The following is a 54,144-nucleotide window of genomic DNA, read 5'->3' on the forward strand; positions in this document are numbered from 1 at the left end:
ACCGAGGACCCCGCCAACCGCCGCCGCATCCTCGTCTCCCTCACGGAGAAGCACCGCCCCGCCCTCGAAACCTTCGTCGCCCGCCGCGGCGAACCCCTGCTGCGCGCCCTGGACGCCCTCACCCCGGCCGAACGCGCGGGGTTCGTGGCGGGGCTGACGGAATGGGTACGGGAGGTGCAGGGGTAGGGCCTGCGGCTCTTTTCGGGCCGGAGGGGAGCGTCTTGAACCCGAAAACCGCGCACCCCGCCGACAGGACGCTGTCGGCGGGGTGCGCGGTTTTCAGGTGCTACGAGGAGGCGGCGCCGTTCACGCGCCGACCGGGTCGAGTGCCCGCCGGGCCGCCGTCCGCTGGCGGACGTAGCCGGTGGCGGCGAGGGCGAGGGCCAGGCCTCCGGTGGAGCAGAACTGGAGGCGGGTGTCGGACTCGACGGCCATGAGGACGAGGACTCCGGTGACTCCGGCCAGGGCCACCCAGGTCAGGTAGGGGAAGCCCCACATGCGGACGACCAGTTGGCCGGGCGTCTCGCGCTCCAGGCGGCGGCGCAGCAGGAGTTGGGAGGCGGCGGTGAAGCCCCAGACCACGAGGACGACGCCGCCGACCATGTTGAGCAGCCAGGCGAAGACGGTGGTGGGCCACCAGTAGGAGAGCAGCACGGCGACGAAGCCGAAGGCGCAGGAGGCCAGGACGGCGCGGCGCGGGACCTGGCCGGAGACCTTGCCGAGGGCCTTGGGGCCCTGGCCGCGGGAGACCAGCGAGTGGGCCATGCGCGAGGAGCCGTAGATGTTGGCGTTCATCGCGGAGAGCAGGGCGATCAGGACGACGACGTTCATGATCTGGCCGCCGCCGGGGACGCCCAGCCGGTCCAGGACGGCCGCGTACGGGCCGCTCTCGGTGACGGACTTGTCGTTCCACGGGACCAGGGTGACGATGACCAGCATCGAGCCGACGTAGACGATGCCGATCCGCCACATCGTCGTCTTCACGGCCTTGGCGACCCCGCGGGCCGGGTCCTGGGACTCCGCGGCGGCGATGGTCACGGTCTCCAGACCGCCGTAGGCGGCGACGGACGCCAGCAGGCCGGTCAGCAGACCGGGCACGCCGGTGGGCAGGAAGCCGCCGTCGCCCAGGAGGTGCTGTGTGCCGGGCGCGTCGTTGCCGGGCAGCACGCCGAAGACGGCCAGCGCGCCCAGGACGAGGAAGAGGGCGATGGCGCCGATCTTCAGCGCGGCGAACCAGAACTCGAACTCGCCGAAGTTCGACACGGCGGCCAGGTTGGCGACGCAGAACAGGGTCATGAAGACCAGGACCCACAGCCAGGACGGGGTGCCGGGCAGCCAGCCCTGCACGATGTGGGCCGCGCCGATCGCCTCGATGGCCACGCCCACGACCAGGAGGGTCCAGAACATCCAGCCCGCGGTGAACCCGGCCCACGGGCCGATCGCGCGGTCGGCGTGCACGGAGAAGGAGCCGGAGGCCGGGTTGGCGGCGGACATCTCGCCGAGCATCCGCATCACGGCCATCACGAGCAGGCCGGACACGGCGTACGCGAGCACGATCGACGGACCGGCCGCCGCGATGCCCGCGCCGGAACCGACGAAGAGGCCCGCGCCGATGACGCCCCCGAGGGCGATCATCGAGAGGTGGCGCTGCTTGAGCCCGTTCGACAGCGGGGCATCCGGCCGCGGCGGGCCCGTGGTCGCCGGGGGAGGGGACGGGAGTGTCCGGCTCATGGTCGTACCTGTCCATCATCCGAGATTGTTGAACCATGAGTATGGGCAGGCACCGGATGCCACGAGGCGCCCGTCCGTTATCCGGACAATCCCTTCACGCAGTGTGACCGTCAGGAAGCAGGGCCCGGCACCGGGCGGCCGCCGACATGCGCCCCGGAAGGGCCCGTGTCACGCTGATCCGGGCGGCAGCGCCCCCGACACCGTCTGCACCTCTTCCACCACGCCGAGGAGTGGGACCGGCATGGCCGACAGGAAACGCGACCCCTTCGGGGAAGACCGGCACTATCTGGACGACATGACCGAGGAGACGCTCGGCGCCAAGGAGCAGGAGCGCCAGCGCCGCCAGCACGAGGAGCAGGAACAGCGCGGCCGCGGGACGGGCGACGACGCCCGCACCGTCAACGACGAGTACGACGACTTCCAGTGACCGCCGGGGCGCGGCCGCGCCTCCCGGGGCGCCTCCCCGCCGTCAGCGACGGGCATCCGAGCGTGAGCGCTCCAGCGTGAACGTGTCGACCGGCGTCAGATCGCCGTGCGGCCCGTCGAAGGTGTAGTACGTGACCCGGATGCGGGTCCGGCCGCCCGCGCGGTCGCCGGGGTCGACGTCGAAGGCGGCGAACCCGTGGGTGTTCTCGCGGTCCTGGACGGCGGCCCAGGGCGCGTCCTCGGGCACCCACACCGGCTCCTTGCGGCCGGCAGGGGTCGACTTGTCGCCCAGGCCGACCAGGACGCGCGCGTGCGGGGTGTCGAAGAGGTCGTCCTGGGTAGGGGCAACACTCAGACACCTAGGATAGTCACAGGTCAGAGGCACAGAAGCCCCACCCGGCGAACCAGGTGGGCCTCAGCCCGGCGGCCCATCAGATAGACCTTGGTGTGTGTGCGCTGGACCTCATGCAGCAGTTCGAACCCCTGCGTCTGGTTGTAGGCCACCAGTCCGGGGAAGTTGCAGCCACGGCGTACCCACGCCTTCCCTTCCTGCGCGGCCCGGCCCACGGCCCACAGGCCCATGACGGTTCCGGGCTTCTTCTCCCGGCGCGCCGGGTCGGTGACGGACGTGTACAGGTAGTGCGCCGGCTCGTTCAGTTCGTCTTCCGTCCAGCCCCATGGCGGCGTCGTCTCCTGCACGGTGGTGTAGCCGATGATCTTTCCGCTGTCCTGGTCGGCGAGGACCCACACGTCCCCGTCGGGGTTCTCCGCCTGCCGTGCGAGTTCGGCGGCGTTCTCCCTCCAGCTCGGGAGCCCCCGGTCTTCCAGCCATGTGGAGCGGGCGAGGATCATGGTTTCGACGGCGGGGATGTCGTCGGCCGTGGCCGGGCGCATTGCGAACACGGGTGTCTCCTGATGATCGGTTACGGCTACGCCACGGGGACGCCTCGGTGATCAGCCCATGCCTGAGCCGCTTCCGCCATGGCCCTGAGCCACGCCTGATCAGGACGTCGATCGGCGATAGCACGAAGCATCCGCAAGTAGGCCCCGGCGAACACATCGATCGCTTTGGAGTCCGAGTCCGCCCAGGCGGTACAGCGGGCCGCCCACCCTTCTGCGGATTCGGGGCTGTGGCCGGCGGAGATCAGCTGCACGACGAAACAGGCCGGGTCGATGAAGGCGGGCCCGCACGTGGGCCATGCCCAGTCGATGATCCACGAGCCCGCATGCCCTACCGTCAGGTTGTCCGGGTTGATGTCGGTGTGCAGCAGGGCGTCACCACGGAGGAACGCCAACTCCTCTTGGCTGCCCACGTAGGCGTCCCACCGGTCTTCCGTCCAGTCCCGTGCGACGTCGGGCAGTTCCAGAGCCGCTGCCCGGTTGAGGAGATCCACGGCGAGGGGGAGATCCGGCGAGTCGGGCTCGAAGTCAAGGCCGCGCTCTTCGATGACTTCGAACCCGAGGATGATCCACCCGGCGTCGTCCCCGTCAACGCTCCACAGCAGGGCAGGAGACAGCGGCGTCACGTAGGGATTGATCTCCCGTTCCCGGATGATCGAGTCCCGCCGTCCCCCCGGCTCGTTGAACATAGCCTTGACGAAGAACTGTCCCTTCTCACTGTTGATGACCGCAGCGAAGTCCGAGCTGTATCCATGGTCCGGGATCTCCACCGTGGAGACTTCCCCGGTGTGCGGGTAGACCAGTGCTCGGAAGTGGGCGTCAGGCAGATCAGCCACGCCGGTTCCCCTCAGTTACGTCAGTTCTTCGGTCGGCACGTACTGGGCGGCGTACCCGGATAGCACGCCGCGTTCGGCTCACACCTCGGGTCGCACGGGTTCTTCGGGACGCAGTCGGGACCACACGGTTTGTTCTGGCCGCCGCCCTTGTCCTTGTCTTTGTCCTTCCCCCACCCCCAGACCTCTCGGAAGGAGTCAACGGCCTCGGACAGCGCGGGGCCGCTCAGGATAGAGGTCAGCGAGTCCTCGCGGACGTTGCCGACACCCTTCCAGGTGGAGAAGACGCACGGGGAGACCGTGCCGGTCGGGTCGATCGAGGCCCTGCCGTCACCACACCCGCCACACAGGTTGGACGCGTCCGGTGTCTGGCCGTAGGAGGCCCGTCCGAACTGTCGGACGTGGTCGGTTCCGGTCTGGGTGACGCCGATCAACTCCAAGTCGGCTTTCGCCGCCTCGATGATCTGCTCGTTGTCTCCAACGATTCCGACGCGGATCGGGATACCACGTTCGATCGCCTTGACGATGTTGGAGCGGGTCCGGGCGTGACTCGGACGACGGGTGATCTTGTTGTGCTCCGCGGCCTTGTCCGAGTAGTACGACGTAGCGAGGGACATTCCCTCGCGCTGGAGCAGCGTCCACCACGCGTCGGACAGGTGAACCAAGTTGCTGTAGACCTCTACCCTGATGCCGAGCACCAGCGCGCGGTCCGCGATCTCGATCGCGTGGGGGTACATGGTCGGCTCTCCGCCGATGAAGGTGACGTTCTCGACGCCCACCTTGGCCGCCTGGTCCAAAACCCTGAACCAGTCATCGCGGGTCATCGCGCCGTGGCCGCCGTCAGGACCCGACGAGTTGTAGCACTGCACACATTCGAGCTGGCACTTCCGCGTGAAGTCCAACCACAGGTAAGTGGTGGTCAGCTCGGCGGGTAATGCTGTCGTCATGCTCGTGACCTTTCACTCGGTGAAGTGGATCAGGTGCACTTGCTGACCCGCCCGGCCATCGACTGCCACGAGGACGACCGGGCGGGAGTTCGTGGATCTGCAGACCCCCCGAAGCAGCGAGGGCAATCACCCCGCCGCAGATCAGAGCAACACCCATCACGAAGGTGATCCAGGCGACCGGCCCGAACGTGCGCTTCGCGTGTACCGCCGGTCCCAGCCGGCGAACCTTCCCGCAGTCGAGACAGCGCACGTACCCGTGGCCGACCTCTCGCGTCTCGTGCTGGCACGCTTTCTTCGCTGCCGTGATCATCAGGTCTGCGTGTCCTGCGACCGGCGTGCCGACTCGGCATAGATCAGCGCGTTCGCGATCTTCTTGGCCGTGGGCAACGGGACACTCCCCAGGAAGACGGACGGCTCGCCACTGAGCGAGGCACGCCCCATCAGCTGAGGCCAGGAGTCCTTGTCACCCACCGTGATGCCCATCATTTTGAGCACCTGCCCGAGCATGAAGGCGACGTCATCGGCCTTCTTCTTGCCTTCCATGAAGACGTCGGCTTGTTGTGCGGCTGCTTCGGTGTCCGTGGTCATGCGGAGACGGTAGGGACGCTGGTGTGTTGAACGCCAAAAAGTTGCGACGAGTTGCAGATCTCACCCAAGGGCCTGGATCGCATCGGCGATCAGTGCACGGGCCTGGGCACCGTAGACGGCTCGTTTTTGCAGCTCGACGAAGGTCTTGAGGTAGTCGCGAACCTCACCCGGGGCGGTCACGGTGATGTCGGCCGTCAGCAGCTCGACACCTACCTGTTCGTCGTCGTAGATGCTGAACGTCTCCACGCCCCAGATGGGCCGCCGGCCTTTGAAGGGGATGATCCCAAGGCTGACGGAGGGGAGGGACATCACCGACAGGAGATGCCCGAGCTGTCCGGCCATCGTCACCTCGTCGCCCATCTGATGGTGAAGGACGGTTTGATCGAGGAGCATCACGAACCGGTGATCGCCTTCGCGGAGTACGTGTGCACGTGCGAGGCGGGCTGCTACCGCCTCCGGGATGTCGTCTGAGAGGTCGCGCAGCCAGGCAACCGACTCAAGGACGGCTGCCACGTATCCCTCGGTCTGAAGGAGGCCGGGAACGATGCCTGAGCTGTAAACCCGATGGAGTCTGGTGCGTTCGTAGAGTGGAACACGGCCCTCTTGAATGTGCCGCAACGTCTGCTGCTTGTGGACACGCCGCCATTGGACATACATGGACTCAACGGCACGGTTAGCGGCGATGATGTCAGCGGCCTGATCATCGACACCGCAGGCGGTACACCATGCTCGGATGTCGGCATCAGAGGGTGTTGTCTTGGCGTTCTCGATACGGCTGGATTTGGCTTTGTGCCAGCCGCACTGGACAGCCAAATCACCCCCGGTGAGTCCTGCGTCCCGCCTGATCTCCTTGAGACGATCCGCCAAGGCTTCGCGTGCTGCCTGAGCACTGGACGAAGGGGTGGTAGGCATGATCTGACTGTCCGGTTGAGCGTGCTAGACCTTGTATTCCTCGTGCGGAGTTCCGCGCTCCCACACCACTTCGAAGGCGTTGGCGCACAGCTTGATGACGGCCGGGTCCTCCGAGAACTCGAAGTCCGTCACGTCACCGTCACCGTTGACGTGGTGGAACCTCACCAAGTGGTTATCGAAGAGCCAGAAGTCGTTTCCGGGCAGTGCGATGTCCGACGCCTGTCGGCGCGGCAGCCACCTGACCTGCTCACTCGCAGCAACGTTGGTGAAGGTATCCGAGTGTTCGAACTTGATGTACTCGGATACCGTCTCGGAGACGATCCGGGCCCGTCGCATCACGACTCCGCGCGCTACTGCCTGAGAGACGACGTCGAGCCATGGGCGCCACCACGACTCGCGGTCGTCGGGGTTGAGACGGTGGCCGGCCTTCCAGGCCACGAATTCGGACTTCTCGTCGTCCACGGCATAGGAGTCACGCAGTTCCAGGTGCACCGCAGACCGCTTGGCGGAGTTCAGCAGTTCCTCAAAGCTTGCGAGCTGCTGCTTGCTCTGCGACATCACACGCCTTCCTGATGATGTCGATCATCCGGTACGGCATCCGGATGACCGCTTCGCTGTCGGGGTTGGGACTGTTCTTCCTGCACTCAGCTTGCGTCGCTTCGTCGGCAAGCCAACCCTGGAAGAGGATGTCCGGCTCGGGTTTCATCTCGACGTCCACCCATGCCACCCGGGCAGTTGCTGTCCTTCGTCTCCGGGTCGATCCCGATGAACAGTAGTGCCATAACTGCCTCCTGTGTCGAGCCCGTTGCGATCAGTTGCAGACGATCGTCCTGGCGCCCCGGGCGCGTCAAGGGGGCGTGCAACGAGGTCAACACGCCCTTGCCAAACTCCCGCGTGGGGGCTATTACGCCGTGCCCGATGAGTCGTCCCGCTGGGGTCCGTGCTTGACGAGGTGGATGATCCTCGGTGCGGAGCGTAGGCCCGACACAAGCCGGGTAGCCCTGGGAACGTCACCTCCGACCGTCACTTCTGGGAGCTGCCATGGCCACGGGAACAGTGAAGCGGTTCGACACTGACAAGGGCTACGGGTTCATCAAATATGACGAAGATGACCGGGAGATCTTCGTGCACCACAGCGACATCGACATTGCGGACTGCCGGAGCCTAGAAGGAGGCCAGTTTGTGGAGTTCGCCGTCACGGAGAACGAACAGGGCGTTAAAGCGGAGAACGTCCGCATCCCCTCTTGAGACAACGCCCAACGGTCGCCGGACCCGTCGGACAAGCCCCAGTGGGCCGTCCTGTGCATGACAGTCGCGCCAAACGCAAGAGACCCCCACCCAGTTGGGTGGGGGTCTCGCTGTGAGGTCAGTCGGCTTGAAGCTGCTCGATCAGGTCGCGTTCCTCGGTGGCCCATCCCTCACCCTTGAGGCGCGAAAAGGATGCCGGATTCACTCAACTCGTCGCCATATCAGGCGAGTTGACATCGCTCGATGGCGTCGCGCGGGCGTTGGCGGGCCGTGAACTCCTCGTGTCATGATCACGTCGCTCGACCGGCGGGATGCCGTTCGGGCCCATGTGCAGACGAACTTTCCGGAATCGAGGATTTCCATGCTGAAGAAGCGTGCGGGCCGTACCCTTCTGGCGGCCGTGGCCGCCCCGGTGCTCGTGGTGGCGTTCTCCGCCTCGGCGCACGCCGACGGCAAGGTCACCTGGCGGAACGCCAAGACCCAGGGCTGCCTGAGGACGTACACCCCGCACCAGAACCTCCACACGGTCGACACCTCCGCCGGTGCCGCCCTGCACTGCTGGAGCGACGGTTCCCAGAACACCGACTGGTACGACTCGCAGAGCAACCTGGAGAACCCGGACGGCGCCTGGACCGAGAAGGAGGGCGGCAACGACGAATGCCTGACCGCCTACTGGGGACACCAGGTCTACATCGAGCCCTGCGCGAGCCCCGCGAACTACTACGAGCAGTGGTACGAGAAGTGGACCGGCGACGGCTTCAACCTGGTCAACCGTGAGACCAAGGAGTGCCTCGACAGCAACGACCAGGGCGCCACCTACACCGGCCCCTGCAACGGGGGCCGCTACCAGCTCTGGAAGTGACGCGACAGGGCGCCCGCCCAACCGGACTGTCCGGCAAGCCCCTTGCCCGGCGCCGGACCGCGCTGCTATTCCGGAACCTCGCCTGAACGGCGGCGCGCGGTACGGACCGACCCGGGAAGGGCGCATGGAGATCATCGATGATTTCGGACTGCCGGTCGCACTCATCACGCCGGACGAACTGACCGCCGAACCCTGGAAAGGGACGGAGGAGACGGTGGCCGTCGTGCGGATGACGGACCCGCCGGAGGAACTGCGCCCGGAGCTGACCCGGCGGGGCTTCGTCTGCAAGCCGTCGACGCTCACCTGGCTGGCGCGGCTCGGAGCGCACGAGGAGGAATTCCTCCGGACACTCCCGCACAAGAGCCGGCAGTACGTCCGCCGTGCGCGGCGGCACATCGACGCGCACGGACTGTGCGAGGTCGTCGAGGACCGGGTGTCGGCGGCGAGCGCCGACGCGTTCCTGACGCTGTACGAGGAGCAGGTGGCGCGCATGCGCTACGGATTCGCCTTCGCGCGACGCCACCGCGAGGCCATCCTCCACGGGCCCGAGAAGTACTTCGGCGTCTTCCTCTTCGACGACGACGCACTGGTCGGCGGCTGCATCGCACTGGAATCCCCGGACGAACGGGCCATCCGCATACGGTTCTCTGCCGTCACGGACCGGGAACGCGCGACCGGCGTGCCGCGCGCGCTCTACTGCACGGCCATGCGGACGGCCCGCGACAAAGGCCACGAGTGGGCGACGCTCGGCGACGACCCCAACCTCTACGGCCACATCGCCCAGCCCGGACTGTTCACCTTCAAGGCCCGGATGGGCTTCCAGGCCGTGCCCTCGCAGGACTTCGCGGACCCGCACGGCTGCGACGAGGCCGACCTCGTCCTCTCGCTCGACCGGCTGTCCGACCCGTCCCTCATGCTGGAGTACAGTGGCGGCGCGCACGGCGCCGCGGGGCACGCGCTGCGGTCCCGCCTCGTCAGCGGCACGGCGGTCGACGTCCGGCAGTACACCGCAGCCTTCCTCACGGGGGCGGCGGTCAGCGCGCCGGGACACCCCGCCTGACGCACACTCAGCTCTCCACCGCGTCGGCCGCGCACACACAGTCCGGAAGGACACCGATCCCCTGGGCGCGCCGACGCGCCTCCGCGTCGAGGTGGAAGTCGGGCCGGGGCCGCGCCTCGTCGTACGTGTGGTGGAACACCGGCGTCAGCGCCCCCGACATGGGCGGCACGATCCACGACCAGTCGGCGGGACAGAACCGCCCGGCGGCCTCCTCGCGGGCCACGTGCTTGAGGAAACGCCCGGACTCGGTGTGGTGGTCCGTGATGGACACCCCGGCACGGTCGAAGGAGTCGAGCACCGCGCGGTTCACCTCGACCAGCGCGCGGTCCCGCCAGAGCGTACGGTCGCTGGAGGTGTCCAGACCGAGGCGGCGGCCCACCTCCGGCAGCACGTCGTAGCGGTCGGTGTCGCACAGGTCGCGGACGCCGATCTCCGTCCCCATGTACCAGCCGTTGAAGGGCGCGGCCGAGTAGGAGAGCCCGCCGACGCGCAGCCGCATGTGGGAGATGGCGGGAACCGCGTACCAGCGCAGGCCCAGTTCGCCGAACCAGTCCAGTTCGGGATGGCCGAGGGGCACCTCCAGGACGTCGTCGGGGTCGAGTTCGAAGAGCCGCATCCCCTCGTCCCGGGACTGCACAATCAGCGGGAGCACGTCGAACCGGCCGCCCCGCCCGCGCCAGCCCATCCGCATCGCCAGCCAGGTGATGCCCAGGCTGCGGGGATCCCCCGTACACCCCTTGCCGACCGACGGATACCCGGCGTAGCGGATGAGCTGCTCGTTCCAGATGAGCGTGCGCGCGCCCCGGGCGTCGTCCTGGCCGAAAACGGTGATCACCGGACGGATCTGCCCACCGTGCGTGGCCGCCCGTAAGTGCTCCACGCACTCCGCCGCCACCTCTTCCGGACCGGTGACCTCCCGCCGGTCGCGCACCACCAGACTTCTCCAGTAGAGCCGCCCTATGCACCGCGCCGAATTGCGCCAGGCGACCCTCGCCCCGAAGGCGAGCTCCTCCGGCGTGTGCACATAGCTGCCGGTGCGGGCTATCTCCTGCCGCACCGCCGAGAGCCGCGCGCACAGGGAATCCGTCCGCCCCGTCTCCCGGTGGAACTGCCGGACGAAATGCTCGGCTTCCTGCAGATCGGCCACCGGCCGTCCGGTCCCCTGGCCGACAGTCATCGCTCCCCCTACCAGCACGGTCCTGGAGTTGCCCGGTCGCACGCACTCACATTCTAGGGGCGCGGACCGGACGGCGGCCGGGCCTCGCCGCACCGGCAACATCATGTCCGATTGTCGCCAGAAAACCGTGCGGCAGAAGGGCAAGAATGGCCACGTGCTCGACTTCGACTCCTGCTACCGGGCCATGGCGAGCCGCGACACACGGTTCGACGGGGCGTTCGTCGTCGCGGTCACCTCCACCGGCGTCTACTGCCGCCCGGTGTGCGGCGCGCGCACCCCGAAACCGGCGAACTGCCGCTTCTTCCGCGTCCCGGCGGCGGCCGAAGCGGCCGGGTTCCGGGCCTGCCGCCGGTGCCGCCCCGAGACGGCACCCACCTCCCCCGAATGGAACGTACGCGGGGACCTCGTCGCCCGCGCCCTGAGACTGATCGCCGGCGGCGCCGTCGACGAGGTCGGCGTCGCCGGAATCGCCGCCCGACTCGCCGTCAGCGAACGCCACCTGCACCGGCAACTGGTCGCCGAGGTCGGAGTCGGACCGCTGGCCCTGGCACTGAACCGGCGCGCCCAAGTGGCCCGCATGCTCATCGAATCCAGCGCCCTGCCACTGGCCGACGTGGCGTTCGCCGCCGGGTACTCCAGCATCCGGCAGTTCAACGGCGCGATCCTCGCCGCGTTCGGCCGCGCGCCCAGAGAACTGCGCCGCGCCCGCACCGCCCACGACACCGGGAACTCCGGACCGCTCCTGCTCCACCTGCGGTTCCGGCCACCCCTGGACAGCGGCGCCCTCCTGGACCGGCTGCGCGCCGGAGCCGTCCCCGGAGTGGAGCGCGTCGACGGCAACCGCTACCACCGGACGCTCCGCCTGCCGAGAGGCTCCGGCTTCGCCGAGCTCGACCTCACACCCGGGGGAAGCGGCAACACACAGCAACAGGTGCCCCTGCGGCTCACCTTGGAGGACCTGCGCGACGTCACCGCCGCCGTACGGCGCTGCCGGAACCTGTGCGACCTGGACGCCGACCCCGCCGCCGTCACCGAAGTCCTGGGCACGAGCCCCGCGCTCCGGCCCCTGACGCGGGCACGGCCCGGACTGCGCGTACCGGGCTGCGCCGACGGCTTCGAACTGGCGGTGCGCACCCTCCTCGAACAGCACCACCCGCCCGCGCGGGCCGTACGGCTCTGCGCACGGCTGACGGCCGGGTGGGGCGACCGGGCCGTCGTACCGGAAGGCGAACCCGACCTCCTGTTCCCCTCCGCCCAGGCCCTCGCGGACGCGGATCCGGAGGCCCTCGCGCTCGGGGCCGGGCCGGGCGCCGCGGTACGGGACCTGGCCCGCGCGGTGGCCGACGGCACCCTGAGCCTGGAGCAGGACGCCGACCGGGAGGACACGGTCGCCGCCCTCCGCGCACTGCCCGGCCTCAAGCCCTGGACCGTCGGGCGCATCGCCGCACACGCCCTGCGCGACCCGGACGTGTTCTCCCCGGACGACCCCCGGCTCCGGCGGGCCGCCCGTGAACTGGGACTGCCCACGGACCGGCGCGCCCTGGCCCGTCAGGCCCACGCGTGGCGGCCCTGGCGCTCCTACGCGGCGACCCACCTGCTGACCGCGCTGCCCTGAACCACATCACCGACACCCTTCTTGTCTCTCCCTCGTGAAAGGCGCGACCCATGGAAGCCGCAACGGTGCCGACCCCGCTCGGTCCCCTCAGCCTGCTGACCGTGCGGGAGGGCATCGTCGCCAGCGGCCTGACGGCCCGTCCGGCGGCCCTCCTCGCGGAACTGCCCGAGCCCTGGCGGACCGAGCCCCTGAAGATCCTGGACACCGCGCCCGAGCCGTACGCCTCCGCCCTCCACGCCTACTTCGACGGCCGGTTGGACGCCATCGACGTGCTGCCCGTCGTCCAGACCGGCAGCGCGTTCCGGCTGGCCGCCTGGCGGGAGATGCGCCGCGTCCCGCCCGGCACGACGGTCAGCTACCAGGAGCTCGCGGCCGCCGCGGGCAAGCCGGGCGCCGCGCGGGCGGCGGGCGCGTCCTGCGCGTACAACCTCGTCCCCCTGGTGGTGCCCTGCCACCGCGTCCGCCGCTCGGACGGCAGCCTGGGCGGCTACTACTACGGCCTGCACATCAAACGCTGGCTCCTCGCGCACGAACGCGGCGAGCGGGGCCTGCTGCCGCCCGCCGCACCCCTGGACCCCACCGGGAGCGGCCGATGAGCGCGGCGGCGGCCTACACACGGGTCCTGAAGTCCGGCGGCTTCGGGCGGCTGTGGCTCGGGGCGTCGGTCTCGCTGCTCGGCGACGGCATGACGATCCTCGCCCTGTCCTGGCTGGTGGTCGGCCGGCAGGGCGCGGGCGGACTGGGCTTGCTCGGCTTCTGCCTCACCGCGCCCGTCGTCGTCGGCGGACTGCTCGTCGGCCCGCTCCTCGACCGGTGGGACAAGCGCGTCGTGATGATCACGGACAGCCTGCTGCGCGCCGCGTGCGTGGCCTCGGTCCCGGTCACGGCCGCGACCGGCGGCGTGCCCGCGTGGCTGCCGTTCGCCGTCGCGGCGGTCTACGGCCTGCTGAAGATGGTGCCGATGGCCGGATTCCCGGCGATGATCCCCGAACTGGTCGACGAGCCGGACCTCGACACCGCCAACGCCCTGGAATCCCTCAGCTTCAGCGTCTCCTCGGTGCTGGGGCCGGCCATGGCGGGAGTCCTGGTCGGTGTGATCGGCGCACCCCACGTGCTGATCATCGACGCCGCCAGCTTCCTCGTCTTCGCCGCGCTCACCGCGACCGTCCGCCGCCCGGCACCGTCGCCGCGCGTACGGCGGCCCGACGCGCCCGGCGCCGTGGCACCGACCGGCACCCCGTCGATGAGGACGGTCCTGCGCGACCGCGTCATCGTGGTCACCACCGTCGCCTTCATGCTCTTCAACATCGCCGACGGCATGCTGCTGCTCGTGGTCGGACCCTGGCTCGCCAAGAACGAACTGCCCGGCGGCGCCTCCGCGCTGGGCGGACTCGTCGCCGCCCTGGCCGCGGGCGAATGCCTCGGCGCGGTGCTCGCCGGGACCCGGGACGGCGGCGGAGCCGTGGGGCCCCTGCTGCGACGGATCGGCCTGCTCCAGACCGGCGCGGCCCTCGGCTTCCTCGCCGTCCTCGGCGAGCCGCGGCCTGTCGTGGTGGGCGCCGGGTTCTTCGCCGTCGGACTGCTCAGCGCCCCGATGACCGTATGGGCGCAGTCCCTGCGCATGCGGCGCATCCCGCCCGAACTGTACGGGCGGTCCTTCGCCTGGCTGCGCACGCTGATGCAGGGCACCGCGCCGGTCGGCTCGGTGGTCGCGGCCCTGTTCCTCGGCCACGGCGGCATGGTCCCGGCCGCCCTCACCATGACCCTGGTGGCGGGCGTCCCCGGCCTCTGGCTGCTGCTCTCCCCGGACCGCACCGCACCCGAGCCGGAACCGCTGCCGGCCGAACGCGCCGAGGTGCCGTAGCGCCCCGCGCCTACACTTGATCAAATGGTCAACGACACAACGCAGGAACGCCCCGTCGTGGTCGGCCACGACCCCGCCTGGCGGGCGCGGGGCATCGGTCTCGCGGACGAGCTGCGCGCCGCGCTCGGGCCGTCGGCCTCGCGCGTCGAGCACATCGGCAGCACGGCGATCCCCGGCATGGCGGCCAAACCGGTCTTCGACCTGCAGATCGGCGTCAAGGATCTGGAGGAGGCCGAGCGGGACTTCGAACGGCCCCTGGCCGACCTCGGATTCCGGCGTTCCCCCTATCGGTACGATCACGTGCCCGCCGGGCGCGACGACGACCCCGGCCGCTGGGCGAAGCGGCTGTGGACGCGCCGCGGGCACGCGGGCCCGGACGTCAACCTGCACGTCCGCCTCCTGGGGTCCCCCAACGAGCGTCTCGCCCTGCTGTTCCGCGACTGGTTCCGGGCCCACCCCGAGGCGGTCCCCGCCTACGCGCACTTCAAGACCGTCCTCGCGCACGCGGTGCCCGACGTCGGCACGTACGCCGACGTCAAGGACCCCGTCGTCGACCTCGTCGTCGAGGTCGCCGAGTCCTGGGCCGCGGACAGCGGATGGACCGGACGGCTATAGCGCGGGCAGCCGGTCGCCCGGCCCGGGGGACCGGCGCTCCTCCAGCCAGTGGAGGTAGATCCGCAGATCCGTCGCCAGCCCGCCGCCGAGGTACGACTCGAAGTCGCGGACGGCGGCCGCCACGCCCTGGCCCGCCGCCGCATCGCTGTCGTCCCACTCGCTCCTCCGGTCCGACAGGTAGCGCAGGACACGGCCGCGGTCGCGCCACCACTCCCGGACCGCCTGCGGGGTCCACCGCGCGTCGCCGTCACAGCCGTACCCGAGGAACGGGTCCTGGCCGGCCGCTTCGGCCAGCAGGGCGGTTTCGGCGGGCGTCCGCGGCTGACGGTAGACGTACTCGGTGGAGTGCTCGCCCCCGTAGAGGACGTGGCGGGGTGCCGAGAGCCGGCCCGTCCAGCAGTTGTCGGTCGCGCCACCGTAGAAGGGTCCCGGGACGTTGAGCCACAGCCGGTCCTCCCAGCGGCCCTGGAAGGAATCACGGTCGTCGCCCAGGACGGTCGGCGGGTCGAAGTAGAGCGTCACCCGCCGAGCCTGGATCATCCGTTCCGGCCGGGCCCGGACGGCCCCGGCCCTGGTGCGGGGTCCGCGAGCGAGGTTTCAACAGGCGTTGAAATAAAGGGTGTTGGGGGCGTACAGTTGAATGGAGTCACCACTCGGTGAATAACTCTGTTCGCGGGCACGCGTGTGCCCGGAAGCCGCCGACCATGGAGGCGCACATGCCGAACGGATCAGCCGACGGGGCGTTCGCCCCCGAGGACGTCGACTTCGATGCTCTCTACCAAGGGGAAGCCGCACTGCCCGGGACGGACTTCGTCTTCGACGTGGTGCCGTGGGACATCGGCGCACCACAGCCGGTCGTGGTCGCGCTCGAGGAGAACGGGCAGCTGTCCGGCGACATCCTCGACGCCGGCTGCGGGCTCGGCGAGAACTCGCTGTATCTCGCCGGGCGCGGCCACCGGGTGACCGGCTTCGACGCGGCCGCCGGCGCGCTGGAGGAGGCGAGGAGGCGCGCCGCGTCCCGGGGCCTCTCCGTCACCTTCGCGCAGACCGACGCCACCACCCTCGACGGCCTCCGGCAGGAATTCGACACCGTCCTGGACAGCGCGCTCTACCACTGCCTCGGCGAGACCCAGCGCGGCGCGTACTCCGCGGCACTGCACCGTGTGACCCGCCCCGGCGCACAGCTGCACATCTTCTGCTTCGCCGACGTGAAGTGGGACGGATTCAACCTGCCGGTGCTGACCGTCTCCCAGGACGACCTGCGCACCCACCTGGGCGAGCACTGGCGGATCAGCCGGATCGAGCCCGTGGACTACGCCACCGCCTTCACCCGCTCGTACCTGCGGGAGCGCCGGAGCGACCTGGAGAAGGCGGGCCTCGCCGTCGACTTCGACAAGCTGCGCACCGACGACGCCGACCGGGCGCTGGCACCCATGTGGCACCTGCACGCGGTACGCCGGTAGCCCTCCTGTCAGCAGCACGCGCGCCGCGCGGGCGCGCGGGACAGGAAGCGGTTCACGGAGAATTCCCAGCCGTACGCCCCGGCCAGCGGGAACACCACCAGGTCGCCCGCGCGCAGCCGGGGCATCCGGATGCCCCGGGCCAGGATGTCCTCCGGAGTGCACAGGGGACCCGCGAGCGAGACGACGGCGTCGCGCAGTTCCGGCCGGGGCCAGGCGTACGGCCACGCGTCGACCGGCAGCACCACCGCCTCCAGGGCGACTTCGAGGAGCGCGGGCAGCATGAAGTGGTTGATCCCGCCGCCCAGTACGGCGAACGGGCTGCCGCCGACCTCCTTCACGTCCGTGACCTCCGCCGCGTAGTACCCGCAGCCGGCGACGAGGCGGCGCCCCGGCTCGAACACCACCCGGGCGCCGTCCGGCGGCCGCACGGAGGCCAGCAGCCCCGTGAAGTGCCCGAGGTCGAACGGCGCGCCACCGAGGCCCCCGCCCACGTCGACCACCCGCAGCCCGACGCCGTGCCGGCGGGCCGCCCGCGCCGACCGCTCCAGACACGAGCGCACGTACGCGGCGTGCCCCGCCGCGTCGAGGTTGCCGGACACGACGTGGAAGTGGAAGCCGACGGGGGTCACGGACCGCAGCGCGCGTGCGGTGGCGAGCACACCCCCCAGGCGGTTCTCCGAGATGCCGAACTGGGTGGCGTGGCCGTCCATGCGCAACGCGCCGTCGAGCGGACCGCTGCCGGAGTTCACTCGCAGCACCACGGGCACCGCCCGCCCAGCCGCCTCCGCCGCGCCCGCCACCCGGTGCAGCTCCAACTCGCTCTCCACGCTGAGGAATTCGACCCCCGAGGCGATCGCGTCGGCCAGCATGCGATCCGTCTTGCCCGGACCGGTGGCGATCGTCCGGGCGCCACCGGGACAGGCCGCCCGGACCGCCAGGAGCTCGCCGTGCGACGAGACGTCGAAGCCGTCGACGGCCGGGGCCAGCGCGCCCAGCACGGCGGGGAAGGAGTTGGCCTTCACCGCGTAGAAGACCTCCGCCCACTCTGGCAGGGCCGCGCGCAGCTCGCCCGCCGCGCGCGCGGCCCGGTCCGGCGCGTACACGAAGGCGCTCAGCGGTTCGTCACCGGCCGCGCCCGCCAGGGCGTACAGGCGGGCGGCGACCGGCCCCGGCAGCGCGGCGGCGGGCAGGGCCGGGCGCTCGGCGGGCGCCGACCACTGCTGGGCGGGCCAGGGCACCGCGGCGAAGTCCCGGTCCGGCATCAGAAGTACGACTCCAGACCGCCCCGGCGCCGGACGTCCAGCGTCGCGCAGTGGAAGGACCCGCCGAAGACCGTGTAGTCCTCGAACGAGCAGGGCACGGGGTCGAACCCCCACTGCTCGAAGGCCTTCAGCAGCGGCTCCTGGGCACGCTCCACCACGACGCGCCCGGGGTCGAGCATCAGCACGTTCAGACTGCTCCACCGGCTGATCAGGCTTTGGCCCATCACCGGGGTGACCACCGGCTCCGGCGGGATCAGCACGTCCCAGGACCGGAACACCTCGGGCAACTGGTCCGGATCGAGGAACTCCGGATTGACGAGCACCTTGCCCGGGGCCAGCGGCAGCAGCGACGTGTCGATGTGCATCGCCCTCGGACAGCGGGAGAACACCTCGTGCACCCGGTAGCCGGGACCGAGATGGCGGCGCAGCCACTCCAGACCGAGGCCGTTGGTGACGTGACTGCGCTCCATGAACAGGTCGCGTCCGCAGCGCATCACGTCGGCGGCGTCGAACACCGGCTCCAGCTCCGTGGTGATGAACTCCAGACCGTCGCCCGGTGGCCGGAGCTCGTAGCCCTCCCGGTACTGCGCGTCGAGGAGCCGGGGCTTGGGCGCCGCCGTCCAGCGGGCACCCGCCCGGAAGTACTCGGTGAGCAGCGGACGGTAGGGCCAGGTCTCGAAGTACCGGCCGCGGTCGGCCATCGGCACCTCGATGATCTCGTCCCCCACCACGAGCAGCGAGTCCCGGGGATTGGCCACCGACAGCCCGTTGCCCACCGACCAGGCCGGGGAGGCGAAGGGAACGCCGAAGTCGTGCGGTTCGGGACGGCGCACCGTGACCCGCGCCTCATGGAGGATGCCGAGGAACTCCTCCAGCGCGCGCTCCGCCTTCTCCACCGCCTCCTCGGGCATCGGCGTGCCGCGCCGCTCCTCGGCTCCGTACGACGGCCAGGTGACGGCGGGCACGGTGACGCGGTCGATGACGTCCCACGAGGAGGTCATGGCCCCGTCGACGCGGCCCACGACGACCTCCTCCAGGGGATCCCATTCGTTGTACGAGCAGACCACGGCGGGCATCGGGCGCTTCCTTCCGTTCGGCGGGGTTCCGGACCGCGTCGTGACCGGGCCGGTCACCGGGTCATACAGGTCCGCTCGTCGCCCTGATAGGTGATCTCGCCGGTCAGGACCTTCCGGTAGAAGCTCCAGTAGGAGTCCTCCACGACCGCGCACCTGTCCTCGATGGTGCTGTGCAGGCGGGGGACCTGCGTCATGGGGACACCCTGGTGGTAGTGGTGTGCGGTGTGCAGGTTGTTGCAGTTGGTGAGCCAGCGGGCGAACGCCGAGGCGTTGACGGTCCGCGTGTTGGTCAGGACGTTGGCGTCGGTCTGGGTGTCGAGGCCGAAGTGCTCGGGCAGCTCGATCAGGAAGTGGGTCGCCTCGCTCACCAGCAGCACCGGGGCGAACCAGGCGAACACGAAGAACCAGTCGCCCAGCACGGCGCTCGCCGTGACCGCCCCCAGCGTCAGGGCCAGCAGCACCGCGTACTCGTTCTGGATCGCCCGCAGCGCCCGCGGCCGTTCGATCCCCGGTACCGGCCGCCGGAGCGGGCCGCGCACCAGATTGCGCAGCACATCCGCGTACCGGCTCGGGTCGAACGCCGCCACGGCGAAGCCGTGCACGCTGTCCAGGCCGCGGAAGCGGTAGTTGAAGAACTCCAGGTTCCGCGGCGTGCCCAGATAGGCGTGGTGGCGGAGGTGCTCGTACTTGTAGTGGGAGTACGAGCTGTACATGAACATCCCGCAGACGAAGCCCCAGAGGCGGTTGGCCCGACGGGAGTGGAACGCGTGCTCGTGCAGGCACTCGTGCTGCAGCTCCACCAGATAGGCGTACATCACCCCGAGCACCGGCACGGCCACCACGACCGTCACCGGAGTACGCCATTCCAGCAGGGCCGTCCAGAAGATGAGGATCACCGCGAAGGCCACCGTGACCTTCCCGAGAAAGCGTCGCGGCCGTTTGGCGAAGTACGTCACGGGCAGACCGCGGCGCGTGTCGCGGCCCTGGATCGGCGCGAGCAGCACATCGCGCGAGCCGTCCAGACTCAGCTGTCCGCCGTCGGCGGGGGTACGGGACATGATCAGTCCTCCCTGTGCGAAGGGGATCGGACGGCGGACGCGATCACCTCGTCCGCCCGCAGGGACGTCATGACGCGGGGCGCCCGCGCATAGGACTCGCGCGCGATCGGGTCGCGGACGAGCGCGGGCCGCCCGGCGCCGCAGGCATGCAGCACACGCCCCAGGAGTTCGGCCGGGTCGCCGTGCACGACCAGCGGGGACGTGCCCCGCCCCGTACCGCCGGACCCGTCACGCGCGCTGAACGCCGCGCGCCACGTGAGGCGCCCGTCCGCGTGCCGGCCGTGCCGCGCGAGCGAGTCGAGGACCAGCGCCCGGCCCGGCACGGGACCCCGGCCCGGCCACGCGGCCCGGGGAGCCGGGCGCAGCGCACCGGCGAAGGTGCCGTGCGGGACGTGCCAGAGCACCGGATCGCTCAACAGCTCCGCCGCCTGCGCCAGATCCGCGCCGGTGCGCCCGGGGACGGCAGGCAGCGTCAGGTCGTGCGGCGGGTACGGCGACGGCCGGTCGTCGGCGGGTTCCTCCGTGCCCGTCTCCTCCTGCCGGGCGAGGAGCAGGGCGAGCAGGGCGGCGGGCCCGAGAAGAACGGGGTCGTCGCCGCGGAGCACCTCCGGCACGACCGCCCGGGACCACGGCAGCACCGCCGGCGGGCGTGTGCCGTCCCGCAGATGGATGACGTGATCGCCGTCCCGGACGAGCAGATACGGCCGGTGCCCGACCACGGACGGCACACCGTTCAGGCTGACCTCGTGCGTCACGCTGCCCGCCTCGACGAGCAGCCCGTCCCCGTTCAGCGCGACGGCGCCCTTCTCGGCGAGCTCGCGCCGGGCGCCGCGGACCAGGGACTCCGGCGGGAGGACCGGCCGCGCGGGGACCGAGGACAGGTGCCACTCGCCCGGCGCGGCCGACGCGGCGGTCATGGCCAGCGAGGTGCCGCACTCCGTGCCGTCGGCCTCGACGCGCAGGACGGCGTGCCGCCGCGTGACGCGCACGGACGTCACGGCGCGCACCGCAGCCGGGAGAGCCGCAGGGCGGGTGCGCGCGTCCCCACGTCGAACAGCAGCTGACCCGCCTTGCCGCACAGGGAGTTGTCGCCGAACTCCGTGTGCCGGCCGACGCCCGTGACGCGGGTGAGCACGTCCGCCCGCTCGGTGATGCGGCCGGTGACGTAGCGTCCGGTGAGGCGCCCGTCGCGGATGTGCTCACCGAGCACCAGACGCGCCTCGACGGTGCCGCCGGAGCTGATGCCGTCCGCGACCCGGTGGACCATCAGCCCCCGCCCGGTCGCCTGGAGGAGCTCGTCGAGGCCGGCGTCGCCGGGGGAGCAGACCAGGTTGGACATCCGGGGCAGCGGTGGCTGGAGCACGGAGGCGGCACGGCTGTTGGCGGTGGGCATCGCCCTGGCCGCCGCGGCGCTCGGGACGCTGTGCAACTGCCGGACGAGGCGGCCCTCCTGCACGATCCGGTGCCGCCCGAGCGCGCGGACGCCCTCGTCGTCGTGGCCGTAGCCGCCGGGGCCGCCCTCCGCCAGCGGGTCGTCGTCGAGGGAGATCCGCTCGTCGGCGATCCGGCACCCCAGCCGGTGGTCCAACGGGGGCGCGCCGGGCGGGGCCGCCTCCGCGAAGTGGCCCGCCGCCTCGTGCAGCAGGACACCGGCGGCCTGCGGCGCGAGGACCGCGGGACCGTCCCCCGCCTCGACCGGCCCGGCACGCCCGACCGCGTCGCACAGCCACGCGGTGCGCTCGGCCCACACGGGATCGGTGACACGGGGGAGCCCCGGGCCGCGGCCGCTCCTGCCGACAGGGACGGTGCGGCCGCCGGGGAGCAGCACATCGCCGGTCAGGGACCACACCCGGCGCTCCCGGACGGCGGGTCCGGTCACGCACCGCGGCCCGTCGAGCACCCGCACCGCGGAGACGGCCGTGTAGCAGAACACGGCCGCGCCGAACCGGGCGTGCAGCGCGCCGAGGGCGGCGCGGACCGCGTCGTCCTCCTCCAGCGGCGCCGGGTCGGCGAGTCGCACGGACCACGGGCCGGGCGGGTCACCCGAGAAGACACTGAGGCCGCCGTCCCTTTCCATACGGCCGCCGTGGAAGACCGTCCGGCGGGAGCGCACGACACCGTCCCCTCCCACGGACATGACACCGCCCACGGCCCGTTCGCAGCTCACCGACGCCTCCCGCAGTGCGTCAGCGGCCATTCGTCGCCCCGTTCGGCGAGGCCGCCAGCAACAGCCCCCGGCCCGCGAGCGACCGGACGAGTTCGAGCCCCCGGCTCAGCGCGTGCTCCGGGTCGGCCGCGGCCTCCTCCGCCAGCGCGGCCGTGATGATCTCGCGGGCCGTGGAACGGCCGTCGGCACGCTCCAGCAGACTGCGGGACGCCCGCCCCAGCTGGATCGTCTCGATCGTGTCGGCCGACGTCCGGCGCGTCACCACGTAACTGCCGCCGCCGGCCGCCGGCCGCGCCGCCCCGTCCCCGCCCTTGAGGATCTCCTGCAGGTCGTACGGGAACTCGGCGCTGAGGTAGTCGCCCGCCGTGAGCCGCGAGTCCAGGTCGACGCCGGACGCCGCGACCACCGGGGTGACCCGCGGCAGCGCCGCCGCGTCGAGCCGCAGCATCTCGTACCGCACCAGCGCGGCGGCCCGGCTGTCCTCGATGCCGAGCCGCCGCACCTCCTCTTCCGCGAACACCAGCAGGTCACGGGCCTCGCACTGGTGCGGGAAGCGGGTGCCGGGCGCGTGCCGCCCGTTGTACGCCGCGATCCACGGCACCCAGCGCTCGTACCAGTCGAGCGGCGAGTCGTAGTGGGCGAGCAACTGCGGCCACAGGGACGCGAGCACCACGACGTGACCGGACAGCTCCTCGGCGGCGTCCACCAGGCCCTCGTCCAGTTCGGGCGTGGCGAAGCGGTAGTCGGTGCAGAACAGGTCCTTGTGCTCGCGCCGGTACTGCCGGACCTGCGCCATCAGGCTCTCGGCGACGGGCACGTCGTAGTACTCGGCGGGCCGGTCCAGCGTGGACTCGTACTGCTTGTAGAGCGGCGACTGGTGCAGCGGCACGAGCGTGAACAACTGGCTGCGGCCGTGGCCCTCTTCGAGGAACTGGAAGAACCGTCCCAGCGTGTGCCCCAGGGTCTCCCGGGTCTCGGTCGGATAGCCGATGATGAAGCCGGTGACCGGCCGGATGCCCGCCGCCTTCGTCTCGCGCACGACCTCCAGCGACCGGTCCAGGTCCAGGTTCTTCCTGATCCACTTCTGCATGTCCTGGGAGCCGCTCTCGATGCCGTAGTAGATCTCGTCGCAGCCCGCCGCGCCCATCTTGTCGAGCAGGGGGGCGTCGATCAGATCCGTCCGGGTGCTGCACCCCCAGGTGACGCCGATGTCCCGGGCGATGAGCTCGTCGCAGAACCTGTGCGCCCACGGACGGTCACAGGTGAAGATGTCGTGCGAGAAGTTGATGCTGGTACGGCCGAACTCGTCCCGTACGTACTCCATCTGCCGGATGATGTCGTCGATGGGGCGCATCCGGTACTTGCGGTCCCAGAACGGCGCGGTGGCGCAGAACGAGCAACGGAACGGGCAGCCGCGGCCGATGTCCAGGTAGAGCCGGGCGCCCCGCGACATGTCGTAGGCGTAGTACGCGGGCCACGGCAGCTCTTCCAGGTCCTGCACCAGCGGCCGCTCGTCGTTGCGGACGACCTCGCCGCCCTGCCGGAACGTCAGCCCCAGCACCCCCGACGGATCGCGGTCCGCGTGCAGGCACTCCAGCAGCTCGTTGAAGGTGTGCTCGCCCTCGCCGCGCACGATGAAGTCGGCCCAGGGGAAGCGCCCGAGGAACTCCTCGCTGACCGGGGTGACGGCCGGCCCGCCCAGACAGATCCGGGTACCGGGCGACCGCCTGCGCAGGGCCTGCCCGAGCAGCACGGTGTGGACGAGGGAGTCCGCGTCGGTCATCAGACCGACCAGCGAGTCGCCCGCGCCGAGCACGGCGGCCGCGAGGTTGTCGTAGAGCCCGTCGTCGTTGGGGATCTCCTTGTCGAGCAGCAGCTGGTTCGTCTCGACGACCCGGACGTCGGCCGGCGCCCCCGCCGCGTCGGCCGCCGCCTTGAGCGACAACAGGCCGACCGGGACGTAGTTCTGCATCGGAGGCGGGTCGCCCGGACGCGTCTGCAGCGACATGCCGCCATGGTTGAGGTGCAGACTGCTGGCGAGACCGACCCTCATCATCAGGCCTCACCCCGCGTCGCCCCGGCCCGGCGCAGCTCGACGCGCGGCTCGGTCATGATGCGTTCGCGGAAGAGCTCCTCACGGCGCAGGATGCTGCGCCGCTGGAACTCCGTGGTGCCGCAGCCGTCGAACGTGCCGTTGAGAATGCTCGACTGGCTCGGGCACCGCCCGGTGCAGAAGTACTTGTCGTCGTTGATCGGGCAGCCTTCGCACGTGGACCGGAAGTTGTCCCAGGTGATCTTCCGTACCAGCCAGTCCGGGTTGTTCCAGACCTCCGCGAACGGCGCGGCCTGGACATTGCCGCCGCACAGCACCTTGTTGCCCGCGCAGGTGCTGCAGGGAAAGACGTCACCGGCGGAATTCACGTAGCACACACCCCGGCCGCTCATGCAGCGGCGACTGGCGAACACCATGGTGTAGAGGAAGTCGAGAACCTTGCCGGCGCACAGACCGAGCGTCTGGTCCTTCTCCCGGCACCAGGCCTCCTCCTCGATCCAGAACTGCGCGGTCCGCTCGACGTCGTGCAGCGTGCTCGAGATGTCCTCGTGCAGGGCACCCCGGCCCATCGGGATGAACGGGACGCTGCGCAGACTGACGTCATGGGTGCGGGCCCAGTCCACGATGGTCGCGAGGTCACCGACGTTCTCGTGGGTCGTGGTCGTCATGATGCTGGTGTTGAAACCGCGGTCGCGCAGCTCGGTCAGCCGCCGGGTGACATAGTCGAACTCGCCCTCGTTGCGGTACTTCCCCATCCCGTGCAGGCCGTCGATGCTCATGCTGATGATCAGGTCGTCCTGCGGCAGCCGCGAGACCAGCTCGTCGGTCAGCGGGATGCCGTTGGTCGCGATGCCGATGACGAATCCGAGGTCGTACGCGTGCCGCACGATGGCCAGGAAATCCGGATGCACCGTGGGCTCGCCACCGGTGACGATGAGGGAGAAGACCCCGGCCTCCGCCCATTCGTCGAGCAGCCGGACGATGCGCTCGGTCGACAATTCGGAACTGCGCGCCTTGCCGCCCTCGACAAAGCAGTGCGGGCAGCGCAGATTACAGGTCCTGGTGATTTCCAGCCAGGCCATGGCGGGCGCCCGGAAATGAAAATCCGTCCCCATGGAGAGCCGCTCGATCAAATGGCCGGAGCACCGCTCCGGTGATTCCCCGGCCCGCAGCAGCGGCTCGACGGATTCGTCGTAGAGGGCCACCGTGCCGTCGGGAAAGGCGGCCAGCCAGCCGAAATCCTCCCGGCGATAGCGGATCAGCGGACGCGTTCTGGGCGGCAGTCGGCGTGCGTATTCGTCCGTGCAGGGCGCCAGGTGCTGCAACAACGTACGCCTCCAAAAAGGGGAACACGGGTCGGTCCGGGCTGACGACCGGGGCCCTCGCGGTCGAGAGCGAGGGCCCCGGCGGAACCGGCGGGCGGCAGCCCGTCGCGCTGCTCTTGCGTTGCTTCCTGCGCCCGCGTTACTTCGGAGTGCCGACCGTCGCCGCGGCGGTGGCCGTGCGCTCCTCGATCACCGAGATCTCCTCGGCGTTCTTCGCCGGCGACTTCGGCACGCTCGGCATGTCCTGCGGCGAGATGTGCAGATGAGAGATGCGCAGGTCACCACGGGAGTCCCGGGTCACCACGAGCGTCTCGCGGGTGTACTGCTGCACTTCGCCCACGACCACGTGGCAGTGCAGGCTGACGAGTGCCGAGTCGCCCATGAGGCGGATCTCGGGCGACAGGAGCTGGCTGCGGCGGGTGGTGCCCTCGGGGAGGGAGAACATCCGCTGGAATTCCTCGCGGCTGTCGATCCGGGTCGGCGACGACAGGATGAAGAAGGTCGCGTCGCTCGCGAAGAGGCCGAAGTAGGACGGGTCGGCGCTGTCGTACGTCTCGCTGTACTTCGCGAGCAGTTGCCGTACGGATTCCTTGGTGACGGCGTCCGTGAGCGCCGATGGAACGGAAGCGGTGGTCATGGAAGAAGGTCCCCCTTCTTGATCTGTGTCCGCTGAATTTCCTCGCCATGCAGGCTGCCGCGGCAGAAACACGGCAGACGGCTCGAAATCAAGAGATCAAGATTGGCGGCACTCTCTGCGGATGCGTCGGGGGACTATTCGCGCCAGGCCCCCGTCGTCAATGGTGATCTGCTCGATATAATCGATCACATGCATGACCTGTACGCTGCTTTCCTTTCTCGGTTCTACAGCAGGCGAGAATGGGTGTCAATGTCTCAATGAGAGTGGCATATTTCGGCCGCCGCACCGGCCGGGAGAATTTCGGACACCCGGTTCACGGACGATTTCCGATCCGGCGACGACGGCCCGCCGCACCCGCCGCGCACCCCATGACCGGGGCCGTTGCCGACCGGCGCGCCACGACGATCTCGCGCTCCAAGCGCACGCCCTGGCGCTTATGGCCACACTTCACGCCCCCTCGGGATGGCGCGAAACGTATGGGACGCCCGCGCCGCCCACTGCCGTGGCCCGAGGCCCGAACGGCCAGGTCAGAGGCGATTGTCAGACCCCGGTGCGAGACTCGTGACCGTGCGATGGGCAATGGCTGATACGGAGGACGGCGGCGTCCGGCTGTGCCCGCTCGACGACACGGGGCACCCGGCCGGTCCCGTCGTCGTGGAGCGGAGCCCGGCGGACGCGGTCCGGGCGCGCCCGGAAGCCGAGCGGTGGGTGTGGCGCTCCACGGCGGCGATGTACGGGCGGCTGCTCCGGGCCGGCGTCCGCGTCGAGCGGTGCTACGACGTGGAAGCGGCCGAGGCACTGCTCATCGGGTACGAGGAAGGGCAGTCCGGCCAGCCGCGCTCACTCGCCGCGGCCTGGGCACGACCGCGCGGACTCCCGGTGCCGGAGGACCCGCCGGCGCGGACCGCCGACGCACAGCCGTCGCTCTTCGAACCCGGCCCGGTGCCCCTGCCACCGGGGACGGACGAACTGACGGCGCTGCTGGACGTCTACGCGGGGCAGCTCGCCCGCACCAAGGACACCGAACACCCCGGAAGGATGCGCCTGCTGACCGCCGCCGAGTCGGCCGGGACGCTCGTGGCGGCCGAGATGGGCGAGGCCGGAGTGCCCTGGCGCGCCGACGTGCACCGGGAGCTGCTCACCGGACTGCTGGGCGAGCGCTACCCGGGCGGCCAGGAGACCCGACGGCTCGCCGAGCTGGCCGACGAGGTGTCGCGGGCCTTCGGCGCGCGCGTACGGCCCGACCTCCCCGCCGACATCGTCCGGGCCTTCGCCCGCCAGGGCATCGCCCTGTCCTCCACCCGCGCCTGGGAGCTGCGGGGCCTCGACCACCCGGCCGTCCCCGCCCTGCTGGAGTACAAGAAGCTCTACCGCCTGCACACCGCCCACGGCTGGACCTGGCTGCAGTCCTGGGTGCGCGACGGCCGCTTCCGCCCCGAATACCTGCCGGGCGGCGCTGTCTCGGGCCGCTGGACCACCAACGGCGGCGGAGCCCTCCAGATCCCCAAGGTCGTCCGGCGGGCGGTCGTCGCGGACCCGGGATGGCGGCTCGTCGTCGCCGACGCCGACCAGATCGAACCCCGCGTGCTCGCCGCCGTCTCCCGCGACCCCGGACTGATGGACGTCGCGGGCAGCGGCCGCGACCTCTACGCGGACCTGGCCGCGCGCGCCTTCTCCGGCGACCGCGACCGGGCCAAACTCGCCCTGCTCGGCGCCATCTACGGCCAGACCTCCGGCGACGGCCTGAAGAACCTGGCCGACCTGCGCCGCCGCTTCCCCCGCGCCGTCGCCTATGTGGACGACGCGGCCCGCGCGGGCGAGGAGGGCCGCCTCGTCCGCACCTGGCTGGGCCGCACCTGCCCACCGTCGTCGACCGCCCTCGACGACGAGGCGGGCATCCCCCAGGACGAGCCCGTCCCGTACGGCAGCACCGCGAGTGCACGCGCCCGGGGCCGCTTCACCCGCAACTTCGTCGTCCAGGGCAGCGCCGCCGACTGGGCACTGATCGTGCTCGCGACGATCCGCCAGGCGATCGCGGGCATGCGCGCGGAGCTGGTTTTCTTTCAGCACGACGAAGTGATCGTCCACTGCCCCGAGGAGGAGACCGCCGCCGTGGCCGAAGTCATCCGCACCGCCGGCGACCACGCCGGCCGCATCGCCTTCGGCGACACCCCTGTCCGCTTCCCGTTCACCACAGCGGTCGTGGAGTGCTACGCGGACGCCAAGGCGTAACGGTTCGCCCTTGATCCCGCAGGCCGTTGGACGGGCGCGGGCTCCTGCGTAGGGTGCACCGCATGACCGAGACCGAGAGCGGGACCGCACCCCAGACCACCTCCGGCGCCCCCGCCCTGCGCGGCCGTGTCGCCCTCGTCACCGGCGCGGCGAGCGGCATCGGGGCGGCGTGCGCCCTGCGGCTCGCCGCCGCCGGGGCGCACGTCCGGGCGCTCGACCGGGATGCCGCCGGGCTCGCGGCCTTGCGCGACCGTGCCGGGCACCTGCCCGGCACGGTCGAGGACGTGGTGCTCGACCTCACCGATCTCGACGGCGCCGAACGGGCCGCGCCGGGCGCCGACATCCTCGTCAACAACGCCGGGATACAACTCGTCCGCCCCATCACGGAGTTCCCGCCCGACGCCTTCCGCACGGTCCTCACCGTCATGCTGGAGGCCCCGTTCCGGCTGCTGCGGGGAGCCCTGCCGCACATGTACGCGCAGGGCTGGGGCCGCGTCGTCAACATCAGCTCCGTGCACGGACTGCGCGCCTCCGCCTACAAGTCGGCCTACGTCACCGCCAAACACGGCCTCGAAGGGCTGTCCAAGGTCGCCGCCCTCGAAGGGGCGCCGCACGGGGTCACGTCCAACTGCGTGAGCCCCGGCTATGTGCGCACCCCGCTCGTCGAGAAGCAACTGGCCGACCAGGCCGCGGCGCACGGCATCCCGGAGGACCGCGTCCTCTCCGAGGTCCTCCTCGCGGATTCGGCGCTCAAGCGGCTCGTCGAACCGGAGGAGGTCGCCGAGGCCGTCGCCTACCTCTGCGGGCCGTACGCCGCGTCCGTCACCGGCACCACACTGACCATGGACGGCGGATGGACGGCCCACTGAACCCACCGGGTCTACTGGACCACTGGCCCCAGGGAGCTACGAGAGGGTGCGCGAGACGGGCGGCGTGGGGTTGTCGGCGTTGTCGTAGCCGATGGCGCAGTACGTCCACGGGCCCTCGGAGACCTTCAGGGACGCGGGGATGCCCAGGAAGTACCGGTAACCCTCCGGATCGGCGCAGTTCGTGGTCGCCTCCGGCCCGTACTTGACCTTGTACCCGGTGATCTCCCACGGCTTGTACACGGGGCGCACCCAGTAGGCGGCGTCCGCTCCCTCGCCGAACTTCTGCGCGTCGATCGAAGCGGCCACGGTCGGCGGGGTGTTGTCGACGCGGGCGTACGCGTATGAGGGGTGCGCGAGGGACTTCGCCCAGGCGGCGCCGTGCAGGGAGGCGTCCGGCCCGCCGACCGCGCACAGGATGTACAGGTTGTCCTTCTTCGGCAGGAGCCCGTCGTGGTCCACTCCCGCGGCGGCCAGCGGCCGCGGCGTGCCGTAGCCCTCGGGCCGGGTGCAGTCGACGGCGCCGAACGGGCCGCTCTTGACGGCGACGTACGTGTGCCGCTGCCGCTTGTCGGGGGTGATGTGCGCGTCCCAGCGGGCGGGGCCGTTCGCCGTCTCGCTCTGCGTCTGCTGTCCGGACGAGGCGACCGTGACCTGCTCGCCGAGGTCCAGGCGGCAGCCCGGCTTGTGCGGCTTCAGGCCGGTGGCGTCCAGGCAGGAGGCGACCGCGTCCACGGGCGTCGCGTAGACGGTGTCGTCCTTGGGGATCACCAGCCCCGACGCGCTGCCCTCGCAGGGGCGGCCCAGGCCGCAGCCGAGGTAGCCGGGGGTGGACACGGTGTTGAGCAGGCTCACGAGCCGGTTGCCGTCCGCGGTGGTGACGGCGCCGCCCGAGGAACCGCCGCTGATGCCGAGGCAGTCGGTGCGGGTGAAGCCCTTCCACAGCCAGGTGCTCTCGTGCAGGGCCACCGAGGAGCCCGTGACCGCACAGCGGGACAGGCGCAGGAACTGCTCGCCCGGCTCGACGCCGTCCGTCGGCGCGTGCGCGGCCTGAAGAGCCGTGCCCGGCCGGGGCGGTTCGGCGGCCAGTGTCCGGGGAACGATGTTCAGCTTGGCCAGCTCGCCGTAGGTGGCCGACAGCCGGAGCACCGAGACGTCGATGTCCTTCATGGTGGCGTACGCGACGCGCTCCACCGCGAACGTCCTGTGCTCCGCGGTGTTGTCGTGGAAGTACGCGGGGGTGAACGTGAAGCCCTCGGGCGCGGCCTCGTCGACGATGACGTCGTCGGTCCCCATGGAGTCGCTGACGCAGTGCCCGTTGCTCAGGACGAGCGCCTTCGCGTTCGGATCGGGCCTGCCCGTGGCGTGGACGAGCGTCGCCGTGCACGTCGTGCCGCCGCCCCCGACGAGCCGCCCGGTGGCACGGAACTTCTGACCGGCGGGGGAACCGGCGTCGATCAGCGGTGCCTCGTGCCCCGCGGCCTGTGCCGGCCCCACACCTCCCCACAACAGCCCGGCGCTGACGACCCCGGTCGCGCATATGGCCAGGGTCCCGCGTATGCGGGCAAGGACGGTGTCCCTCAAGACGAACCTCCGTGATCGGCAAGTCGACGAAACGCCAAGACCTTTGCAGAGACTTGGGTTGCGCACGACGTGCCGTGTCCGCTTTCGGTCACGTACGCGGAGCGACCGCGGAACGGTGCCGCGAGGGAGGGGCCGCATGTGCAGCAGCAACCGCTCGACCGCTCTCCGCGAGGTCGGTTCTCGTTCGCCCCTGCGATCGACTCAAAAGTGGCGGGGGATTCGCCGGGGCCCGGATCACCGCCCGGATCACCGCGTGCCCGACGCCGTCGGCCGGTCGACTACGTCATGAACCCCGAGGGCGCGGGCCGTCGTCGCCAGTGCACGCGGGACCACGGAAGGGCGAGTCCTCGCGCAGGCAGCGGGCGATCGACGCCGCGGTCGCCCAGCTGCGCGCCGAGGGCCACGAGATCAGCGATGAGGACGTCGCCGAGGACTGAACCGCCGGGCAGCTCAGCCTGCGTGAGCTGCCTCCGTTCCGGTCAGGAGGAACGAAGTTGCGAGCCACTGCACGTCGGTCGTGCTCTGGTGGAGGTGGTGCCCGCTGCCAGGTCAGCGGCCGTGATCGATGACGTCGTGGAGGTACTGCACGGCGAGCTTCTCGGCATTGCGGTGCCGTTCAACGACCGCTGCGTCAGCATCGGACCATCGGCGGTAGAGATCTACAGTGGCGAGGAGCGCCCGTCCGGCCTCGTGGCGGTCGTAGCCGCACAGCGTCGCCTGAAGGTCGCGTGCCTCGTCGGGCGCGATGGACTCCAAGTGGCGCACACCGCGGGAAGGCGCACCCACCCGTCGGGCGGCCAGTGGGCCGAGCACGCTGTCACGCAGGTAGGCGAGGAAGCCGATGGTCTCGAACAGCTCCCCGCGGCCGAGCTTCGTCGCGCCGTAGTGCACCCAGACCCAGAACCGGTCCTCGATCCACTGGAGGTCGAACGCCGGATTGGCCGGCGGCTGCTGGGCGAGGGCACCCGTCAGCCGGCCGTCGCGGTCCCACAGGATCTCCGGGTCCTCGATCCGCTCGGCAAAATCGGAAGCCCGCACGAACTTGAAGTCCACGTGCAGGAGAGGCGGCCCGACGAGCGTGATGATCACACGCGGCTCGCCGACATGCTCCCCGGTGAACCCGGCTACCAGGGAAGCCCAGGAACTGATCAGTACGAGCCGCTCCCGCATGACCGCCTCGTACGCCTCGTCATCGATGGCCAGGATCAGGTCCACATCCGAGTAGACATCGGGGCGGCCACCCACGAACGACCCGGTGATCGCCACACCGGCCACACGCGCATCCTTTTGGATCCGGGGCAGTACGTCGCTGAGGAACTGGCTGTGCAGGGAGGGGACGTCCATCTGCTTTCCTTCCGGTCGGAGCAAAGCAGATCAAAGTAACACTTAGGCGGGCGAGAATCGCAACCCAAATTTCTCACAAACGGTCCTTTGCCCGAGCAAGATCAAAGACGGTGCTCCGGCGATCGCGAACCGGCGGTCCGGTTCGCAAAACTCGTTCTCACTCGAAAATGAGTTCGGGGCACTTCTGGGAATCGTTTGTGACAGCATCCGTGGGCATGACGGCCCCTCAAGAGGCTTCCCCGAGCGACGCGGACGACGTCGAGCGCCACCCCTGCCCGCGCTGCCGGGCCGAGCCCGGCTCGCCGTGCCGCTCGCGTTCCGGCGCGGTCGCCAGCACCTACCACACCGGCCGCTTCATCAAGGTGCCCCGGCTCGCCAAGCTCCTGCGGGTGCCGACCCCCGCCGACCGCGGGCCCGGCCAGCCGTGGCGCCCCGGCACCCCGGTCCCGCTCGCTCTCGCGCCGGACACCCCGACCGCTGACATCCGCATCGGGTACGCACGGTGCTCGACGGTCACCCAGGAACTCCAGTCGCAGCTGGACGCCCTCGCCAAGCACGGCATCCCGCGCGACAAGGTGTTCTCCGAGAAGATCAGCACCCGCGTACGCGTACGCCCGCAGTTCGAGGCCGCGCTCGCGCTGGCCCGCCAGATCAAGGCCCACGCCCCGCACTGCCGCGTCATCTTCACCGTCTACGAGATGAAGCGCCTCGGCCGCGACGCCGCCGAACTCACCGCACTCGCCGACCACCTCACCGCCCACGGCCTGATCCTGGAGATGCTCGCCGGACCCCTGCCCGGGATGTGCGACCCGAGCGGCCCCGGACGCCTGCTGTTCGCGTTCTTCGCGGCGATGGCCGTTATCTCAAGCTCGCCGATCAAGCAGGGCTGTGACCTGGGCGGCCAGGTCAAGGACACTGTCTTCGACCTGGCCGCGTAACGTCTTCGAGGGCTGGTCAGCACGGGCCGATCGTTACTGAAGAGCGACGCGGTGCACTGGGTTCGGGTCCTGTGCGTGCGGATGCCCGCTGGTCACCGAGCGCGTGAGCGAGCTGCCGACGCAGACGCTGATTCTCTTCCGTCAGTTGTCGGTTCCGTTCCAGGGCCGCCTCCAGGCGTGCGTGCAGCGAGGCATCGGAGGAGCGCTCAGCTGCGGGAATCGGTGGTGAGAGGGAACGCCGAGTCGCGTCGCGGAGCCGTTCGATCTCGGCTCGGATGTCAGGCTGGCCATAGAGCCAGGAACGTGAGATGCCTGCGCGCCGGGCGACGCCCTCGAAGGACACAGGGGTTCCTGTGCGGTCGAGTTCGCGCAGGGCCTGGATGGCCTTGGCGCGTGTCAGTTCGTGCCGCTTGCGGGCGGCAATAGCGAGCGGTGCGGTGTCGGGCTCAGGAGGCATCGGCGGCCGCCTCACCGGTGTCTGCCTGGCCGTCGTCTTCGAGCGACGTGATGATCTTCTCCAGGTTGTCGGCGACCTGCCGGTTCATCTCCACGAGCCGCTTCTGCCCGCGGGCTTCGGCCGCCGAGATGATCTGCAGGGTCTGCTGGCGCTGTTCACGGTGCTGGGGCAGAAACTCGGCGGTGGTGATGAACACCGGGCAGGTCAGACACGAGTTGGCGTGCGGACAGGACTGCACCACCGGCAGTCCGCAGTAGCCGTTGGGCAGGGCCTGCGTGGCCCGGGAGAGTCTCTGTTTGGCCCAGGCCGCCTCGGCGAGCGGGCCTGCTGGGTCCAGGGAGACGGTCTCGCCCTGGGCGTTGACCTTGCGGGCCTTCTCCCAGTGCCGGCGGACGGTGGTGTCCGACAGCCGGGCGTAATGGGCGGTCATCTGGGCCGAGGTGTGATCAAGGATCTGGCGGACGACCTCCTGCGGGACGTCCTTGTTGATCAGCCTGGTGCCCAGGGTGTGACGGAACTGATGCGGGGTGATGTGCGCCGGTCGGCCCAACTCATCGCGGGTCGAGCACTGTTGGAGCCACGCGGCCAGTGAGATCCGGTAGCCGGAGGTGCTGATCGGTCTGTCGCCGCGGAGGTTCGCGTCGGCGCGGGGAAAGAGGACTGACACCCCCTCGGGCCGCTCGTCCAGGATGCGGCGCTGGTGGTCACGGAGCTGCTGTTCGAGTTCTTCGTCGATGGGCACCAGCGCCTCGCGCTTCATCTTGTGGTTGAAGTAGCGCAGGTAGGGGGCGCCTTCGGCGTCATGGACGACGGGGTCGAGCGGCAGGTTGATGGCGTCGGTGACGCGCAGGCCACAGCGCATGAGGACGAGTGTGATCAGCCGTCGTGCGGGGTCCTGCCAGCGGGCGAGGTTGGCGGGGTTTTCCAGCTGGGCCATGACATGTTCGGCCACGGCCCGGGGCAGCAGGGGCGGCGGCGTGGGGTAGTCCTCGGGGACGAAGGCCGCGTTGCCCGGCAATGTCTCGTCCCAGCGGTGCACCCGGATCGTGCGCAGGAAGGTGTTCAGGTTGCTGATGTGCGCGTTGAGTGTGCTGCGGCCGCCCATCGCGGCCTGGAGATCGGCCAGGTAGTGCTCCAGCAGGGCGCGGTCGACCTGGGCCAGTCCGGTCACCTCGGCCGGGAGGAAGGCGGCGAAGCGGGCCACCATGCGGACTCCTGCGCGTACGGTGCTGGCGCTGATACCGCCGGATAGCCGCCAGCGTGCCCAGCGCTTGGTCAGCTCCCGTAGCCAGGGCTGGGTGATCTTCTCGAAGGTGATGGTCGACGTGTGCGTGTGGACGATGCCGAGATTGCGCAGTCGCCAGACGGCGCGGGGGTATTCGGCGTCCCAACCGCGGCCGTGGGCGAGTTCCTCGACGCGTCGACGAGCGCCGAGGAGGAAGGTGCCCCAGCCAGTGGCCCAGTTGCCGCTCGGCCCGCGGAAGGTCTTCCAGAACTCTTCCGGCTGGTCGAGAAGAGACCTGCCCCCGGCATCGGCGAGTGCGTTGACCAGGCGTTGGGCCCATGCGGGCCTGATCTTCTTGGTGGCTTCGTCGTGGCGGCACTGCAGCGCGTACTGCACCTCCAGCCGTAGTTGAACGGGCAGCCGGCGCAGGTCGATGTGCTCGGACCCGCCGGGCCCGATCTCCTCGTAGGAGGCGGCGAAATCCTCGACATCGGGCCGTCCGCGCGCAACCCAGCGGCCGTCATGGCCGGTGCAGAACACCGAGGTTCCCCTCACCCACAATTCGCAGTAGCCGATCCGGCAGACCGTGGGCAGCGGCGACGGGGGCGGCAAGGGCGCTGTGGAGCTCTGCCATGCCTCCATCTCTGTACTCGCGGACCGTTTCCATTGACGCCAGTGCCGCTGGCACAGACCGTTGCTGTCGAGGCCGTAGTGACAGCCGCCGACCGCGCAGGCGGCCAGCGGCTGGTGTCCGACCCATCCGGGCGGTGTGGTCACGATGAACGTGTCGAGATCGGGCCTGCCCGCGTGAGCCCAACGGACGGAATGCCCCCAGCACATGCGGTTGCTGCGGGCCGGGCGGTCACATCCGCCGATAGCACAGGCTGGGCCGCCGAAGACCGGGTGCCGCGGATCGAACACCAGGTCCTCCTGACGGAACTCAGGGCGGATCGAGGCCATCAGCTTCTCCAGCAGACCCACAGGCCGAAGCGGACGGCCATCATGGGAACTTGGGACGGTGGTCACCACTGCACCTCCGTTCCGCGGAACCAGCCGGCCTTTTCCAGGACGCTGCGGGCGTCCTCGACGGTCAGATGCCCGTAGACCGCCGAAGTCGTGGTGACCGAGGAATGTCCGAGCAGCTTGGAGACGACCTCGATCGGGACCCCGTCACGCAATGCCCGGGTGGCCGCGGTGTGCCGGCACCAGTGAGGGTCGAAGGCAATGCCGGTGCGGCGTCGCAGTCGGAGCACGAGGTCGTAGACGGCCGGATAGGACAGGGCCTGTCCGCGCGGCTCGGCGAAGAGGTTCACGAACACGTAGTCGCTGTCGAGATCTCCGTACTCGGCGTGCAGGTAGTCGCTCCACAGCCGCAACAGCTCGGCGCTGACCGGGATGGACCTCTGCTCGCGCGACTTCGACCTGGCCCGGTTGGCGTTGCTTCGGGGCACGACCGTGACTTCCCGCTCGGCCGCGGCGATGTCGGCATGCCGCAGGCCGAGGGCTTCACCGATGCGCATCCCGGTTTCGTGGAGCAGGGCGAACAGGAAGCGGTCACGCAGGTGATCGCAGGCGTCCAGGATGGCCTGCATCTCCGCCGTCGTCAGCACGCGCGGCAGCTTCTTCGGGACCTTCAGCGCGATCGTCCGCCGCGGCTGGAGCCGGCCGGGGCTGATGTGGTGCAGGAACGGCTTCCAACCGCCCCGGCGACCGGGCGGCTGCAGGGTCGTCAGGAGATCGCCGACATCGACACCGTGGCGCAACTGGTGGGCGTAGAACGCGGACAGCGCCGACAGCTTGCGATTGACCGTGGACGCGCTGACGTGCGGTTCCACCGAGGGCAGCACCGCGATCTGCCCCCTGCGGCCCGATGGCGGCAACTGCAGCCAGACGACGTACTCACCCAGGTCCTCCAGGCGGACCTCACGCCAGTCCAGTCCCCGGTGGGCCAGGAACGTCCAGTAGTCCTTGAGGTCGTAGGCGTACGCCCTGACAGTGTTCGGCGACCTGTCGACGTCCGTCAGATAGGCCAGGTAGCGCTCGATCGGCTCCACCGGGACGTCGTCGCCCCCCAGCACCGTCCACGAGTCCACCCGCACTGCCGGCAACGCGACACGCTGTACGAGCATGGCGCCTCCCCTTCATCAACGTCATGGATGAAGCGGGAGATAACCACGTCACAACCTCAGATCACAGGGCTTCCGGCAGCCTTGCTGAACATCGGGGACAGGCGCCAGAAGGCTTGAGATAATGGCGGAGACCGAGCGGGAGAACATCCGGGAGTCGACCCTCGAAGGGCTCGACGCGGCGGCCCGCAAGGGCAAGCACGGCGGACGACCGCCCGTCATCACCGACGACATGCTGCACACCGTGCTCCGGCGCCGGGCGAACGGTGAATCGGTCGAGCAGATTCAACCCGACCTGATCATCCCCACCGGCAAGCGCAAGGGCCAGGCCCCCAGCGTCGCGAGCATCTACCGCGCGCTCGCCGAGCACGAGAAGACCAAGGCGTACCCCGAGGCCGTCGCTCAGGCGCACACCGACTTCGCCGACCTCCAGGGCGTCGACGGCATCCTCGCCCCCGCCGGGTTCGTATCCGACGCCCTGACGACCCGCTGGCAGCCGACGAAGCCGACCTCCGCCAGCGACTCCAGACCCAGCTTCACCCGAACGCGGAGACCGCCGCCCAGGGGCCATGATCGTTCTCGGCGCCAACCGCTGTACCGATGCCCCAAGCTCGGTTGACAGCGGGGCAGAGGACCCGATCTGGATGCAACCCGCAGGTTGCACCCGGCGACATGACATGCAACTCTGGAGTTGCATCCAATGGTGGCGGTGAAAGGAGTCCCCTCATGAGCGAGGACCGGATCGAGCGCGAGACCCTGATCGAGGCGTCCCTGGAGCGGGTCTGGTCGCTGGTGGCCGAGCCTGGTTTCTGGGTGGCCGACAAGGCGAGCCTGCCCGGCACGGTGGCCAGGGAAGGCGAGGAGATGGTGGCGAAGCACCCGGAGTACGGCGACTTCCCGGTGCGCGTGGAGAAGGTCGAACCGCCGACCTACCTGGCCTACCGCTGGGCCAGTGCATTCCCGGGAGAAGAACTGCGGGAGGACAACAGCACCCTCGTGGAGTTCACGCTGACACCGGAAGACGGCAGGACACGGCTACGCGTGGTCGAGAGCGGCTTCGCGGCACTGGCCGGGTCCGAGGAGCTGCGCGGCAGGGCGGTCAAGGACAACACCGGCGGCTGGCACCAGGAACTCGACGCGCTCAAGACGCGCGCCGAACAGCCCTCCGCGTGAGCGGCGAACCCCGTGGCGGCGCCGAGGCGGTCGACACCGTCCTCGCCGCGCTGGCCGACCCGACCCGACGCCGGCTGCTCGAACTGCTCGCCGCGCAGGGCGAGGCCACCGCGACGACGCTCGCCGAACACCTTCCCGTCTCGCGTCAGGCCGTGGTCAAACACCTCGCCGTCCTGGACGCCGCCGGGCTGGTGACCGGCGGCCGCGTCGGGCGCGAGGTGCGCTACACGGTGCGGCCGGCGGCGCTCGACGCGACGGCGCGGTGGATGGCCTCGCTCGCCGCCGACTGGGACCGGCGCCTGGCACACATCAAGCACATCGCCGAGGCAGCTGAGCGGGACGCGCAAGCCGACCAGACGAGCCGTAACGGATCACGCCGACCGGCGTGACCCCGCAGAGAGGAGCATGATCATGCCTATGGAGAAGCGACACCTCACACACGCCCCTGCCGCATACGCCTGCATGCTGGTACGCAGGCCCGCAGCAGAGGCGTTCCGGGCCTTCGCCGATCCGGCCGTCACGTCCCGGTTCTGGTACAGCAAGAGCAGCGGTCCCATGGTGACGGGGGCCGAGTTGCGCTGGGAGTGGGAGACCTACGGGGCATCGGCCGACATCCGCGTCCAGGAAGTGCAGGAGGGACGCCTGATCCGGTTCGAGTGGGGCAACTACGAGCAACCCACCACGGTAGAGCTGAAGTTCACCCCGCACACGGTACAGGTCACCTTCGTCGAGGCCACCGAGACCGGCTTCCAGGGCTCGGGCGACGACACCGTCCGCTGGGTGAACGACACCGTCGGCGGCTTCACCACCGCGCTCTGCGCGATGAAGGCCCTGCTGGAGCACGGCATCGAGCTCAACGCCGTCCCCGATCACCACCCAGTCTGACCACCCTCCCGATGGTCGCTTCCGATGAGGCCGCGGCGCCGCCGAACTCACGGTGCTCGCCGACCATCTCACCGCCCACGGCCTGATCCTGGAGATGCTCGCCGGGCCCCGCTACGACCGCCATCGGCGCGGCGCCGCTGCTGTTCGCGTTCTTCGCCGCGATGGCGTAGACCGAGCGGGAGAACATCCGCGAATCGACGCTGGAGGGCCTCGACATCGCGGCCCGCAAGGGCAAGCACGGCGGCCGGCCGCCGGTCATCACCGACGACATGCTGCACACCGTGCTGCGGCGCCGCGCGGGCGGCGAGTCCGTCGAGCAGATCCCGACCTGATGATCCCCACCGGAAAACGCAAAGGTCTCAGCCCGAGCGTCGCCAGCATCTACCGGGCCCTCGCCGAACGCGAGAAGACCCAGGCGTACCCCGAAGCCATCGAGGCGGCCCGCACCGACTTCGCCGCACTCCAGAACGCCGACGTCCCCCGACCCCGCCCGGACGCCACAACGCTCAGCTCACGACCATGATCAAGTGCTTGGCGTTAATGGCTGTACCGATGTTCCCCAAGCTCGGACCCTGCGCGTGACCGAGGGCACCGGGGCGGCGAGATCCTCGTCATGCGCCCCGGCGACACGATCCGCACCCCGCCCGGCGAATGGCACCGCATACCACTACCCGCGCACCTGACCGTCCCGAAGGTTCACTCATGCGAGCAACGTTCATGTACGGCGCCGGCGACGTGCGCGTGGAGGACGCGCCCGACCCGGTGCTCGAACAGCCCACCGACGCCATCGTCCGCGCCTGCATCTGCGGCAGCGACCTGCACCCGTACCACACCATGCCCGCCTCCGAAGAACCCGCGCCGATGGGGCACGAGTTCCTCGGCATCGTCGAGGACGTCGGCTCCGACGTGTCCGGCCTCAAGCGCGGCGACCTGGCCGTGGCCCCCTTCGCGTGGGCGGACAACACCTGCGGCTTCTGCCGCGAGGGCCTGCAGACCTCCTGCCGCAACGGCGGCTTCTGGGACATGGGCGGCACCGGCGGCGGGCAGGCCGAGGCGGTCCGTGTCCCGCTCGCCGAGGGCACGCTCGTCAAGCTGCCCGTCACCGAGGACTCCGAGCTGCTGCCGTCGCTGCTGACCCTGTCCGACGTGTACGGCACCGGCTACCACGCCGCCAAACGGGCCCGGGTGAACCCGCGCACCACGGTGACGGTGATCGGCGACGGCGCGGTCCGTCCGGGCGGCGTCATCAGCCGCGTCGGCATGCCCCAGTACGAGGAGGCCCCGGTCGGCTTCACCACCCTCTTCGGCCCGAACATCACCCTCACCGGCGGACCCGCCCCGGTGCGCGCCTACATCGACGAGCTCCTGCCCGACGTGCTGGAGGGCAAGGCGCGACCGGGCCGCGTCTTCGACCGCACCGTCGGCCTGGCCGAAGTGCCCGACGGCTACCGGGCGATGGACCGGCGCCAGGCACTGAAGGTCCTGGTAAAGCCATGACCCCGACCGGCCGACGGCCCCCGCCGAGAGGCGCGGTGGACCGCTCGAAGTGGCCGGTAACGCATGCGCCGGTCCGATGCGCCGGCGGGTACCGTCGGTTCGTCGGTTCGTCAGGCCGACATGCTTCCGCCGAAACGACATGCCATGAGACCGGGTCCGCCTCCGGGACGACACACAAGCTCTCGTCCGCCGCCGTCCCGTACCGGACGCCCGCCGACCAGGAGCCCCTATGGCACCCCACCGGCGTACCGGCGAGCCGCCGGCACCCCGCCCCGGCGGCACGGCCACCACCCTGCTCGACGCCTACCGCACCGCCGACGCCCGCTTCTTCGCCTCGCCCGGACGCACCCTCCTCGCACATGGCACGGCCGCCGAAGTACCGCACGGAGAAGGCCCGTTGGCGCCACGTGTCGCCGAAGCGCTCGCCGCACGGACCCGGCGCGGCCACCCTCCCGCGATCGTCGTGGGCACGATCCCCTTCGACCCGACGGCACCCGCCGCGCTCGCCGTCCCGCGGACCGTGCGCTGGGCGCCACCGCTGCGCGACGACCCGCTGATCGCCCTGCCCGCGCCACGCCCCGCACCCGCCCGCTGGCGGCTGCGCGAGATACCCACGGCCCACGCCTACGCCGCCTCCGTGGCCGAGGCGGTCCACCGCATCCGCGCCGGGCGACTCCGCAAGGTCGTCCTCGCCCGCACCCTCGAACTCACCTCGGACGACGCCCCCGACATACCCACGCTGCTCCGGCGCCTCGCCCGCCGCGACCCCGGCGGATACACCTTCGCCATGCCCACCGGCCCTGGCCGCGTCCTCCTGGGCGCCAGCCCCGAACTGCTCGTCTCCCGGCACGGCACCCGCGTCACCGCCAACCCGCTCGCCGGATCGGCACCCCGCGGCACCGACCCCGCCGAGGACGCCGCACGCGCCGCCGCACTCCTGCGATCGGCCAAGGACCTCGCGGAACACGCCGTCGTCGTGGACGCCGTACGCGAGACCCTGGCCCCCCGCTGCACCCGGCTGGACGTACCCGCCCGCCCCGCCCTGGCCCGTACCGCCACGATGTGGCACCTGTCCACCACCGCGACCGGGGAACTGACCGAACCCGTCCCGTCCGCTCTGGAGCTGGCGTGCGCCCTGCATCCGACCCCCGCCGTGTGCGGAGCCCCGACCGCCCCCGCCCGTGAGCTGATCGGTGAACTGGAGCCCTTCGACCGCGGCCACTACGCCGGGATCGTCGGCTGGGGCGACGCGCGGGGGGACGGCGAGTGGGTCGTCACCCTCCGGTGCGCGGAGGCCGACGGGCGGCACCTGCGGCTGTACGCGGGCGCGGGGATCGTCGCGGACTCCACGCCCGACGCCGAGACGGCGGAGACCGCCGCCAAATTCCGCACGTTCCTGCACGCCATGGGAGCCGAACCGTGACGAGCTCGCCCTCGTACGGGCGAATGCGGCGGTGAACACATGGGTGGCCACTACTTGTTGACGCATGATCACATCTCGTGCCTGGCGGCGCGCGGCCGCCGTAGTCCTGGGGACGACCCTCGCCCTGGTCCCGGTCGGCGTGGCGCCGGCGGCCTCCGCCCCACCGCCCGTCGTCCCGCACCGGGTGCCTCCGGAGCCCCCGGAGGTGGACACCGTCCGGGCGGAGCTGGACGGCCTCAAGGTGGAGGCGCCGCACTCGATGAACGGCTACTCGCGGGCGAAGTTCCCCCACTGGATCAAGCAGTACGGCGAGTGCGACACCCGTGAGGTGGTCCTGTCGAGGGACGGCACGGGCGTCACCCAGGACTCGATGTGCCGGGCCGTCTCCGGCACCTGGTACAGCGCGTACGACGACAAGAGCCTGGACTCGGCGTCGAAGGTGGACATCGACCACATGGTGCCGCTGGCCAACGCATGGCGGAGCGGTGCGGACACCTGGACCAACGACAAGCGGAAGCAGTTCGCGAACGATCTGGACCACCCACAGCTGTTCGCCGTCTCCGCGTCCTCCAACCGAGCCAAGGGCGACAAGTCCCCGGACCAGTGGGCACCGCCGAACGGGGACTTCTGGTGCGGCTACTCCCGGGCCTGGGGGCACGTGAAGAGCCTGTACGGGCTGAGCGTCACCCAGTCCGAGAAGGACAAGCTGATCGCGATGCTCGACACCTGCGACTGACCGCCGCCGTGCCGTCCGCGCCGAGGGGAGCTCTGGCGATGGATATACGAACCCGCGGAAAGGTACATGTGTACCGTACAGGAGCGACCGCAGACCTTAATGGCCTGATGCGCTTGTCGAACTACTCAAGATGTCCGTATTGCGCATCGCCGCGACCACGCTTACAGTACTTATGTACTGCTCGCGGGGCGGGATCGTCCAGACGCCCGTTCCCCGCTGTGCTCCCCCTCTCCCAAGGAGTGATCCGCCATGAGGACTCCCGCCATCGCCCCGTGCCTGGGTGTGTCCGATACACAGGCTTCCTGCGACTTCTACGAGAAGATCGGCTTCACCGCGCTGCCCGGCGGCGACGACCCGAACGACGACATCCGCATCCTGATGTTCGGCGACGAGTTCGCGCTGATGGTCTTCCGCGACGAGCACCTGCGGAGCTGGCTGCCGGTCCTCAAGGACACCTCCGTCGGCGCGTTCGGCATGTTCTACCTGGCTGTGGACGACTTCGACTCCTACACCGAGAAGCTCCGCCCCCTGGTCGACGTCATCAAGGAGGTGGACCACCAGGGGCAGAAGATCCTTTACTTCACCGACCGTGACGGCTATGTCATCGGCGTCAACCAGAAGCGCGAGTGGTGACCGACCGTCCCCCGTCGTCCGCTGAACGCTGAAGCACCCGGCCCCCCGTCGCCCCCCCCACACCCGGCCGAGCCACAGCATCCCCCCCGTCCCGGAGCCCGATCATGACCACGACCTCGCGCCGCGTCACCGCGGCCGAGCGCCGCGCACGCCTGGCCCGGCGCCACCTCCTGGCGCCGTCGGCCCGGGTGACCACGGCCGAGGAGGTGGCCGACGCCCTGATCGGCCTGCACGCCACCGACCCCGCCACCGTCTTCCTCACCGCCGCCGCCCGTATGCGCACCCCCACCGCCGCCGCCATCGACCGGGCCCTCTACGACACCCCGGCACTGGCCCGAATACGCTGCATGCGCCGCACCGTGTTCGTCGTCCCCCACGCCATCGCCCCCGCGGTCCGCGCCGCGACCGTCAAGGACGCCCACCGCAACCGGGGCGACGCCATGAAGCGGCTGCGCGAAGCGCTCGGCTGGGACGAACGCCGCTACGCCGCGGTCGAGCACGCCACGCTCGCCGCCCTGGCCGCACGGGGCGAGGCCACCGCCGCCCAGCTCGCTGCCGACGTGCCCGACCTGTGCGAGCAGATCGTCACCTTCCCCGGCAAGCCGTACGAGTCCCGCCAGCGGGCCACCGCCCCGCTCCTCGGCGCCCTCGCCGCCGAAGGCCGCGTCCGCCGTGCCCGGCCCGCCGGATCGTGGACCTCCGCCCAGTTCCGCTGGACCCGCGCCGAACCCCTGCCGGACGTACCCGCCAGTACGGCCAGGGCCGCCCTCGCCCGCCACTACCTCCGGGCCTTCGGCCCCGTCACCGCCAACGACGTGAAGTGGTGGACCGGCTGGACCCTGACCGACACCCGCAAGGCCATCGCCGCCACCGGCGCCGTGACCGTGGAACTCGACGAGGGCACCGGCCACCTCCTGCCCGAGGACCTCGACGGCCTCGACGCCCTCGGCAACTCGGTTCCGGCCTCCGCCGCCGAGCCCTGGGCGGCCCTGCTGCCGGGCCTCGACCCCACGGCCATGGGCTGGCGCCACCGGGACTGGTACCTCGACCCCGGCCACACCGGCGCGCTCTTCGACCGCAACGGCAACATCGGCCCCACCATCTGGTGGAACGGCCGCATCATCGGCGCCTGGGCCCAGCGCGAGGATGGCCACATCAGCCACCACCTCCTCACCGACCCCGGCCACCACGCCCGTTCCGCCGTCGACACCGAGATCGCACGACTGACGCGCTTCCTCGGCACCACCCGCGTCACCCCCTGCTACCGCACCCCCCTCGAACGCAGGCTCGCCACCGGAAAAAGGTGAACACCATGACCACCCACGCCCCCGCCAAGCCCACCGCCACCGTTGCCTCGTACGCCTTCTGGGCCCACGACGGCCGGGCACTCGCCGAGTTCTACGCCGCCGCCCTCGGCTGGCGGATCGCCCAGGAGTTCCCCTCCGAGGAGGGCGGCGAAGCGCAGGCCTTCCTGGTCACCGACGGCACCACGACGTATGTCTTCTACACCGCCCGCGACTTCACCCCGCCGAGCTGGCCCGCCGCCGAGCTCCCGTTCCACCTCGACCTCCAGTACGAGGACGTGGCGGCGGGGGAGCGGCGCCTGCTGGAACTGGGCGCCGCCAAGCCCGGCCACCAGCCCGGCGGTTCCCACTGGACCGTCCTGCTCGACCCCTCCGGCCAGCCCTTCTGTATCAGCCCCGCCCACGCCTGGGAGGCCCCGGCCGACTCCGGAAACGCGTGACCCGCCAACCGGGCCGGCCCGCCCGGGGTGCGGGGCCGGGGCCGGTCGCCCAGCCTCGGAGCCACGGCCGCGCCGGGCGGCGAGTGAGGGGACGTCATAGCGAGGGGACGTCATGCGGAAGGCGCTGGAACGAGCCGCCGACCGGCTCTTCCCCGGCGGCGGAAACGCCCACGGTGCCCTGCCCGCCGCCCTCGTCCTGCTGACGCTCGTCACCGGCTTCGTGGACGCGGTCAGCTACCTCGGCCTGAACCACGTCTTCGTGGCCAACATGACCGGCAACGTCGTCTTCGTGGGGTTCGCCCTGGCGGGCGCCGGTGATCTGTCGGTCTGGGCGTCGCTGCTCGCCCTCGGCGCGGACGCGGGGAATGATGACGACCGTTCCGGTTGTTGAGAGCGGGAAACGGCGGCCCGGCGATGTGCCCGCCGCCGCGTGAGACTTCGGAGACGGGACGGGCAGCATGCCTCTTGAAGGTGAGTACGAGCCGAGCCCAGAGCAGTGGGTACGCGATCAGGTCGAGCTGTACGAGAGCTCGGGCGGTACGGAGGGGACGACGATGAAGGGCATGCCCGTCGTCATCCTCACCACCCGGGGCGCGAAGAGCGGCAAGATCCGCAAGAGCCCGCTGATGCGCGTCGAACACGAGGGCACCTACGCCGTGGTCGCCTCCCTCGGCGGCGCCCCCAAGCACCCCGTCTGGTACCACAACGTCGTCGCCGACCCCCGCGTCGAGCTTCAGGACGGCCCGGTGCGCCAGGACATGACGGCCCGTGAGATCACCGGCGAGGAGAAGGCCCTGTGGTGGGACCGCGCGGTCGCGGCCTTCCCCTTCTACGCCGACTACCAGAAGAAGACGGACCGCGAGATCCCGGTCTTCGTCCTGGAGCCGACGCCCGCCGGGCACTGAGCGGAGCCCCATAAAAAGGGCTCACGCCCCCATGAAAAGGGCTCATGCCCCTATGAAAAGGGCTCGTGAAAACGGTACCGGGCCTGCTCCGCGGGAGCGGAACAGGCCCGGACGGCACAGTTGCGGATCAGGCCTTCTTGACCACGCTCGACTTGAGCTGCATGGGGCCGAACCCCTCGATCTTGCAGTCGATGTCGTGACCGGCCACGCCCTCCACAAGGCGGATGTTGCGGACCTTGGTACCCGCCTTGATGCCGGTGGGGTGCCCCTTGACCTTCAGGCTCTTGACCACCGTGACGGTGTCACCGTCGGCCAGCACATTGCCGACCGCGTCCCTGATCACCCCGTCCTCGGCACCGCCCGCCGCGTCGGCGGAGGCGGGCTGCCACTCGTGCCCGCATTCGGGACAGACGAGGAGCGCACCCATCTCGTAGGTGTACGCACTGGAGCATTCGGGGCACGGCGGCAGGTTCTCGGTCACCCAAAAAGTATATTTCACGTCCCGGGGTGATCGGCGACGCCGAGGAGGGCGAACCCGTCGCCCTCCTGCCGGACCTCCATCGCACCCGCCCCGGCGAAGTGCGCGGGCACGACCAGCTCCCGTTCGGCGGCGGCCCGCCCGAGAACCCGGCGGCGGCTGGCCACCGCCTCCACCGGGTCCAGGCAGAAACAACTGTTGCAGGAGGGCCGCAGGATCTGCACCGGGCTGTGCAGCAGATCCCCGACGAAGACCGCCCGCTCACCGCTGGACGAGAGCCGCAGCACGGACGAGCCGGGCGTGTGACCGGGCGCGGACTCCAGGACGAGGTGCTCGTCGATACGGTGGACACCGTCCCACAGCACGACCTGCCCGGCCTTGTGGACGGGCGCGACGCTGTCCTCGTAGATCAGCCGGTCGTCCTCCTGCCTGCCGTTCCCGTACGCGTTGCCCGGACCGAAGTGGGCGTCGTCGGCGGCCGGAACGAGGTACTGGGCGTTGGGGAACGTCGGCACCCATTCCCCTCCCACGTCCATCGTGTTCCAGCCGACGTGATCGAGGTGGAGGTGGGTGTTGACGACGACGTCCACCTCCTCCGGCCGGACCCCGGCCCGCTCCAGGAGACCGAGGAAATCGCCCTGCCAGTGGTGGAACACCGGCGACCCGGGCCGCTCGCGCCCGTTGCCCACCCCGGTGTCGACCACGACGGTCCGGCCACCGCTGCGCAGCACCCACGTCTGCAGCGCGAGCACCGCCCTGTCGGTGTCCGGCTCCCAGTGGTCCGGCGCCAGCCAGCCCTCGTTGTCCCGCCACACCTCGGCGGTGGACTCCGGGACCAGATCGCGGGCGGGCCCGAGCGGGCCCTGCCACTCGAGGAGCCGGACGACCTCGACATCTCCCAGCGCGAAGCGCTCTGTGCTCTCGCTCTTCATGCCCCCGACCCTAGGCGCGGGGACTGAGCCGTTCAATGCTCTCCCTGCTCATCCGCATACGCATCCGTCTCACCGTTGATGGCGAAGGTACGCTGACGCGATGGATGTGGTGAGCGACGCGATCTCCACGGTGCGCATCGGGCGCCCCTCCTCCGACCGGGTGCGGGCGAGCGGGAGCTGGTGCACACGCATCGACCCCTACGACGGCGCGGGCTTCCACGTCGTCCTCCAAGGCGGCTGCTGGCTGCTGCCCGACGACGGCGACCCGTTCCCGCTCCGCGCGGGAGACGCGGTGCTGCTGCCGCACGGCGCCGGGCACGTGATCGCCGACTCCCCGGCCGACGCGGCGACCGTGGCGCGGGCGACGCCCCTCGGCGACTGGCTCCACAGGACGGGGCCGGACGCCACCCGGGGCGGGACGGAGGTGCTGTGCGGGAAGTACCGGCTCGACCGCAGCCACGTCCACCCGCTCATGGCCGAACTGCCACAGGTCGTCCACCTGCCCAACCGCGTCGGACACCACTCCGAACTCCGCGCCGCCATCGACCTGTTGGGCCGCGAGCTGGACGACCGGCGCCCCGGCAGCTCCCTGGCGGTGCCCGGCCTGCTCGACCTCCTCCTCGTCTACATGGTCCGCGCCTGGCTGGCGGAGGGCACGACCGGCGTCTGGCCCGGCGTCCTCGACGACCCGGCCACATCCGCCGCCCTGCGGGCCCTGCACTCCGACCCGGCCGCCCCATGGACCAACGACCGCCTGGCCGCCGAAGCGGGAGTCTCCCGACCCACCCTGGCCCGCCGGTTCACCACCCTCGTCGGCCGCCCGCCGATGGCGTACCTCACCTGGTGGCGCCTGACCCTCGCCGCCACCCTGCTCCGCGACACCCCCGACCCGCTCGCCGCCATCGCCCACCGCGTCGGCTACAGCAGCCCGTACGCCCTCTCCCACGCCTTCAGCCGGGAGTTCGGAACCACACCGGGGCGCTACCGGGCGAACGGCGGCGGGGCTTGCATCTCCCGTAAGGGGAGTTCCTAGCGTGCCGGCAACGCGGACGGCCACCAGGCCCGGCCGCGCGGACCGAGCATGCGAGGAGACCCTCATGACCGCATTCATCCTGGTGCCGGGCGTCGGCACCGGCGGCTGGATCTGGGAGCGGACGGCAACCCGGCTACGGGAAGCGGGCGCCGAAGCCCACCCGGTGACACTCGCCGGCATGGGCGACCGCCGCCACGAGGCGGGACCCGGCACCGACCTGGAGACCCACATCCAGGACCTGGTGCGGCTGATCGACAGCATCGGCAGCAGAGACAGCATCAACAGCATCAACAGCACCGACACCGCGGACACACCGGACGTGGTGCTCGTCGGCCACGACTACGGCATCCACCCGGCCCTCGGCGCCGCCGGCCGGCGCCCGCAACGGATCGCCCGGATCGTCCACTTGGACGTGGGCATGCCCCAGGACGGCGACCCCGCCCTGACCCTGGTACCCGACCAGACGACCCGCGACCGGCTGCTGCACCCCACCGGCGACGACTGGCGGATGCCCCTGCCGTCCGCCGACGAATGGCAGCGCTGGGGCAGCGTCGCCGACCTCCCCGCGGACGCCCTGGCCCGGCTGACCCGCCTCGCCGCACCCCAGCCACTGCGCACGCTCACCCAGCCGCTCCGGCTGCCGGGAGCCGTCTCCGAGCTGCCGACCACCGGCATCCTCTGCACCGCCAACGGTTCGAGCATCGCCCTGCTCGAGAACCTGCTGGCACTCGGCGACCCCCGCCTTCAGGTGCTCACCCACCCACGGGTACGCCTCATCGACCTCGACACCGGACACTGGCCGATGCTCTCGTCCCCCGACGAACTGGCCGACACACTGCTCCGGGCCGCCGCGGGCGAAGGCCACCGGCTGACCGCCGGGAAGCAGCGGCCCGGACACCTCCGCCCCTTCCTCCTGGACGTCCCCGGGCAACGCCGCGAGCGGATACGCGACATCGACCTCCACCTGCCCGACGCCGACGGACCCCGCCCCGCGGTGGTGTTCGTCCACGGTGGCCCGGTCTCCCCCGACGCGCGGCCGACACCGCGGGACTGGCCCGCCTACATCGGCTACGGCCAGTACGTCGCGAGCCTGGGAGCGGTCGGCGTGACCTTCGACCACCGGCTGCACGACCTCACCGACTACCCGCGCGCCGCCGAGGACGTCGCGGAAACCGTCGACCTCGTACGGGCCGATCCCCGCGTCGACGGGGACCGCGTCGCGCTGTGGTTCTTCTCCGGCGGCGGACTGCTGTCGGCCGACTGGCTCGCCGCGCCCCCGCCGTGGCTGCGGTGCGTCGCGGCGACCTACTCCGTCCTCGCGCCCCTGCCGAACTGGGGCCTCGCCGACACCCGGTTCCGCCCCGCGACCGCGGTACGCACCGCGGGCCGGCTGCCGATCGTCCTGACCCGGGCGGAACTGGACCTCCCGCAGATCAACGCCACGATCGACGCGTTCCTCGCCGCCGCCGAGGACAGCGACGCCGACACCGAGGTGATCCACGTGCCGCTCGCCCACCACGGTTTCGAGACGCTCGACCACACCGAACCGGCACGTCACGCCGTGGACCGCGCCGTGCGCTCCGTACTGGGACACCTGCGGATCCGGGGCGCCACCGGTTGACCGGACCAACCGGCTTCCGGGATCGGGCTGTTGAGGAAATCTGATCCCGGCCGCCTGGTCCGCCGGCTAATGACCGTCCGGGGCCGGGACCAGCCCATCGGCGACCAACCCGGCGAAGACCGCCTCGCCGAGGGCCCGTACGGCGGACTGTGGCCGGACCATCACCGTGAACTCCTTGATCCTTCCGTCGTCGTCGAAGTGCAACAGGTCGATGCCGTGGATCTGCTTGCCGTTCACGGTCACCCGGAAGGGCAGGACCGCCGACGGGGCCCCGGTGCCGTCGGCGCTGGTCTCGGACGTGCCGTCGTAGCGCCCGAGGTAACGGAAGTCCTCGAAGGTACGGAACAGGACGCCGAAGAGGCCCAGCACCATCGGCCTGCCCGCGAAGGGCTTGAACTTCACGGGGCTGTAGAAGCGGATGTCCTCGGTGAACAGGTCGTCCAGGGCGGCGAGATCACGGTTGTCGACGGCGGTACGGAAACGGTCCGTGGTGGTCACGGCTCCTCCTTATAGTCATGAATCTGACTAGTCATTTCCTTGAGTACCATGCGGGGCGGGCTCAGGAACAGGGCGAGTCGGGAACAGGGCGAGTCGGGAACAGCGCGAGGAGGAGACGATCCGATGGCATTGCGCCACGCGGTGCTGGCGGCACTGCTCGACGACGAGCTGAGCGGTTATCAGCTGGCCAAGGCGTTCGACCTCGGCATGGCGAACTTCTGGCACGCACTGCCGCAGCAGCTCTACGCCGAACTGACCCGCCTCGAAAAGGACGGGCTGATCACGGGCCGGGAGGTGGTCCAGGACACCCGGCCCACCAAGCGCCTGTTCAAGGTCACCGACGCCGGGGCGGCGGAGCTGGAGCGGTTCACCGCGACCGCCACCAAGCCCTCGTCCATCCGCGACGACCTGCTCGTCAAGGTCCGCGCCGCCGACCACGTCGCCACCGACGCCCTGATCGCCCAGCTCACCGAGCGCGCCGCCTTCGCCCGAGCCAAGATCGACCTGTTCGGCCGGCTGCTGCGCACCATGCGGGGCGACCGCACCGAGGACGAGTTCCTGCGCCACAGCGAACGCATCGGCCCCTACCTGACGTGCCTGCGCGGCCTCGCCTTCGAACAGGGCAACCGGGACTGGTGCGAACGCTCCGCCACGATCCTGCGCGAGCGGCGGACGGCCCGTACCCGGCGGTGACCTCCCTGCCGCGGCGCAGGGTCCGTATCACCATGTGGACCCCGCCCAGGGGTTGGCGAACGCTCCTCCCACAGGATGATCCCTATGGCCACGCGGCCGATGGTGCTCGGTTCCGGAGAACGAAAACGTAGGGGATGCCACATCGTGGCCCGCTCGGAAAGCAAGCCCCCTTTCCGTTGCCCTCGCGTGACATCGGAACGACACATGCAGAGGTGAAGATGAACCACTCCAGACACCGGCACTCCGTACGGCGCGTCACCACAACGGCCATGATCACGGCCGTGGTCCTCGCCGTCACCGGCACCGCGGTCGCCCAGGCCGCACCCCCCGTGAAATCCGACAGCGGCGCCAGCACATCGCAGGAACACGCCGACGAATACACGCACATAGTCGTCGACAAACGCCCCCGGGGCCAGGCCGACCTCGACGAGCTGCGCGAGTCACTGAACAGGAACGGACTGCAGACCGCGAAGAGCCGCTGGGTCGCCGAGGGCAAGGACGTCGAATCCGAGCTGAGGAGCGCGGGCTCGGGTTACGCGAAGAACGGGCACCACGAACACGTCTTCATGTGGGACGCCTCGAAGAAGGGCATCGAAGGCAGCAACGCCATCGAGAAGAACGGGGATGCCATCAGGGTCAAGATCCGGTGGGACGCCCTGAAGAAGGACGGACGCATCTTCGGCGGCACCCTGAAAGGTGACTCCGGCGGCGGCCCGCTCGGCGGCGAATCCACCAACGGCGCCTGGGCCTACAAGGGCGACATCCCCAGGAAATACATGTTCATCGTGGGCGTCGACGACCCCGCACACCCCGGCATGAGCCAATGGCTCGCGGGCAAGGGCTGGCCCGACGGCAACGGCGTCTGCTCGACCGGCGGCGGCGCGTCGGGCCGGGCGAAGCGCTCCGTGAGCGTATGCGAAAAGGGCGAGACGCCGACCAGGCCCACCGAAGAGGGAACGCCGTCCGGCGAGGCCCTGGAAAACCTGGAGGCCAAACAGATCGAGCAGGCCTTCGGCGAACTCGCGGGCAAATACGGGCTGAAGGTCGTCGCCCCCGACGGCAAACAGCTCTCACCCTCCGAAATCCACGCCCGCATCCGCGGCTACAGCAAACTCTCCCCCCAGGCGAAGGCCACTCTGCGGGCGAACCTCAAGTCGGCCGGCAGCACCGCCAAGGGCGCACTGCTCGTCGCCGGTGGCGTCCTCTGGGCGAAAGGCATCCACGACGCCTTCGCCAACGACACCACGAGCCTCGACAAAGCGGCCGCCATCACCGCGATCGTCCCCTTCGTAGGATGCGGCACCCAGGCCGGAGCCGCCGCCGACCACGGACGGTTCGACGCCGACGACACCACGGCCTGCTTCGGAGCCGACGCCCTCCTGGTCACCCCGCTGTGGCCCGCCGGGATCACCCTCCACGGAGCCCGCTACTTCACCGAGAAATGGAAGGAGGCGCAGATCCCCTCGATCACGGTGTTCCAGCAGGCCCGCGACGACGCCTGGAAGAAATCACTCGACGACTTCCGCACCAACGGCCTCCAGAAACTGGTCAAGTCGGCCACCGAGATCGAGTCCCAGCAGCTCGAAGCCGAAAAGGCCGTCATCCTGCACAACGCCGCCGAGAAGATCGTCGAGATCGACAAGGGCGGCGCCTCCGCCGACGCGAAGAAACTCCTCAAGTGGAGCACCGAACGCAAGGCCCGCGAGCAGATCAAGGACCTTCCGCAGAAGCTGCGCAAGCAGTCCGACACCGCGATCCGCGACGCCCTCGTGGAACGGGCGAAGCAGTACAACGAGGAATTCATCAAGCAAGAGGTCAACATCAGCCGCTGGACCGAGGAATCCTGGCAGGCCGCGCTCCACGGCCCCAGCCAGTCCCGGGAAGAACGCCAGCTCTACCTCGACAAGCTCATCCAGCGCCTCCGTGACGCCGACATGCTCCCCTCGGTCCCGGATGCCACCACCCTCGACACGGACATCGAGCGGGCCCGCAAGTCCCTGACCGGCACGAACAGCCAGTAGCACCCGCCTCGCGGCCGACGTCTGCCCGGCGACTGCCAGAGCCGGACAGACGCCGGCCGTATGCGCGTGCCTGTCTCTTCAGCCCGCTTGACCGGCGGGGAACTCGCGATACATGAGATGCAGGCCGACTGGCCCGAGCCTCGGATGCATGAAGGCCCCGGGAACGGTTCCCAGCACGGTGAAGCCGAGACGCTCGTAAAGCTCCACCGCGGCATGGTTCGACTCGACCACGGCATTGAACTGCATGCCCGCGTAACCGCGTTCCTGCGCCCACTCCACCGCGAACCGGCACAGTGCCGTGCCCACGCCCTTCCCCCGGGCGTCGGCGGCCACCATAAAACTGGCGGTGGACACATGAGAACCGGGCCCAGGGCGGTTCGCCCCCATCTTGGCGGTGCCCAGAACACGCTCACCGTCCACTGCCACAACGGTCAGGCCGGGCGGCCCCTCGACCCACATACGGGCCTCTTCCCCGGTCATCCCGGGGTCGTAGGGAAACGTCTCCCGCTCCCGTACGACATCCCGGATGACCCCCCACACCTGGGGCCAGTCGGACTCCTGGAATTCACGGATCTGCATGGCCACACGCTACTGATACCGCCGACCGGAGGCGAAGTCGTTTACGCTTCCGCATCCGGAACCAGGTCACAGGCTGCCCCGCGACCGTCTGACACCAGCCCGCGAACGGGAGAAACACACCCCGACACACCCTCAACACCAGCCACCCCCCAACAACGTGACAGTGCCGCTCCTCGACCTCACGATGTGGGAGCGGGAAACGGTGAAACAGCCACACAGCGTGACCGATGACCTCCGCCGGGAACCGATACCCCCGGTACGACGGCACTGCCCCAGCCTCCACCGCAAACCCCTCCCATAACGACCCACGCCAAGATCACCCCACGCCCCCACAGAGAACCTGACAACGCCCGACCGTGGACTCGGACGCGACCGCACCGCGTTCACCGCCGACCGTCACGCACATACTCGGTCCGCGTCATGTAGTGCGCCGCCATCTCGGCTATGTCCAAGTGGTCGTGGAACCCCCCAGGCGCACGGAACACCAGCGTGGACGTCTTCGGCACCGGGCCGGACGCCAGCGCTGTGGGCCAGTCGGCCAGCGCTTCCGGCATGTCGAAGGCGAAGCGCACGGGGTCGGTGACGTACTCATGGGGCTCGCTGTCGTTCAGGTGCCAGCCGGGCGGAAGGCCCTGGCCCGGTTCCACGTACACCGGCCGCGACCAAGCTTCGTACAGGTACAGCTCCTTCGCGAACTCCTGC

The 54,144-nt window shown here is 70.4% G+C and carries 60 protein-coding genes and 1 pseudogene (2 of these 61 running past the window's edge); 30 read left to right on the top strand and 31 right to left on the bottom strand.

Going from position 1 to position 54,144, the window contains the following annotated elements:
* On the top strand, nt 1-186 hold the 3' end of the coding sequence (locus tag ACWD4A_RS08805) for a MarR family winged helix-turn-helix transcriptional regulator (protein ID WP_451191251.1). 294 nt of this gene lie to the left of the window's left edge; 186 of the gene's 480 nt are visible here — the last part of the coding sequence; its start codon lies beyond the left edge, outside the window; its stop codon occupies nt 184-186.
* Nucleotides 187-306: 120 nt separating this feature from the next.
* On the opposite strand, the gene ACWD4A_RS08810 is transcribed toward ACWD4A_RS08805, so the two are convergent.
* On the bottom strand, nt 307-1,731 hold the full coding sequence (locus ACWD4A_RS08810) for an amino acid permease (RefSeq protein ID WP_451191253.1): 1,425 nt from the start codon (nt 1,729-1,731) through the stop codon (nt 307-309).
* Between the two features lie 241 nt (nt 1,732-1,972).
* Between ACWD4A_RS08810 and ACWD4A_RS08815 the strand changes: the two genes are divergently transcribed.
* Nucleotides 1,973-2,158: a hypothetical protein gene (locus tag ACWD4A_RS08815; RefSeq protein WP_451191254.1), complete on the top strand. Its 186-nt coding sequence runs from the start codon at nt 1,973-1,975 to the stop codon at nt 2,156-2,158.
* 42 nt (nt 2,159-2,200) lie between these two features.
* Here the strand turns inward: ACWD4A_RS08815 and ACWD4A_RS08820 are convergent, their stop codons facing one another.
* The 8 genes from ACWD4A_RS08820 to ACWD4A_RS08855 all read right to left on the bottom strand — a co-directional run bounded on the left by ACWD4A_RS08820 (nt 2,201) and on the right by ACWD4A_RS08855 (nt 7,055).
* Nucleotides 2,201-2,542, bottom strand: a complete 342-nt coding sequence (locus ACWD4A_RS08820; RefSeq protein WP_451191256.1) for a hypothetical protein — start codon at nt 2,540-2,542, stop codon at nt 2,201-2,203.
* Entirely contained in the window at nt 2,533-3,051 is a 519-nt protein-coding gene (locus ACWD4A_RS08825) for a GNAT family N-acetyltransferase (protein WP_451191401.1), read from the bottom strand. Before ACWD4A_RS08825 ends, ACWD4A_RS08820 begins: the two co-directional genes overlap by 10 nt.
* Before the next feature lie 35 nt (nt 3,052-3,086).
* The gene (locus ACWD4A_RS08830; RefSeq protein WP_451191258.1) at nt 3,087-3,893 is read right to left on the bottom strand and encodes a protein kinase; all 807 of its coding nucleotides are present in this window, start codon (nt 3,891-3,893) and stop codon (nt 3,087-3,089) included.
* 20 nt (nt 3,894-3,913) lie between these two features.
* Nucleotides 3,914-4,837 carry a radical SAM/SPASM domain-containing protein gene (locus ACWD4A_RS08835; RefSeq protein WP_451191260.1) on the bottom strand — a complete coding sequence of 308 codons (924 nt, stop codon included), beginning with the start codon at nt 4,835-4,837 and terminating at the stop codon, nt 3,914-3,916.
* A gap of 309 nt (nt 4,838-5,146) precedes the next feature.
* Nucleotides 5,147-5,425, bottom strand: coding sequence for a hypothetical protein (locus tag ACWD4A_RS08840; RefSeq protein WP_451191262.1), 279 nt, complete (start codon nt 5,423-5,425; stop codon nt 5,147-5,149).
* A 60-nt stretch (nt 5,426-5,485) separates the two neighbouring features.
* Nucleotides 5,486-6,337, bottom strand: coding sequence for a helix-turn-helix domain-containing protein (locus ACWD4A_RS08845; protein WP_451191264.1), 852 nt, complete (start codon nt 6,335-6,337; stop codon nt 5,486-5,488).
* Between the two features lie 24 nt (nt 6,338-6,361).
* Complete coding sequence (locus tag ACWD4A_RS08850; protein WP_451191265.1) at nt 6,362-6,895, bottom strand: DUF6879 family protein; 534 nt, start codon at nt 6,893-6,895, stop codon at nt 6,362-6,364.
* The gene (locus ACWD4A_RS08855; protein WP_451191267.1) at nt 6,861-7,055 is read right to left on the bottom strand and encodes a hypothetical protein; all 195 of its coding nucleotides are present in this window, start codon (nt 7,053-7,055) and stop codon (nt 6,861-6,863) included. The genes ACWD4A_RS08850 and ACWD4A_RS08855 overlap by 35 nt, the downstream gene beginning before the upstream one ends.
* A 323-nt stretch (nt 7,056-7,378) precedes the next feature.
* Here ACWD4A_RS08855 and ACWD4A_RS08860 point away from each other — a divergent pair, with 323 nt between their 5' ends.
* The 3 genes from ACWD4A_RS08860 to ACWD4A_RS08870 all read left to right on the top strand — a co-directional run bounded on the left by ACWD4A_RS08860 (nt 7,379) and on the right by ACWD4A_RS08870 (nt 9,507).
* Nucleotides 7,379-7,585, top strand: coding sequence for a cold-shock protein (locus tag ACWD4A_RS08860; RefSeq protein ID WP_451191269.1), 207 nt, complete (start codon nt 7,379-7,381; stop codon nt 7,583-7,585).
* A 361-nt stretch (nt 7,586-7,946) separates the two neighbouring features.
* Nucleotides 7,947-8,447, top strand: a complete 501-nt coding sequence (locus tag ACWD4A_RS08865; protein ID WP_451191271.1) for a hypothetical protein — start codon at nt 7,947-7,949, stop codon at nt 8,445-8,447.
* Nucleotides 8,448-8,571: 124 nt separating this feature from the next.
* The gene (locus tag ACWD4A_RS08870; RefSeq protein WP_451191272.1) at nt 8,572-9,507 is read left to right on the top strand and encodes a hypothetical protein; all 936 of its coding nucleotides are present in this window, start codon (nt 8,572-8,574) and stop codon (nt 9,505-9,507) included.
* A 7-nt stretch (nt 9,508-9,514) separates the two neighbouring features.
* On the opposite strand, the gene ACWD4A_RS08875 is transcribed toward ACWD4A_RS08870, so the two are convergent.
* A complete protein-coding gene (locus ACWD4A_RS08875) occupies nt 9,515-10,684 on the bottom strand; it encodes a nitric oxide synthase oxygenase (protein WP_451191274.1) in 1,170 nt (389 codons plus the stop codon).
* Nucleotides 10,685-10,838: 154 nt separating this feature from the next.
* Here ACWD4A_RS08875 and ACWD4A_RS08880 point away from each other — a divergent pair, with 154 nt between their 5' ends.
* The 4 genes from ACWD4A_RS08880 to ACWD4A_RS08895 are packed head-to-tail and all read left to right on the top strand — an operon-like array spanning nt 10,839 to nt 14,778.
* Nucleotides 10,839-12,299, top strand: a complete 1,461-nt coding sequence (locus ACWD4A_RS08880; protein ID WP_451191276.1) for a DNA-3-methyladenine glycosylase 2 family protein — start codon at nt 10,839-10,841, stop codon at nt 12,297-12,299.
* A 50-nt stretch (nt 12,300-12,349) separates the two neighbouring features.
* Entirely contained in the window at nt 12,350-12,895 is a 546-nt protein-coding gene (locus ACWD4A_RS08885; protein WP_451191278.1) for a methylated-DNA--[protein]-cysteine S-methyltransferase, read from the top strand.
* The gene (locus ACWD4A_RS08890) at nt 12,892-14,163 is read left to right on the top strand and encodes an MFS transporter (protein WP_451191280.1); all 1,272 of its coding nucleotides are present in this window, start codon (nt 12,892-12,894) and stop codon (nt 14,161-14,163) included. Before ACWD4A_RS08885 ends, ACWD4A_RS08890 begins: the two co-directional genes overlap by 4 nt.
* A gap of 24 nt (nt 14,164-14,187) precedes the next feature.
* A complete protein-coding gene (locus ACWD4A_RS08895) occupies nt 14,188-14,778 on the top strand; it encodes a GrpB family protein (protein ID WP_451191282.1) in 591 nt (196 codons plus the stop codon).
* On the opposite strand, the gene ACWD4A_RS08900 is transcribed toward ACWD4A_RS08895, so the two are convergent.
* Nucleotides 14,773-15,318, bottom strand: a complete 546-nt coding sequence (locus ACWD4A_RS08900) for a ferredoxin (protein WP_451191284.1) — start codon at nt 15,316-15,318, stop codon at nt 14,773-14,775. The two genes, ACWD4A_RS08895 and ACWD4A_RS08900, sit on opposite strands and share 6 nt — an antisense overlap.
* 176 nt (nt 15,319-15,494) lie before the next feature.
* Between ACWD4A_RS08900 and ACWD4A_RS08905 the strand changes: the two genes are divergently transcribed.
* Nucleotides 15,495-16,241, top strand: coding sequence for a class I SAM-dependent methyltransferase (locus ACWD4A_RS08905; RefSeq protein ID WP_451191286.1), 747 nt, complete (start codon nt 15,495-15,497; stop codon nt 16,239-16,241).
* A gap of 8 nt (nt 16,242-16,249) precedes the next feature.
* Here the strand turns inward: ACWD4A_RS08905 and ACWD4A_RS08910 are convergent, their stop codons facing one another.
* The 8 genes from ACWD4A_RS08910 to ACWD4A_RS08945 form a co-directional block, all read right to left on the bottom strand.
* Nucleotides 16,250-17,503, bottom strand: coding sequence for an alanine racemase (locus ACWD4A_RS08910; protein WP_451191288.1), 1,254 nt, complete (start codon nt 17,501-17,503; stop codon nt 16,250-16,252).
* Complete coding sequence (locus ACWD4A_RS08915) at nt 17,503-18,579, bottom strand: amidinotransferase (protein WP_451191291.1); 1,077 nt, start codon at nt 18,577-18,579, stop codon at nt 17,503-17,505. Before ACWD4A_RS08915 ends, ACWD4A_RS08910 begins: the two co-directional genes overlap by 1 nt.
* Before the next feature lie 53 nt (nt 18,580-18,632).
* A complete protein-coding gene (locus tag ACWD4A_RS08920) occupies nt 18,633-19,637 on the bottom strand; it encodes a fatty acid desaturase family protein (protein ID WP_451191294.1) in 1,005 nt (334 codons plus the stop codon).
* A gap of 2 nt (nt 19,638-19,639) precedes the next feature.
* Entirely contained in the window at nt 19,640-20,635 is a 996-nt protein-coding gene (locus tag ACWD4A_RS08925; protein ID WP_451191296.1) for a hypothetical protein, read from the bottom strand.
* Nucleotides 20,632-21,834, bottom strand: coding sequence for a metallopeptidase TldD-related protein (locus ACWD4A_RS08930; protein WP_451191297.1), 1,203 nt, complete (start codon nt 21,832-21,834; stop codon nt 20,632-20,634). The genes ACWD4A_RS08925 and ACWD4A_RS08930 overlap by 4 nt, the downstream gene beginning before the upstream one ends.
* On the bottom strand, nt 21,824-23,812 hold the full coding sequence (locus tag ACWD4A_RS08935) for a B12-binding domain-containing radical SAM protein (protein WP_451191298.1): 1,989 nt from the start codon (nt 23,810-23,812) through the stop codon (nt 21,824-21,826). The genes ACWD4A_RS08930 and ACWD4A_RS08935 overlap by 11 nt, the downstream gene beginning before the upstream one ends.
* Before the next feature lie 47 nt (nt 23,813-23,859).
* Entirely contained in the window at nt 23,860-25,185 is a 1,326-nt protein-coding gene (locus ACWD4A_RS08940) for a radical SAM protein (protein ID WP_451191299.1), read from the bottom strand.
* 136 nt (nt 25,186-25,321) lie between these two features.
* The gene (locus ACWD4A_RS08945; protein WP_451191301.1) at nt 25,322-25,819 is read right to left on the bottom strand and encodes a YybH family protein; all 498 of its coding nucleotides are present in this window, start codon (nt 25,817-25,819) and stop codon (nt 25,322-25,324) included.
* A 579-nt stretch (nt 25,820-26,398) separates the two neighbouring features.
* Between ACWD4A_RS08945 and ACWD4A_RS08950 the strand changes: the two genes are divergently transcribed.
* Both ACWD4A_RS08950 and ACWD4A_RS08955 read left to right on the top strand, forming a co-directional pair.
* Nucleotides 26,399-28,051 (top strand): bifunctional 3'-5' exonuclease/DNA polymerase, encoded by a 1,653-nt coding sequence (locus ACWD4A_RS08950; RefSeq protein WP_451191303.1) that lies wholly within the window; start codon nt 26,399-26,401, stop codon nt 28,049-28,051.
* 62 nt (nt 28,052-28,113) lie between these two features.
* Nucleotides 28,114-28,920: a 3-hydroxybutyrate dehydrogenase gene (locus ACWD4A_RS08955; protein WP_451191305.1), complete on the top strand. Its 807-nt coding sequence runs from the start codon at nt 28,114-28,116 to the stop codon at nt 28,918-28,920.
* 36 nt (nt 28,921-28,956) lie between these two features.
* Here the strand turns inward: ACWD4A_RS08955 and ACWD4A_RS08960 are convergent, their stop codons facing one another.
* Both ACWD4A_RS08960 and ACWD4A_RS08965 read right to left on the bottom strand, forming a co-directional pair.
* Complete coding sequence (locus ACWD4A_RS08960) at nt 28,957-30,501, bottom strand: trypsin-like peptidase domain-containing protein (RefSeq protein ID WP_451191308.1); 1,545 nt, start codon at nt 30,499-30,501, stop codon at nt 28,957-28,959.
* A gap of 549 nt (nt 30,502-31,050) precedes the next feature.
* On the bottom strand, nt 31,051-31,845 hold the full coding sequence (locus tag ACWD4A_RS08965; protein ID WP_451191314.1) for a nucleotidyltransferase domain-containing protein: 795 nt from the start codon (nt 31,843-31,845) through the stop codon (nt 31,051-31,053).
* Nucleotides 31,846-32,060: 215 nt separating this feature from the next.
* Here ACWD4A_RS08965 and ACWD4A_RS08970 point away from each other — a divergent pair, with 215 nt between their 5' ends.
* A complete protein-coding gene (locus tag ACWD4A_RS08970) occupies nt 32,061-32,783 on the top strand; it encodes a recombinase family protein (RefSeq protein ID WP_451191317.1) in 723 nt (240 codons plus the stop codon).
* Nucleotides 32,784-32,799: 16 nt separating this feature from the next.
* Here ACWD4A_RS08970 and ACWD4A_RS08975 read toward each other — a convergent pair whose 3' ends face one another.
* From ACWD4A_RS08975 to ACWD4A_RS08985, 3 genes are all read right to left on the bottom strand, one after another.
* Nucleotides 32,800-33,240 carry a DUF6262 family protein gene (locus tag ACWD4A_RS08975; protein ID WP_451191320.1) on the bottom strand — a complete coding sequence of 147 codons (441 nt, stop codon included), beginning with the start codon at nt 33,238-33,240 and terminating at the stop codon, nt 32,800-32,802.
* A complete protein-coding gene (locus tag ACWD4A_RS08980; RefSeq protein WP_451191322.1) occupies nt 33,230-35,242 on the bottom strand; it encodes a tyrosine-type recombinase/integrase in 2,013 nt (670 codons plus the stop codon). The genes ACWD4A_RS08975 and ACWD4A_RS08980 overlap by 11 nt, the downstream gene beginning before the upstream one ends.
* 245 nt (nt 35,243-35,487) lie before the next feature.
* Entirely contained in the window at nt 35,488-36,594 is a 1,107-nt protein-coding gene (locus ACWD4A_RS08985) for a site-specific integrase (RefSeq protein ID WP_451191325.1), read from the bottom strand.
* A gap of 121 nt (nt 36,595-36,715) precedes the next feature.
* Here ACWD4A_RS08985 and ACWD4A_RS08990 point away from each other — a divergent pair, with 121 nt between their 5' ends.
* From ACWD4A_RS08990 to ACWD4A_RS09005, 4 genes are all read left to right on the top strand, one after another.
* Nucleotides 36,716-37,210, top strand: coding sequence for a hypothetical protein (locus tag ACWD4A_RS08990; RefSeq protein ID WP_451191327.1), 495 nt, complete (start codon nt 36,716-36,718; stop codon nt 37,208-37,210).
* Nucleotides 37,211-37,317: 107 nt separating this feature from the next.
* Complete coding sequence (locus ACWD4A_RS08995; RefSeq protein ID WP_451191330.1) at nt 37,318-37,764, top strand: SRPBCC domain-containing protein; 447 nt, start codon at nt 37,318-37,320, stop codon at nt 37,762-37,764.
* Nucleotides 37,761-38,153, top strand: a complete 393-nt coding sequence (locus tag ACWD4A_RS09000) for an ArsR/SmtB family transcription factor (protein ID WP_451191333.1) — start codon at nt 37,761-37,763, stop codon at nt 38,151-38,153. Before ACWD4A_RS08995 ends, ACWD4A_RS09000 begins: the two co-directional genes overlap by 4 nt.
* 22 nt (nt 38,154-38,175) lie before the next feature.
* Nucleotides 38,176-38,649: an SRPBCC family protein gene (locus ACWD4A_RS09005; protein ID WP_451191336.1), complete on the top strand. Its 474-nt coding sequence runs from the start codon at nt 38,176-38,178 to the stop codon at nt 38,647-38,649.
* Here the strand turns inward: ACWD4A_RS09005 and ACWD4A_RS09010 are convergent.
* Nucleotides 38,618-38,920, bottom strand: coding sequence for a hypothetical protein (locus ACWD4A_RS09010; RefSeq protein ID WP_451191338.1), 303 nt, complete (start codon nt 38,918-38,920; stop codon nt 38,618-38,620). The two genes, ACWD4A_RS09005 and ACWD4A_RS09010, sit on opposite strands and share 32 nt — an antisense overlap.
* Nucleotides 38,921-38,980: 60 nt before the next feature.
* Between ACWD4A_RS09010 and ACWD4A_RS09015 the strand changes: the two genes are divergently transcribed.
* From ACWD4A_RS09015 to ACWD4A_RS09055, 9 genes are all read left to right on the top strand, one after another.
* Nucleotides 38,981-39,172, top strand: a complete 192-nt coding sequence (locus ACWD4A_RS09015) for a hypothetical protein (protein WP_451191341.1) — start codon at nt 38,981-38,983, stop codon at nt 39,170-39,172.
* A 179-nt stretch (nt 39,173-39,351) separates the two neighbouring features.
* Nucleotides 39,352-40,146 (top strand): alcohol dehydrogenase catalytic domain-containing protein, encoded by a 795-nt coding sequence (locus ACWD4A_RS09020; protein ID WP_451191343.1) that lies wholly within the window; start codon nt 39,352-39,354, stop codon nt 40,144-40,146.
* Nucleotides 40,147-40,375: 229 nt separating this feature from the next.
* Nucleotides 40,376-41,569 (top strand): isochorismate synthase, encoded by a 1,194-nt coding sequence (locus ACWD4A_RS09025; protein ID WP_451191346.1) that lies wholly within the window; start codon nt 40,376-40,378, stop codon nt 41,567-41,569.
* Nucleotides 41,570-41,633: 64 nt separating this feature from the next.
* A complete protein-coding gene (locus ACWD4A_RS09030) occupies nt 41,634-42,305 on the top strand; it encodes an HNH endonuclease family protein (protein WP_451191348.1) in 672 nt (223 codons plus the stop codon).
* 249 nt (nt 42,306-42,554) lie between these two features.
* Nucleotides 42,555-42,938, top strand: a complete 384-nt coding sequence (locus tag ACWD4A_RS09035; RefSeq protein WP_451191350.1) for a VOC family protein — start codon at nt 42,555-42,557, stop codon at nt 42,936-42,938.
* Nucleotides 42,939-43,042: 104 nt separating this feature from the next.
* The gene (locus tag ACWD4A_RS09040; protein ID WP_451191352.1) at nt 43,043-44,245 is read left to right on the top strand and encodes a winged helix DNA-binding domain-containing protein; all 1,203 of its coding nucleotides are present in this window, start codon (nt 43,043-43,045) and stop codon (nt 44,243-44,245) included.
* 5 nt (nt 44,246-44,250) lie between these two features.
* Nucleotides 44,251-44,682 (top strand): VOC family protein, encoded by a 432-nt coding sequence (locus ACWD4A_RS09045; RefSeq protein WP_451191355.1) that lies wholly within the window; start codon nt 44,251-44,253, stop codon nt 44,680-44,682.
* A 112-nt stretch (nt 44,683-44,794) separates the two neighbouring features.
* Entirely contained in the window at nt 44,795-45,073 is a 279-nt protein-coding gene (locus tag ACWD4A_RS09050; RefSeq protein ID WP_451191358.1) for a YoaK family protein, read from the top strand.
* Nucleotides 45,074-45,140: 67 nt separating this feature from the next.
* Nucleotides 45,141-45,587: a nitroreductase family deazaflavin-dependent oxidoreductase gene (locus tag ACWD4A_RS09055; protein WP_451191360.1), complete on the top strand. Its 447-nt coding sequence runs from the start codon at nt 45,141-45,143 to the stop codon at nt 45,585-45,587.
* Nucleotides 45,588-45,714: 127 nt separating this feature from the next.
* Here the strand turns inward: ACWD4A_RS09055 and ACWD4A_RS09060 are convergent, their stop codons facing one another.
* Nucleotides 45,715-46,068, bottom strand: a complete 354-nt coding sequence (locus tag ACWD4A_RS09060; RefSeq protein WP_451191363.1) for a zinc ribbon domain-containing protein YjdM — start codon at nt 46,066-46,068, stop codon at nt 45,715-45,717.
* A 14-nt stretch (nt 46,069-46,082) separates the two neighbouring features.
* A complete protein-coding gene (locus ACWD4A_RS09065) occupies nt 46,083-46,997 on the bottom strand; it encodes an MBL fold metallo-hydrolase (RefSeq protein ID WP_451191365.1) in 915 nt (304 codons plus the stop codon).
* Between the two features lie 100 nt (nt 46,998-47,097).
* Between ACWD4A_RS09065 and ACWD4A_RS09070 the strand changes: the two genes are divergently transcribed.
* On the top strand, nt 47,098-48,030 hold the full coding sequence (locus ACWD4A_RS09070) for an AraC family transcriptional regulator (protein ID WP_451191368.1): 933 nt from the start codon (nt 47,098-47,100) through the stop codon (nt 48,028-48,030).
* 64 nt (nt 48,031-48,094) lie between these two features.
* Nucleotides 48,095-49,651, top strand: a complete 1,557-nt coding sequence (locus tag ACWD4A_RS09075) for an alpha/beta hydrolase (protein ID WP_451191370.1) — start codon at nt 48,095-48,097, stop codon at nt 49,649-49,651.
* Between the two features lie 66 nt (nt 49,652-49,717).
* Here the strand turns inward: ACWD4A_RS09075 and ACWD4A_RS09080 are convergent, their stop codons facing one another.
* Nucleotides 49,718-50,149: a nuclear transport factor 2 family protein gene (locus tag ACWD4A_RS09080; RefSeq protein WP_451191373.1), complete on the bottom strand. Its 432-nt coding sequence runs from the start codon at nt 50,147-50,149 to the stop codon at nt 49,718-49,720.
* 123 nt (nt 50,150-50,272) lie between these two features.
* Here ACWD4A_RS09080 and ACWD4A_RS09085 point away from each other — a divergent pair, with 123 nt between their 5' ends.
* Together ACWD4A_RS09085 and ACWD4A_RS09090 are read left to right on the top strand one after the other, a co-directional pair.
* The gene (locus ACWD4A_RS09085; RefSeq protein WP_451191376.1) at nt 50,273-50,842 is read left to right on the top strand and encodes a PadR family transcriptional regulator; all 570 of its coding nucleotides are present in this window, start codon (nt 50,273-50,275) and stop codon (nt 50,840-50,842) included.
* 218 nt (nt 50,843-51,060) lie between these two features.
* Nucleotides 51,061-52,863, top strand: a complete 1,803-nt coding sequence (locus tag ACWD4A_RS09090) for a hypothetical protein (protein ID WP_451191378.1) — start codon at nt 51,061-51,063, stop codon at nt 52,861-52,863.
* Nucleotides 52,864-52,941: 78 nt separating this feature from the next.
* Here ACWD4A_RS09090 and ACWD4A_RS09095 read toward each other — a convergent pair whose 3' ends face one another.
* The 3 genes and pseudogenes from ACWD4A_RS09095 to ACWD4A_RS09105 form a co-directional block, all read right to left on the bottom strand.
* Nucleotides 52,942-53,442 (bottom strand): N-acetyltransferase family protein, encoded by a 501-nt coding sequence (locus ACWD4A_RS09095; RefSeq protein ID WP_451191380.1) that lies wholly within the window; start codon nt 53,440-53,442, stop codon nt 52,942-52,944.
* Nucleotides 53,443-53,611: 169 nt separating this feature from the next.
* A pseudogene (locus tag ACWD4A_RS09100) lies at nt 53,612-53,710 on the bottom strand (IS6 family transposase); the annotation flags it as partial.
* Nucleotides 53,711-53,825: 115 nt separating this feature from the next.
* On the bottom strand, nt 53,826-54,144 hold the 3' end of the coding sequence (locus tag ACWD4A_RS09105; protein WP_451191383.1) for a KedN5 family methylcobalamin-dependent radical SAM C-methyltransferase. 1,574 nt of this gene lie beyond the right edge of the window; only the last 319 of its 1,893 coding nucleotides appear in the window; its start codon lies off the right edge, out of view; it ends in the stop codon at nt 53,826-53,828.

Source organism: Streptomyces sp. NPDC002537 (assembly GCF_053594975.1).

What these genes read in the sequence shown, in the direction of transcription:
- ACWD4A_RS08810 (WP_451191253.1), bottom strand. Translation starts at nt 1,731, where the DNA reads ATGAGCCGGACACTCCCGTCCCCTCCCCCGGCGACCACGGGCCCGCCG.
- ACWD4A_RS08815 (WP_451191254.1), top strand. Translation starts at nt 1,973, where the DNA reads ATGGCCGACAGGAAACGCGACCCCTTCGGGGAAGACCGGCACTATCTG.
- ACWD4A_RS08825 (WP_451191401.1), bottom strand. Translation starts at nt 3,051, where the DNA reads ATGCGCCCGGCCACGGCCGACGACATCCCCGCCGTCGAAACCATGATC.
- ACWD4A_RS08835 (WP_451191260.1), bottom strand. Translation starts at nt 4,837, where the DNA reads ATGACGACAGCATTACCCGCCGAGCTGACCACCACTTACCTGTGGTTG.
- ACWD4A_RS08840 (WP_451191262.1), bottom strand. Translation starts at nt 5,425, where the DNA reads ATGACCACGGACACCGAAGCAGCCGCACAACAAGCCGACGTCTTCATG.
- ACWD4A_RS08845 (WP_451191264.1), bottom strand. Translation starts at nt 6,337, where the DNA reads ATGCCTACCACCCCTTCGTCCAGTGCTCAGGCAGCACGCGAAGCCTTG.
- ACWD4A_RS08850 (WP_451191265.1), bottom strand. Translation starts at nt 6,895, where the DNA reads ATGTCGCAGAGCAAGCAGCAGCTCGCAAGCTTTGAGGAACTGCTGAAC.
- ACWD4A_RS08860 (WP_451191269.1), top strand. Translation starts at nt 7,379, where the DNA reads ATGGCCACGGGAACAGTGAAGCGGTTCGACACTGACAAGGGCTACGGG.
- ACWD4A_RS08865 (WP_451191271.1), top strand. Translation starts at nt 7,947, where the DNA reads ATGCTGAAGAAGCGTGCGGGCCGTACCCTTCTGGCGGCCGTGGCCGCC.
- ACWD4A_RS08870 (WP_451191272.1), top strand. Translation starts at nt 8,572, where the DNA reads ATGGAGATCATCGATGATTTCGGACTGCCGGTCGCACTCATCACGCCG.
- ACWD4A_RS08875 (WP_451191274.1), bottom strand. Translation starts at nt 10,684, where the DNA reads ATGACTGTCGGCCAGGGGACCGGACGGCCGGTGGCCGATCTGCAGGAA.
- ACWD4A_RS08885 (WP_451191278.1), top strand. Translation starts at nt 12,350, where the DNA reads ATGGAAGCCGCAACGGTGCCGACCCCGCTCGGTCCCCTCAGCCTGCTG.
- ACWD4A_RS08890 (WP_451191280.1), top strand. Translation starts at nt 12,892, where the DNA reads ATGAGCGCGGCGGCGGCCTACACACGGGTCCTGAAGTCCGGCGGCTTC.
- ACWD4A_RS08895 (WP_451191282.1), top strand. Translation starts at nt 14,188, where the DNA reads ATGGTCAACGACACAACGCAGGAACGCCCCGTCGTGGTCGGCCACGAC.
- ACWD4A_RS08900 (WP_451191284.1), bottom strand. Translation starts at nt 15,318, where the DNA reads ATGATCCAGGCTCGGCGGGTGACGCTCTACTTCGACCCGCCGACCGTC.
- ACWD4A_RS08905 (WP_451191286.1), top strand. Translation starts at nt 15,495, where the DNA reads ATGCCGAACGGATCAGCCGACGGGGCGTTCGCCCCCGAGGACGTCGAC.
- ACWD4A_RS08910 (WP_451191288.1), bottom strand. Translation starts at nt 17,503, where the DNA reads ATGCCGGACCGGGACTTCGCCGCGGTGCCCTGGCCCGCCCAGCAGTGG.
- ACWD4A_RS08915 (WP_451191291.1), bottom strand. Translation starts at nt 18,579, where the DNA reads ATGCCCGCCGTGGTCTGCTCGTACAACGAATGGGATCCCCTGGAGGAG.
- ACWD4A_RS08920 (WP_451191294.1), bottom strand. Translation starts at nt 19,637, where the DNA reads ATGTCCCGTACCCCCGCCGACGGCGGACAGCTGAGTCTGGACGGCTCG.
- ACWD4A_RS08930 (WP_451191297.1), bottom strand. Translation starts at nt 21,834, where the DNA reads ATGGCCGCTGACGCACTGCGGGAGGCGTCGGTGAGCTGCGAACGGGCC.
- ACWD4A_RS08935 (WP_451191298.1), bottom strand. Translation starts at nt 23,812, where the DNA reads ATGTCGCTGCAGACGCGTCCGGGCGACCCGCCTCCGATGCAGAACTAC.
- ACWD4A_RS08945 (WP_451191301.1), bottom strand. Translation starts at nt 25,819, where the DNA reads ATGACCACCGCTTCCGTTCCATCGGCGCTCACGGACGCCGTCACCAAG.
- ACWD4A_RS08950 (WP_451191303.1), top strand. Translation starts at nt 26,399, where the DNA reads ATGGCTGATACGGAGGACGGCGGCGTCCGGCTGTGCCCGCTCGACGAC.
- ACWD4A_RS08955 (WP_451191305.1), top strand. Translation starts at nt 28,114, where the DNA reads ATGACCGAGACCGAGAGCGGGACCGCACCCCAGACCACCTCCGGCGCC.
- ACWD4A_RS08965 (WP_451191314.1), bottom strand. Translation starts at nt 31,845, where the DNA reads ATGGACGTCCCCTCCCTGCACAGCCAGTTCCTCAGCGACGTACTGCCC.
- ACWD4A_RS08970 (WP_451191317.1), top strand. Translation starts at nt 32,061, where the DNA reads ATGACGGCCCCTCAAGAGGCTTCCCCGAGCGACGCGGACGACGTCGAG.
- ACWD4A_RS08975 (WP_451191320.1), bottom strand. Translation starts at nt 33,240, where the DNA reads ATGCCTCCTGAGCCCGACACCGCACCGCTCGCTATTGCCGCCCGCAAG.
- ACWD4A_RS08985 (WP_451191325.1), bottom strand. Translation starts at nt 36,594, where the DNA reads ATGCTCGTACAGCGTGTCGCGTTGCCGGCAGTGCGGGTGGACTCGTGG.
- ACWD4A_RS08990 (WP_451191327.1), top strand. Translation starts at nt 36,716, where the DNA reads ATGGCGGAGACCGAGCGGGAGAACATCCGGGAGTCGACCCTCGAAGGG.
- ACWD4A_RS08995 (WP_451191330.1), top strand. Translation starts at nt 37,318, where the DNA reads ATGAGCGAGGACCGGATCGAGCGCGAGACCCTGATCGAGGCGTCCCTG.
- ACWD4A_RS09005 (WP_451191336.1), top strand. Translation starts at nt 38,176, where the DNA reads ATGCCTATGGAGAAGCGACACCTCACACACGCCCCTGCCGCATACGCC.
- ACWD4A_RS09010 (WP_451191338.1), bottom strand. Translation starts at nt 38,920, where the DNA reads ATGTCGTCGGTGATGACCGGCGGCCGGCCGCCGTGCTTGCCCTTGCGG.
- ACWD4A_RS09015 (WP_451191341.1), top strand. Translation starts at nt 38,981, where the DNA reads ATGATCCCCACCGGAAAACGCAAAGGTCTCAGCCCGAGCGTCGCCAGC.
- ACWD4A_RS09020 (WP_451191343.1), top strand. Translation starts at nt 39,352, where the DNA reads ATGCGAGCAACGTTCATGTACGGCGCCGGCGACGTGCGCGTGGAGGAC.
- ACWD4A_RS09025 (WP_451191346.1), top strand. Translation starts at nt 40,376, where the DNA reads ATGGCACCCCACCGGCGTACCGGCGAGCCGCCGGCACCCCGCCCCGGC.
- ACWD4A_RS09030 (WP_451191348.1), top strand. Translation starts at nt 41,634, where the DNA reads ATGATCACATCTCGTGCCTGGCGGCGCGCGGCCGCCGTAGTCCTGGGG.
- ACWD4A_RS09035 (WP_451191350.1), top strand. Translation starts at nt 42,555, where the DNA reads ATGAGGACTCCCGCCATCGCCCCGTGCCTGGGTGTGTCCGATACACAG.
- ACWD4A_RS09040 (WP_451191352.1), top strand. Translation starts at nt 43,043, where the DNA reads ATGACCACGACCTCGCGCCGCGTCACCGCGGCCGAGCGCCGCGCACGC.
- ACWD4A_RS09045 (WP_451191355.1), top strand. Translation starts at nt 44,251, where the DNA reads ATGACCACCCACGCCCCCGCCAAGCCCACCGCCACCGTTGCCTCGTAC.
- ACWD4A_RS09050 (WP_451191358.1), top strand. Translation starts at nt 44,795, where the DNA reads ATGCGGAAGGCGCTGGAACGAGCCGCCGACCGGCTCTTCCCCGGCGGC.
- ACWD4A_RS09055 (WP_451191360.1), top strand. Translation starts at nt 45,141, where the DNA reads ATGCCTCTTGAAGGTGAGTACGAGCCGAGCCCAGAGCAGTGGGTACGC.
- ACWD4A_RS09065 (WP_451191365.1), bottom strand. Translation starts at nt 46,997, where the DNA reads ATGAAGAGCGAGAGCACAGAGCGCTTCGCGCTGGGAGATGTCGAGGTC.
- ACWD4A_RS09070 (WP_451191368.1), top strand. Translation starts at nt 47,098, where the DNA reads ATGGATGTGGTGAGCGACGCGATCTCCACGGTGCGCATCGGGCGCCCC.
- ACWD4A_RS09075 (WP_451191370.1), top strand. Translation starts at nt 48,095, where the DNA reads ATGACCGCATTCATCCTGGTGCCGGGCGTCGGCACCGGCGGCTGGATC.
- ACWD4A_RS09085 (WP_451191376.1), top strand. Translation starts at nt 50,273, where the DNA reads ATGGCATTGCGCCACGCGGTGCTGGCGGCACTGCTCGACGACGAGCTG.
- ACWD4A_RS09090 (WP_451191378.1), top strand. Translation starts at nt 51,061, where the DNA reads ATGAACCACTCCAGACACCGGCACTCCGTACGGCGCGTCACCACAACG.
- ACWD4A_RS09095 (WP_451191380.1), bottom strand. Translation starts at nt 53,442, where the DNA reads ATGCAGATCCGTGAATTCCAGGAGTCCGACTGGCCCCAGGTGTGGGGG.